The organism is Gluconobacter sp. Dm-62, assembly GCF_018256155.1.
GTDB lineage: Bacteria > Pseudomonadota > Alphaproteobacteria > Acetobacterales > Acetobacteraceae > Gluconobacter.
Genome location: NZ_JAERLY010000002.1, coordinates 574,956 through 616,435, shown reverse-complemented (window position 1 = coordinate 616,435; position 41,480 = coordinate 574,956). Strand labels below are relative to the sequence as shown.

Genomic DNA, 41,480 nt, shown 5'->3' with positions numbered 1-41,480 from the left:
CCCCCCAAGCCCGATCACGCCACCCCCCAGACCCGCGACCAGTTCAGCTGGAACACTTCCCGGCGCATGCCAGACAAGCGACACCGCCAAAATCGCCATTACGGCTGAAAATGCCCCGTCCGATGCCCCATCCCGCCGACGCACAAGAACGGACCAGAACAGAACCAGCAGCAGCGCCAGCACAACAGATGTCTGAGCTGGAAACAGGACACCTAGCAGCAGAGCGGGAACGCTCCATACCGCCGGACAGGCCTCCCGATCCAGTGCTGCAATCACTCCGATCGCAACCGCCACAACTGCTGGCGACAGAGCCAGAATGGCCGCCAGCGCCGCCAGACAGAGGACAACAGCTCTCCCAACCTGCCCGGGCTGAACAGCCTGCAGACAGGCCGGAACAATCAGAACCGCAAGGCTGAGAGAGACCGGATCAACATGAAAAAGGGAGGCGAAAATATGCAGGGCGCGGTCCGGACAAAAGGTGGGAACGGACCGCAACCATCACGACCGTCAGATCATGGCGAGAGATACCTTGCGTTTCGGCGGAGGGAAAGCACCGTCCAGCGTTTTGAGATCCGCCTCTGTCAGGCTGATCTCCAGACTGGCGAGATTTCCCGCCACATGCTTCGGAGAGCCGGCCTTCGGAATAGCCATGATATTCGGCCGATGCAGCACCCAGGTCAGTGCGATCTGGGCCGGATCGGCAGGCCCCTGCGACGTCTCATGACGCGACGCCACGTCTTTAAGGGCCGGATGATCCAGCAACTCCCCACCCTGTCCCAGCGGCGAATACGCCATCGTAACAGTCTCGGAGTTCAGATCATGGTCGAGCAGATCGAACTCGGTCCCGCGATGTTCGAGATTATACAGAACCTGATTGACCAGACAGTTTCCGGACAGGCTCTCGATTTCTTCCATGTCATCGACATCGAAATTCGAAACACCCCAACCCCGGATCAGTCCATCATCCTTCAGATCCTCGAAAGCGCGGATCGTCTCCTCCAGAGCCGTACCCCCGCGCCAGTGCAGCAGGTACAGATCCAGCCAGTCGGTGCCGAGATGCTTCAATGAACGCCGACACGCCTTGCGCACACCATCATAAGACGCATTGGACGGCACAACCTTGCTGACGAGATAGACGTCATCGCGCACATCCGCGATCGCCTCGCCCACCAGATCTTCCGACCGGCCGTTGCCATACATCTCGGCCGTATCGACAACCTTCAACCCGGCTTCCAGCCCCTGACGCAGGCTTTCGATTTCGTCCACGCGCCGCGCGGCGCTGTCGCCGACATTCCATGTTCCCATGCCCAGCGCGGGAACCGTGACACCATTCCTGAGTGTGACTGTTTTCATGATCATTTCCTGTCTGTGCTCTCAGACAACGACAGGATCCGCCGGCTGTTCCCTCACAACATCAGCCGGCGCCACACCATTGGCCGCCAGCAGCTCCCGCAACTTCCGCACAATCGGGAAGACCTCGACGTTGTGATCGCCGCCCAGTTCGCGCCAGGCGTTCTGTTCCAGTTCCATGATTTCCCGGTCTTCTTCAAAAATCCGGTTCGTAAAGATACCCAGCGCAGGCCAGATCATGTCGATCAGGAACGGCGTTTTGGGGCGCAGCACCGAAAGCAGACCGAACGTCTGCGTGCTCATCCCGTCCGCTGTGTCGGGAACGTAAACGCTGAACAGTTCCATGATCAGATCGCCGTCCTTGTCATGGATTTTCAGGCTCTGATACGGATAGGTCGTGCGAATGCTGACGATTTCCTCAACCGGCTGCTCCCGGTTCGGGTCATCATGATGCTTGCCGAAAATCAGCCGTTCCGCAAGGGGCTGCTGGTTTCCACTGCGCGCAAAACTGTATCGCGCCTCGATGAAGTTCTCGCCCGCATCCTGCCCCAGAAAACGCGCCTTGATCTGCCCCATCTGGCGGCGGTGCAGGAACTGATGGTTCATGTCCATCAGGTTCTCATGCATGAACGTGTAGTGGCATTTTACGACTGGGCTGAAACGCCGCGTCTTGAACGCCGGAGTATCCACCTGCGCCAGAGGCGGCAGGGGCACGCTCTCCGCCTTCGCCGCATCGCCCGGGAAAATGAAGATCATCCCCCCCGCCTCACGACAGGGATATGTCTTCACACCATTCGGCAGCTTGCCCTTACCGAGATACGGCACATCAATGCACCGGCCGGACCGCCCATAGGCCCAGCCATGATAGCAGCACTGCACTGCCTCACCGCTGACCTTGCCGAGACTGAGCGGAACCTGACGATGCGCACAGCGGTCCTCAAGTGCGAAGACCGTGCCTTCCTCGGGACGCACCAACGCTATGGGATGACGCCCGAACCGCCGCCCGATCGTCTTGCCGCGCTTGAGATCCTTTGACCACGCCAGCGGATACCAGAAGTCTGGATTGATATCGACGCGACGCAGGTCAGTTTTGAAAGATGCGGCGGAAGAATTCGTGGGATCTGGCACAGTCAGGCGTCCTCTCCAGTGAAATGAAAAACACCCCGGATACGGCGCGCTTTCCATCAATGGCTTCAGACACAGTTTGAAACCTTACCCCGCCTTTTTCCAGCCCCGCTCTTCCTGTTTCCAGTACACGAGATTGTGACCAGAAGATTTCATCGCCACCCAGCGTTGCCTTGCCCGCTGAACCGATTGCGGATTTCCACCATCAAACAGATCGAAAACCCGAGTAAAGGGCGTGAACTCATCGTCCCCCGCCCCATCAACGCGAAACAGGAACCGCGCCTCATTAGGCACGTCCTCGCCCTCGGTCAGCCAGATCGGCTGCCGGACTGCATGACCGCTCTTGACTGTGCCATGCGGCAGCCAGACCGGATCTCGGCACGCCCAGAGCGCCGCATCCAGCGTCATGACCGCAGCCGCATCCGGGCAGCGCACAAGCGCACGCTCCCCCGCATCCAGCGTCCGGCCCAAAAGGGCCGGAAGCGCTTCTTCAAGCGGCGTACGCGTCAGATGATAGAACCCGACATCCACAGCGTGGTCCCGCTCCTCAGGCGCTGGCTTCGTGGGCCTTCACAAAACAATCCAGCAGACGGACACCAAACCCGGTCGCACCCTTCGGCGCGATAGCGGACGCCTTGGTCTTCCAGGCTGTCCCGGCGATATCCAGATGCGCCCAGTCCGTATCACCCACGAAGCGCTTGAGGAACTCGGCTGCAAGAATGGCGCTGCCTGGACGGCCGCCGATGTTCTTCATGTCGGCAATGTCAGAGTTGAGTTCGCGGTTATAGGCCTCGCCCATCGGCATCCGCCACAACCCTTCACCAACCTGCGCACCCGCCTCCGCCAGACCTTTCGCCAGCGCATCACTGTTGCTGAACAGACCCGCGTTCTCGTAGCCAAGGCTGACCACGATCGCACCCGTCAGCGTCGCCAGATTGACCATCAGCTTCGGGCTGAAGCGCGTCCGCGTATAGGACAGCACATCCGCCAGAACGAGACGGCCTTCCGCGTCGGTATTCAGCACTTCGATCGTCTGCCCGTCATAAGCCCGCACGATATCGCCCGGACGCTGCGCCCCGCCGGACACCATGTTTTCGACAAGGCCCACCACACCGATCGCATTGACCGGCGCCTTGCGACGGGCCAGCGCGCTCATCAGACCGATCACGGTCGCAGCGCCACCCATATCGGTCTTCATCTCGTCCATACCGGCCGCAGGCTTGATGGAGATGCCGCCGCTGTCGAACGTCACACCCTTGCCAATGAATGCCAGAGGCGCCTCGCTGCCACCGCCATCATGACGGACAATGACAGTCCGCGGCTTGTGCACACTGCCCTGCGCCACGCCCAGAAGCGCGCCAAAGCCCAGTTCCGTCATGGCCTTCTCGTCGAGAACCTCAACCGTCAGGCCAAGTTTACGCAGCTCTTCGATCCGCTGCGTAAAGGTCTGGGGATAAAGCACATTCGGTGGCTCGCTCACGAGATTCCGCGTCAGGATCACACCCTGGGACACCGCATCCAGAGCCGCCCAGCGCGTCTGCGCTGCTGCCGCATCGGACACCGTGACATGCAGCGTCTTCAGAACCGGACGGCTGTTAGGCTTCTTCGTGCGATACAGATCGAAATCATAGGATGCGAGGCGGGCACCCAGAGCCGCTTGCGGAGCAAACTGCTCCAGCCCTTCCGCGACGGCCAGAACCGCACTCTCGACACCATCCAGCAACAGCACCGCACGACCGGCCGCGTTCTCGACCGCCACGGCATCCACAGCAGCACCTTTCGGCGTCACGCCAGCAAGCACGATCTGCGACAGGCCCTCGGCCGGAGCCGGGAGTACCACGCTCTGCCCGGCCTCGCCCTTGAAACCCTTCAGGGCCACAGCACGCGACACGGCACCGGCCGAAGCCTTGTCCAGCGCGGCAAATGTCTCACCAGCGGCCGCATCACACAGCAGGACAACCGCCTTGGGCGCATCTGCAGAAAAGGCTGGAAAGGAATCGAAAATCACTGAAAGCATGATGGTCCTGCCGTCTGGAATATGAAGTCGTTGCCTCCGTTATCGGGAACACCGACCGCCCATACAAGTCCTCCCCTCTTCCGACCCGAAGAAAGACCACGTGATGCGCCGTTCTGTCCTGACGCTGATGCTCTGCTCCGGCCTCGCTTTCGCTACCCCACAGGGGCATGCCGCGCCTGCCAGCACCAAACCCACCTCAAAAATTACCGACATCCAGCCTATCCTGATCGGCAACAGACCCGTCACAGTTCACCCCACAGGGTTTCCCCCCGTAACCATCACCCCGTTCTGGCGCGAGAACGGAAACGCATGGGGCTACACCCTGTATGCCGTCAGCACCCCCGAGGCCGAGGCGCCTTACCGCACAACCCTCGTGGACACGGAGGATGCAGACCATAATGGCCAGCTTCTCGACATGGTGCAGGACATTCCCCACACCGGCGAAGACGCGCTCCAGACCATCCATTTCGCGTCCGGCCGCGTGAACGGGAAACCGGCCCTCCTGCTGTTCGTGAGCACCCGCGACAACGGCACCAATCCCGTCCCCCAGCTGAGCCCGGCGCATATCCGCGTCTACCAGCTGACGAAAGGAGACGGAGAACCGGGCAGCACACTGTTCTATTTCGCGCTCCGCACCACGCTCCAGTCTCCTGTCACAACATGCCACGCGGATATCGCCCTGAGTGCCGCAACAAAAATCCCGTTTGCAAAATGGAACGGAGATCAGGAGCCTGTCCCAACCTGCCCGCAATAACGGGTGCATCAGCACATGACGCAAAAGCCATCTTGGAGTAGTCTGGGCAAATGACTTCTGCCTCCCCCATCATCGTCCGCGCGGACGATGACCGCGCTCTTCTGGCCCTGGCATTCCGGCTTGCCTCCGAAGCCTCGGACATCATCAACGCCATCCGCGAACGCGGCTTCCGGACAGACATCAAAGACGATGCCTCCCCGGTTACGGAAGCGGACCATGCCTCCGAACAGCATATCCTGTCCGGCCTGCGCGCGGCCTGCCCGTCCATCCCCGCCATTGGCGAGGAAGAAATGTCGGCCGGTATCCGGGTGAGCGCGGAAGACTCCTACTGGCTGGTTGATCCGCTGGACGGAACACGTGGTTTTGCATCGGGCGGGAAAGACTTCACCGTCAATATCGGTCTGGTCCGCAATGACCGGCCAGTTCTGGGCGTGGTCGCCCTCCCCGGTTACGGCCTGATTTACAGCGGCGGACAGGGCCTCGGCGCGCATCGCTCGGATGGCACAAACAGCACGCCGATCCATACCGCCACACCCTCTGAAGAGGGCCTGCGCGTGCTGGCCTCCAGCCATCACGGCAATCAAGAACTGCTGGACCGCTGGCTCGCTGGACGCAAGGTGGCCTCGATCGACAAGCTGTCGTCTTCGGTGAAGTTTATGCGGGTCGCCGAAGGGGCTGCGGATTTTTACCCCCGCTTCGGACCCACGATGGAATGGGACACGGCGGCCCCCCAAGCCATTCTTGAAGCCGCAGGTGGCGCCCTGCTCGACGAGAGCGGCACGCCCCTGCGCTACGGCAAACCCGATCGGCTGAACGGTTCCTTCTACTGCACGGGAGGCGCATCTTGAGCGACACACCCCATACCGAACGCCTGACCGCCACACCTGAGGGCATCCGCCGCTCCGCCGAACTCCTGAAAGCCGGCAAGCTGGTCGCCTTCGGAACCGAGACCGTTTACGGCCTTGGCGCCATTGCTTCGTCCGACACTGCTGTCGCCCGGATTTTCGCCGCCAAGGGACGCCCGCGCTTTAACCCGCTCATCAGCCATCTTCCGGATGCCAAAAGCGCCTTCGCACAGGCCTCGCTGAGCGGCAGGATGGAAGAGATCGCGCACGCTTTGGCCGAACGTTTCTGGCCCGGCCCGCTGACCATGGTGCTGCCCCGCTCACCGAATTCAACCGTCTCCGATCTCGCTGCCGCAGGCCTCTCCACGCTGGCGCTACGTGTTCCGCGCGGCAAAACGGCTCTGGCCCTGCTTCGCGAAGTCGGCGCGCCCGTTGCCGCGCCCTCCGCGAACGTCTCGGGCACTGTCAGCCCGTCCGATGCCTTCCACGTCCTGCGCTCGCTGGACGGACGGATCGACGCGGTTCTGGATTCCGGCCCCTGCTCGATCGGCGTGGAAAGCACGGTGCTGGATCTGACACGCGAAGTGCCCGTTCTCCTGCGTCCGGGCGGGGTTACGCTCGAAGAGCTGACCGAGCTCTGCGGTCCGATCCGCCATCCGGACGATTTCGCAGAGATCGCCCCTGCCTCTCCCGGCAGACTGGCCTCGCATTATGCCCCAAGCCTGCCCGTCAGACTGGACGTCACGTCCATTGACCCCGACGAGGCCCAGCTTGCTTTCGGCGCACCGCTTCCGGGAGCCGGACTGACATGGAATCTGAGCGAGAACGGCAGCCTTGAAGAAGCAGCCGCCCGTCTCTTCGCCGGACTACGCTTTCTGGACGCTGAAGGGACCCGTCGCGGGCTGAAAACCATTGCCGCCCAGACAATTCCCCGCCACGGGCTGGGTCTCGCCATCCGCGACCGCCTTCGCCGCGCCGCCGAGCCCCGCACCGACAGCATGACTCCTTCCTGACCATGAGTCGCGCTCCGGATCCGCGGGAGGTCAAGATCCTGTCAGACATTCTGGCGCTGGTGCTGGACGAGCAACCTGGCCACGCTGCCAGCGCACTGGAGCGGATCCGTCAGATGGCACGACGCGATAGCGTCACGGGCGGCGCGCTTAAAAACCTCTTCATAACCCGCATCGGAACTGTGCCGCAGAACGACGCCTCCGAACGGGAGAATGGTTTGCGGGAACGGATTTCCGGACTGGAACGCCGCCTCAGCCGGAGCGAAGCCGACACCCGTGCCGCCCAGACGCGCCTGGGACGATCCCAGATGGACGTCAGTCTGCTGCAGATGGAGATAGCGACCACAAGAATGCAGAAACCCTGGCGTTATGTCGCTCTGGTTTTTGCAGTGGGCGCAGGGCTTCTGGTCGGCATTGCCTCAACGCAGCTCTACCACAGCCTGACGGCTACGATGACACCCATCGACCGGGCTTCTTATCTACGATAGAAACTGTTTCGTTTTTTCGCCTTCCTCCCGCCACGCGCTAGGGATAGATGAAGGGCCATGGCCTCATCCTCAGGTACCTCCAGGCGGCACATCCTGCCTCTGCTCGACCGCTATATTCTCCGTCAGCTCCTCATCGCCCTGCTGGCGCTGACAGGAGGTGCGACGGCATTGATCTGGCTGACCCAGTCGCTGCACTTCGTCTCGATGGTGGTCCAGCATGGGCTTTCTTTGCGGGTATTCATCCAGCTGACCTCGCTGATGCTCCCGACCTTCATCGCGGTCATTCTGCCCATTACGACATTCCTCGTCGTACTGTTCACCTATCAGCGAATGGTTGGCGACCGGGAACTCACGGTCATGCGCGCCGCAGGCCGTTCCCCGCTCGAACTGGCCAGACCGGGCCTTCTCTGCGCACTTTTTTCCGTGATCCTGTGCTACGCCCTGACCCTGTGGCTCGCTCCCGTCTCCTATCATGCGTTTCACCGCTACGAGTTCCAGATCCGCAACCGCATGGCGGCTTTCCTGCTTCAGGACGGCGTTTTCACCAACCTCTCCAGTGACATGACCGTCTATGTTCGGGGACGGACCAATGATGGCCAGCTCCATGGCGTGCTGGTCGAAGACGACCGCGATCCGGATTCTCACACCACGATCCTGGCGGAGCGCGGAACCATGGTCGTGGTCAACGACCAGCCCCGCGTCGTTCTCTACGACGGCTCCCGCGAGGAAATAGACCGCCATACCGGGCGACTGAACATTCTGACCTTCGGACGCAATACGATCGACCTCACCTCGGCGCGCCAGAACAACCATGAAGACCGGGACCCAGACGAGATGTCGCTGCGCGAACTGTTCCATCCCGATCCCCATGAAGTGTCCGAACGGGATCGTGGCAAGAACATCGTCGTGGCCTGGCGCCGCCTCACATCCCCATTGACGGCTCTGTCCTTCGCGATGATCGGTCTGGTCACGGTGTTACGCGGCGCATTCTCCCGTCATGGCAACATCACACGCCCCCTGACCGCCATTCTCACTGTCGTCGGACTGCTGGCCATTTCACTCATGCTCCAGAATCTGGCTGGACGGCATCTTGCCCTTGTCCCCCTCATCTGGCTTGAGGCCATCCTTCCGGCCGTCATCTGTGCCGTCATGCTGTTCCTCGAACAGTGGACCGGCACCGTGCGGGAAACCACACCGGCCAGCACTTCCGTGGAACCCGCCCGATGAGGGCCGTCCCGTCTCCCCGCCTTGGTCTCTGGCTGACATCCCTGTTTCAGGTTTTTAGCACCCGCGACGACCATGCCGGCTTCTCCACGACGCTCGCGATTTACATCGCACGCCAGTTCATGCTCAGCACCCTGTCCATGGTTCTGGCCCTGACCGGGCTTGTCTCGCTTTTCGACTTCATCGACCTATTGCGCCGTGCGGCAACACGTCCGAACGTTCCAGCAAGCCTCGTCATCAAGATCGCAGCCCTGCACGTTCCGTATTACATCATCTATGTGCTGCCATTCGGCATCCTGCTGGGCGGGATCGTGTGCTTTTCCCGTCTGACGCGCTCATCCGAACTCATCGTCGCGCGCGCCGCCGGCATTTCGGCCTGGCAGTTCCTCGCCAGCCCGCTGGCCTGTGCCCTGCTGACTGGACTGCTGACAACAACCGGCATCTCCGCATTGTCTTCGGACATGTTCCGCAGCGCCGAAATGCTCGACCAGACCTATCTGCGCACCGGCGGAGGCCCACTGACCCTTAACGGGGGCGCCTTATGGCTCAGGCAGTCTGATGATGGTCTGGTCCCCCATGGGGTTGCCATTCTGCACGCTCAGGATGTCCACCTTGTGAACGGAGCCCTGAAGGTCTCAGGCGTGTCAATTTTCCGGCTCGACGAGCGGGACCGGCTGATCGTGCGGATCGAATCTCCAAATGGAGCCCTCGGCGACCATCAGTGGCTTCTGCACGAAACCTCCGTGCTGCACCCCGATCACCTCCCTCAGCAGGTCGGCGATATGACCCTTCCTTCCGATCTGACCGTCGGTCGTGTGCAGGAAAGTTTCGCATCGCCAGACACCCTGTCAGTCTTTGCACTTCCGGGCTTCATCAACCTTCTGGAGCGCTCGGGATTTCCGTCGATCCGGCACCGACTTCATTTCCAGTCACTGCTGGCCCTTCCCATTCTGGCCGGGACCATGGCATTGGTATCCGCAGGCTTCTCGATGCGTCCGACACGACGCGGCGGCGTAGCCCGGATGCTGGGATCGGGAATCGCCGCAGGTTTTGCGCTGTTCACCATCTCGAAAGTGGCCGAACAGTTTGGTGAATCCGGTGCCTTGCCACCGGTTCTTGCGGCATGGGCGCCGACAGGTGCGGGGCTCTGCCTCGCCGTCGCCCTTCTGCTGCACATGGAGGATGGTTGATGACGGTGCCCCTGTGGCTCCCAACACGCGCCCGCAGACGCGCTTCGTTTGTCGGTGCCACGCTGATGGCAGGAACCGCGCTCGTGGCGCCGCAGAAGATGTCTGCCAACACGATGCAGCGCGACAACTCCCATATCATCGTCATCGGCAAACCGACGTCCCAGACCGATCCCCTGACCTATCTCGCGGATAGCGAAAGCTACGCAAAGAATGGTCTGATCACATGGGACGGCAATGTTCGCGTCTGGCAGGGCGATCACGCCCTGCGCGCCGACCGCGTCATCTATGACCGCAGCACTGGCATCCTGTCGGCCAAGGGCCATGTCGCCGTCGTGGAGCCCGATGGCAGCACGACCTATGCCGATTACATCGAGTTCAGCCACGGCATGCATGACGGCATCGGCAGCGGCATCTACATCCGCATGGAAGACAATGCCAAGCTCGCCGGCAACGGCATGCGGCGCACGAACGGGATGCTCAATGACCTGACGCATGCCGTCTACACGGCCTGCAAAATCTGCGAGAAGAACCCCGACCTGCCGCCATTCTGGCAGTTCCAGGCTTTCGACGCGACGCAGGACGTACAGCACAAGCGCCTCGAATTCGATCATGCCTGGCTGAAAATGCTTGGCCTGCCGGTCTTCTATTTTCCGTTCTTCTCCATGACCGATCCGTCCGTCAAACGGCAGAGCGGCTTCCTGATGCCTGGCATCAGCCCGCATGACCGCTATCTTGGCACCTATTTTACACTGCCCTATTTCTGGGCCATCGATGAACAGCAGGACCTGACGGTTCGTGGCCTTGTTTCCACCAAAACTGGCCCCGAACTGACAGCGCAGTACCGCAACCGCCTCAACTTCGGATCGATCGACGTTACCGGAGGCGTTGCCTACGACACGCATGACGAAAGCCGGTACACGAACACCTTTGGCAATAACGTAGGCTCGTCCAGCGAATACGGCATTCAGGGCTATGTGTTCGGTCGCGGCAATTTTGCAATCGACCGCAACTGGCAGGTCGGAGCCAACATCAACGTCGCCAGCTCCGCCAACTACATGCGCGACTACCGCGTTCCGGGTTACGGTTCGGAAATGCTGAACTCCAACCTGTTCCTTGAAGGCTATGGCGTCGGTTCTTACATGCGCCTCGACGGTCAGGCCTATCAGGGGCTGAACCAGGGCGTCATCCGCAACTCGGATCTGCCCTGGGCCCTTCCGCGACTGACCTACGCGTTTCAGGGACAGCCGGACATGTTCGGCGGCCGCCTCAGTGTCCAGACGACGGACTTCAACCTGTATCGTAAAAACGGCATCAACGATCAGCGCGGCCAGGCGGCCATCCAGTGGGACCGCCCCTTCCACAACAAGCTTGGCCAGCAGTTCCTGCTGACGGCCCGCATTGACTCCATGGTCTACCACGCCACGCAGGCTTACCAGCAGCCGACCTACTATACGAATGCCGGTGGCAACCATCTTGTCGGTCAGGTCCAGCCGACCATTGCCCTGCGCATGAACTGGCCTTTCCTGCGCAGCTTTGCCAAGGGTCATGGCTCGCAGATCTTCGAGCCGATCGCCCAGATCATCGCTGCTCCCAACACCGGGAATTCGCAGAACCGCAATCTGCCAAACGAAGACAGCCTGTCCTACGAATTCACGGATACGACACTGTTTTCCCTCAACCGCTATCTCGGCACCGACCGTCTCGACGGAGGCCTGCGCGCCAATGTGGGCATCCACCAGAACTGGTCGTGGAATGGCCATGCGATTGACATGCTCGTCGGAGAGAGCTTCCAGGAGCATATCGATCACAACCGTCTGCCCTATTCCGGCCTCGAGCATCACCTGTCCGACCCGGTAGCCCGACTGCGGGTCAGCCCGAATCAATTCGTGGACGTGACGGCGCGCGGCCGCTTCAACCCTTGGACGCATCAGTTTGATTATGGCGAAGGGCTGGTCAGCACCGGCATACCCGCCTTCCACCTTACGGGCGGATATGTCTATGCTCCCGTGACGCCGTATTATTATTACGCAACCGATTTCCGCGAATCCGGTCCCAATGCGCCTTACATGGTCAAGACGAGCGAGGTCACGGGCGGTTTCTCAACCCGCTGGCGCAACTACCACGCATCGGGTTTCTTCCGTCGCAGCCTCTCGCGGAAACAGTTCGTCGCAAACGGTGGCACAATCGGCTATTCCAATGACTGTTTCGGGCTGGATATCATGTACATCAAGCAATACACCCGTATCGGCGGCGAACAGCGTAACGAAACCATCCTGTTCAACTTCACGTTCAAGACGATCGGCACCTTCGGAATAAACGGTTGAGCATGTCCAAGACCCATTGCATTGCCTCTACGGCCCTGGCTGCCCTCCTCGCCTTCTCGGCAGCCCTCCCGGCCACGGCCGCACCGCATCACAAGGCGGCCGCAAAGCCTACTGCCTCCAAACCGGCAGCGGCTCCCGTCAAGCCACCCGAGGACCAGATCCTGGCCGTCATCAACGGTCAGGTTCTCACGCAGCGTGACGTGGACAACCGCGCCAAGCTCTTCGTGCTTTCGACCGGCCTGCCCATCAGCCCCGAGATCATGGGACGCATGCGGGGCCAGATCATCCATCAGCTGATCGACGAACGTCTGAAAACGCAGGAAATCCTGAAGCTCCACATCAACGTGGAACCTGAACAGATTGCGGGCGCCATCGCCAATATTGAACAGCGCAACGGGATGCCCAAAAATGCCCTGCGCGACCGGCTGGCCTCGGACGGCGTGTCGCTGACGACACTGATCGACCAGATCCGCGTGCAGATCGGCTGGATGCAGGTCCTGCGTGAAAAGCTTGGTGAGGAAGGCCGGATCACGGCCACCCAGATCAGCCAGCGTGAGCAGGCGCTTCAGGCCGAGCAGGGCCGCGCCCAGTACTTCATGAGTGAAATCTTCGTCCCCGTGGCCGATCCCCGCCATGACGAAAACGAGCTCACTTTCACCAAGACCATCATTTCCCAGCTGCGTGAGGGCGCGCCTTTCCCGATCGTGGCGGCCCAGTTCTCGCAGGCCCAGTCGGCCCTCGATGGCGGGTCCATGGGGTGGGTGCAGGAAGACAATCTTGACCCGCAGGTCGTCAGCATCGTCCGCCAGATGCCGATTGGAGCCATCTCCAATCCCATTCAGGTCGCTGGCGGGTTCGTCATTGCCACGGTTCAGTCCAAGCGCGTCGTCGGCAAGCAGATGGGTACTCAGCTTGACCTGAGACAGGCGTTCTTCCCCTTCGACACCCCCCTCAATCCGCAGAACCCTACTGAACAGCAGCGTGCCGCCCTGCAAAAGGCCACAACTGCTGTCCAGACGGTTCATAGCTGCGATGCGATGGAAGCGCTCAACAAGTCCCTCGGTGAAAAACGCCCTGGCAACCCCGGATCGCAGATCCTCGAGCGCCTGATGCCGCAGATGAAGTCGGTCCTCGAATCGCTTCCTCCCAACAAGGTCAGCCGTCCGCTGGTCTCGATGGACGGCATCGCCCTGCTCATGGTCTGCAACCGCCAGCAGAAAAACCTGGCCCAGCAGAGCCCGAGCGAAATCGCCGATCAGCTCATGAACGAGCGCGTCGAGCAGGCTTCCCGCCAGCTCCAGCGTGACCTTCAGCGCCGCGCCATCATCGAGATGCGACCCGCCGCCAAGGCCACCAACTAACGTGTCCCTGCCCTCACTGCGTGACACCATCCAGGCTCATGGCCTGGATGCCAAAAAATCCCTCGGCCAGCACTTCCTTCTAGACCCGGGCATCTGCGCCCGTATCGCAGCCCTCGGCGGTGATCTGACAGGACGCAGCGTCGTCGAAATCGGCCCCGGCCCCGGCGGCCTGACCCGCGCCCTGCTGGACACACCCGCCAGTCGTGTTGATGTCGTGGAAATCGACGAACGCGCCTGGCCCCTGCTGGATGAGCTGGCGACCTACTATCCGGACCGCCTGCACGTCGTTCGTCAGGATGCTCTGAAACTGGATGCTGCCACGCTGGCCCCCGCTCCGCGCCAGATCATTGCAAACCTGCCTTACAATGTCGCTACGCCCCTGCTCGTAGGCTGGTTGAGTCAGGCTGATCAGTGGGAACGGCTGTCGTTAATGTTCCAGCTCGAAGTCGCCGAGCGCATCTGTGCCGCACCGGGAAGCTCGGGTTATGGCCGCCTCGGCGTACTGGCTCAATGGTGCGCCACATGCTCTGTTGCCCTGCGCATCCCTCCCGCGGCCTTCTCACCACCACCCAAAGTCCATTCGGCAGTCGCCGTCATCATCCCCCACGCCGAACAACCGTCTCCGCAACTGTTCCGCGCCATGGAACAGGTCACAGCGGCCGCATTCGGACAGCGCCGCAAGATGCTCCGCTCCTCGCTGAAATCCATCGGAGGCGAGCGTCTTCTGGAAAAGGCTGAAATCGAACCGACCCGCCGCGCTGAAACGCTTTCGGTCGCTGAATTCGCGCGACTGGCGGAACTCAATCTCGCCAGCCGCTAAAGGTCCTTACTGACCTGCGCTTTCCCGTTCACGCTCGAACATGTAGTCCCGCGTGAACGGCACGGCGTCGATCGAGCGTGTCAGCTGAAGCTGGAAGTTCATGTGCCCCTGCACCCGAAACGCCAGCTCAGCCCCCACGAGATAGAACTCGAACATCCTGACAAACCGCTCGTCATACAGCGCCAGAACCTTGTCACGATTGGCATCGAAGCGCTTGCGCCATTCCGCCAGCGTGCGCGCGTAATGCAGTCGCAGGACCTCGCAGTCCGTCATCCACAGCCCTGACCGCTCGATCGCCGCCAGCGTCTCGCTCAGTGCCGGTGAATATCCACCGGGAAAGATATATTTCTGGATCCAGGGATTGGTCGTCCCTGGGCCGTCCATACGTCCGATAGAATGGATCAACGCCACGCCATCCGGCTTGAGACAGGCCTTCACTTTCTGAAAAAATGCTTCGAACTGCGGCGGTCCAACATGCTCGAACATACCCACCGAGACAATCCGGTCGAACTGCTGATGCAGGTTACGATAATCGATCAGCTCGAACCGGACCTGTCCCTCCAGTCCCTCGTCTTTCGCCCGCTTACGCGCCACTTCAAGCTGTTCGCGTGACAACGTGATGCCCAGAACCTGCGCGCCATAATCCTTCGCCAGTGTCAGCGCCATACCGCCCCAGCCACAGCCAATATCCAGCACTTCAAGGCCCGGACGATCCAGATTGAGCTTGGCTGCAATATGCCGCTTCTTGGCAACCTGCGCCTCCTCCAGCGTCATATCCTCGCGCTCGAAATAGGCGCAGGAATATTGCCGGTCCTTGTCCAGAAACAGATCGTACAGCGTGCCATTCAGATCATAGTGGTGCGCGACATTGCTGCGGGACTTCTTCAGGGAGTTCAGCGTCTTCCAGGCCCGCGTCACATAACGCAGACGGTCCTCGATCTCTTCGAAGACATGACCATGGCCGTTGATGTTTTCCATCAGGACGCTCAGCAGCGTCTCAAGCGTACAGCCGTCGGGCACGATACTGCCCGCCATGTATTCTTCACCGAAAGCGAGACCGGAATTAATGATCAGGGCCCGCTCGGCCTGCGGTGTACGAAGATGCAGCCCTGCCGCCAGTCCTGGCTTTGGCCCGCGATAGGTGCGGACAGTACCGTCACAGAACGTGACTCTCAGGCTTCCTGTCTGGATGAACTTTCTCAAGACAAAATCCAGAATCCGCTTCATTCCGATCTCCTGTTTCCAATACCGGCAAAAAGCCTCAACGGGCCTGTAGTTGTATCCTGCCAGTCAAACGGGCACAAAAAAACCCGGCTCGGGAATATTCCCGGCCGGGTTTTCAAGGACAAGGTCAGCGGTATCAGCCTTCGGCTTCTTCCGATGCCTCGCCTGCTTCGGCAGCAGCCTCTTCGGCGGCATTCTCAGCCTGCAGTTCACCAAGGATGTTTTCATCCTCGTCCTGCTCGCCGATTGCTTCGCCACGAGCCTGACGCTCGGCTTCTTCAGCGGAACGGGCAACGTTCACCGTCAGCGGGATGGACACTTCCGGATGCAGCACGATGCGTGCTTCCGTCAGGCCAAGCTGCTTGATCGGGTGTGCAAGAACAACCTGCTGACGCGAAATCGTCAGGCCGGCTTCCGTTGCTGCAGCCGCGATGTCGCGGGTGCTGACGGAACCGTACAGGCTTCCACTGTCACCAGCCTGGCGGATGATGACGACGGACAGCTCGTGCATGCGCTCGGCAAGACGCTCGGCCTCTTCACGCTTCTTGAGGTTCTGGGCCTCAAGCTGGGCGCGTTCGGTCTCGAAACGCTTCTTGTTGGCAACCGTGGCGCGCATGGCCTTGGCCTGGGGCAGCAGGAAGTTACGGGCATAACCCGGCTTCACGTGCACCAGGTCGCCCATCTGGCCGAGATGCTCAACCCGCTGCAGCAGGATCAGTGCGGTCTGGGACATGATGCTCTCCTCAGTTCACAACGTAGGGGAGCAGGGCGAGGAAGCGGGCGCGCTTGATCGCCTGTGCCAGCTCACGCTGCTTCTTGGCCGAAACGGCCGTGATGCGGCTCGGCACGATCTTGCCACGCTCCGAGAGGAAGCGGCTCAGCAGACGCACGTCCTTGTAGTCGATCTTCGGCGCGTTGGGGCCGGAGAACGGGCAGGACTTGCGACGACGGTAGAACGGACGACGTGCGCCAACTGCCGTACGACGGGCAGCCGGGTTCACTTCGCTGACGTCGGGAGTGATGGTCTCGGACATGTTTCTTACTCCGCTCCGGCCGTCTCACGAGCATCTTCCTGCTCGCCACGTGCACGATATTCTTCACGGTCTTCGCTGCTGCGACGGGGACCGCCACGGCCGCTCTCGAAACGACCAGCCGGCTTGGAGCCGCCACGGAAGTTACCGCGATCGCCACGATCGTCGCTCTTGCGAGCCAGAACCGGAGACGGGTTCTCGTCGATCTCGTCAACGCGCAGCGTGAGGACGCGCAGCACGTCTTCGTTCAGGCCCAGCTGACGCTCCAGCTCGCGCAGCGTGTCAGGGGTGCAGTCAAGACCCAGCAGGACGTAATGGCCCTTGCGGTTCTTCTTGATGCGGTATGCGAGCGAACGCAGACCCCAGAACTCGCGCTTCTGGATGGAACCGCCGTTGTCCTTGAGCAGGGTTTCGATGGTCTCGACCAGGGTTTCCACCTGAGCCTGCGACACATCGTTACGTGCGATGAGCACGCTTTCATACAATGGCATGAATACTCCCTTCGGATGAGGTCAACCTGCGACTGGCTCCGGCCCATGCCGGAAACAGAGCCCGTGTTTCAGGGCACAGGTATAGCCGGTGCGATGCCACATCGCCCGGCAGGGAAAGGCGGCATTAATCATGCAGAGCGCCCAAAGGCAAGTCTTAACTCAGAGTCGCCTCAGTCTTTCCGGGACATATTCATCCGGAACATCCCAGGTTTCGGGCACCGCATACCGGATCGCAAACCCCGCCCGCCGGTAATTCGGGAGCGCATGCGGATGATCCAGCGTGCAGGTATTAACCCGCAGCCGCCAGCTTCCGGCCCCGAAAGCGCGTGCAATGGCGTGATCCAGCAGCGCCCGCCCCAGACCACGCCCCATCGCTGGCGGCAGAAGACCGAAATAGGCCAGATTGGCATCCCCGCCCTGCCTCAGATCCAGCTCGTAAAATCCGACAGGCTCACCCGAACTGTCATGCAGAACCATGAAATGAACCGCGGGATTCTGGAGGATATCCGCCAGTTCCGCATCCGGCATCGACCGGCGCATCCACCAGCAGTAGTCCTGCCCAACCCCCGTATACAGAGCGCGATAGAGCGGAACGGCCCCATCCCCCGTCATACGCAACAGGGAATATCCTTCGGGCAGGATTGGATATGGACGGGGGGAACATGTTTCCAGAAAGGTGACATCCACCGCCAGGCGGGTGGATGTCCCTTTCGGCTTAAGCCAGTCCGGCAGCATTGCCCCGGTCTCCCGCCCGACGATCAGTTATCGTCGAGGAAGGACCGCAGCTTGCGCGAGCGGCTCGGGTGCTTGAGCTTGCGCAGCGCCTTGGCTTCGATCTGACGGATACGCTCACGGGTCACATTGAACTGCTGGCCCACTTCCTCAAGGGTGTGGTCAGTGTTCATGCCGATGCCGAAGCGCATCCGCAGCACACGCTCTTCACGCGGCGTCAGGGACGCCAGAACGCGTGTCGTGGCTTCACGCAGGTTCGTCTGAATCGCGGCATCCAGCGGAATAACGGCCGTCTTGTCCTCGATGAAGTCACCGAGATGGCTGTCTTCCTCGTCACCAATCGGCGTCTCAAGCGAGATCGGCTCCTTGGCGATCTTCAGGACCTTACGGACCTTCTCCAGCGGCATGCCAAGCTTCTCGGCCAGCTCTTCCGGAGCCGGCTCGCGCCCGATCTCATGCAGCATCTGGCGCGACGTACGGACCAGCTTGTTGATCGTCTCGATCATGTGAACCGGAATACGGATCGTTTTGGCCTGATCCGCGATGGAACGCGTAATCGCCTGCCGGATCCACCAGGTCGCATAGGTCGAGAACTTGTAGCCGCGACGGTACTCGAACTTGTCCACGGCCTTCATCAGACCGATATTGCCTTCCTGAATCAGATCTAGGAACTGCAGACCACGGTTCGTGTATTTCTTGGCGATCGAAATCACCAGACGCAGGTTCGCCTCAATCATTTCCTTCTTGGCGCGCGTGGAATCACGCTCACCACGGGAAACAGTCGCATAGACGCGACGGAACTCACCAACCGGCAGACCCGTCTCATGCGACAGGGCCGCAATCTCGCCACGCAGGTTGCGCAACTGGTCCATGTGCTTGGTCGTCAGGTTCTTCCAGCCCTTGCCCGGCAGCGTGGAAATGCTGTCCAGCCAGGTCGGATCGAGTTCGCGACTGCGATACTTGATCAGGAAGTCATCGCGCGAAATCTTGCAGTTCTCGGCCAGACGCATCATCCGGCCTTCGACGCTGTTCAGCTTCTGAACCTGCATCTTGATCTGCGCGACCAGCTCCTCAATCCGGTTGTTGTGCAGATGAACCTGCTCAACAAGGCTGACCAGCTCATGACGCAGCTTCTCGTAGGTCTGCTCGGACTTGTCCGAGTGATCCTCGCCACCCGTCAGGGCTTCGATGCGCTTGATCTGGATCTTGCGAAGCTTGTGATACAGCGGTTCGATGGCTTCAAAACGGGCCAGGATTTCCGGCTTCAGCTTTTCTTCCAGCGCCGACAGGGACAGGCCACTGCCCTCCTGCTGCTCACCGTCGGCTTCTTCGCTCTCGTCCTCGGCCTTGTCTTCCTCTTCGGATGCCTCGTCGCCTTCTTCACCCTCGACTGCTTCGGGATCCGGACCGCCGCCCTGGCTGGCCTCGAGATCGACGATGTCGCGCAGAAGCATCTCGCCGTCTTTGAGGCGCTCATGCCAGGAGATGATGGCGCGAATCGTCAGCGGGCTCTCGCACAGGCCGCCGATCATCTCGTCGCGGCCAGCCTCGATCCGCTTGGCAATCGCGATCTCGCCTTCGCGCGACAGCAGCTCGACCGAGCCCATCTCGCGCAGATACATGCGGACCGGATCATCCGTGCGGCTGGCAGCCTCGGCATCGACGTTACCGCCCTGCGGACCTTCGGCCTCCTCGGTCTCGCCTTCGGCTTCCTTTTCCGCAGGCGCTTCAGCCTCGTCCTGCTCTTCGTTCTCGATGACCTGAATGCCCATTTCGGACAGGGCCGCCATGACGTCCTCGATCTGCTCGGAAGACATCTGGTCCTGCGGAAGGACAGCGTTCAGTTCGTCAAAGGTGATATGCCCGCGTTCACGCCCTTTGGCGATCAGCCGCTTGACGGCAGCGGACTGCGTATCAAGGAGAGTGGTGTCCCCCTCCTGCTCCTGCGCGTTCCGATCCGTTCCAGAGGCTGTTTTCGTCGCCATTCGTCTCTCCGTCAACTCCGCCGCGAGTTAGCAATCCGGCAGCGTGCAGGTGGTCGATCCTGCGCCCGAAGTCAAGATTGGCACCCCAAAGAATGCAACCTTTCGGGAATAAAAATCGTTCCGGAATCATTTCTTCCGGCATGGCGGAGCCCTCTCCGCAGCGCTCTTACTCTCCGACCCGCTCTCCGCTTTTCAGGGCATCGCGGACCCGAAGACGGGTCATCAGCGCATTGGGAAAACGCAGCCCACTGTTCCCGTTTTCATCGACAAACGGCTCCATGTCACCTTCAATCACGGCCCGGGTTACGTCCTCTTCCAATGTCCGCTCGAAAGTCTGGAAATTGACCAGCGCATAAAAATGCCACCAGCTTTCAATGACATCCACCTTCAGGATCTCGTCCTTGACCTTGCCGTCTCCAACCCCGCGGGGCAGCGGACCACTTTTGACCACCTGCGCCAGATCGGTCAGTCCATGCTCTTCAAGCCAGGCCATGCAGCTCTCTGCCGTCAGGTCCTCACGTTCCTCTTCCTGACAGGACCAGTCCAGCATTGCCGAACGCAGACGGTCCAGCTCGGGCGGCAGGCGCAGACCACTGTAAGCCTGTTCCACTTCCGGAAGGATATCGGGATGGTGAAGCAGCATCGCCGTCATGATGTTCAGCCGCTCCAGATTTCCCGACTCCACATCGCGCATTGCCCCGGGCGCCTGCGTCGATAGCGGCAGACTCTCGCCTCCCTTGCGTTGGAAGGTCTTTTTCCGCCTGAAGCGGGCAAAGAACATGTCCAGAAGCGTGCTGCGATATTCCGATGCCAGAGAACGATCGGGGATCAATTTCGACAGCGCCACCAGCTTTTCACGCAGGGCCGCCCGCTGGTCCGGCCCCGGATCCACCAGTCCCACCGTCAGCAGCCCGAACAGCTCCTCCGCCATCGAGGTCGCACCGGACAGGACTTCCTGCATGGCCCGCGGTCCGCGACTGCGGATCAGGCTGTCCGGATCATCCTTCGGATCAAGCCGACAGAACCGGATCGTCCGCTCCGGCGCCAGCAGGGGCAGCGAGACCTCACACACCCGCAACGCCGCACGCGCACCCGCCGCATCGCCATCAAGACAGAGGATCGGTGACGGCGACATGCGCCACAGCAGCTCAAGCTGCTCTTCGCCCATCGCAGTGCCCAGAGGAGCCACGGCCCCCCCGAACCCCGCCTGATCCATGGCAATGACGTCCATGTACCCCTCGACCACCACGAGCTCCGCCCCGCGATGCACGGCTTCACGCGCCAGATCGAGATTGAACAGCGTGCGCCGCTTGGAGAACAGCGCGGTTTCCGGGCCATTGAGATATTTGGGCTGTCCGTCCCCCAGCGTGCGGGCGCCGAAGGACATCATGCTTCCCCGCCGGTCCCGGATGGGGAACGTCACACGGTTGAAGAACAGCTCCCCTTTGGGAGCCCCCTGCTCATCCACGCGCATGATGCCGGCCCGGATCAGCATCTCGACCGTCACCCCATGCGGCCGCAATTCGTCCAGCAACTGCCGCCCGTCACCGGACCAACCCAGACCGAACCGCTCGATCGTCTCTTCCGTCAGCCCGCGCCCGCGCAGATAGGCCAACCCCTCACGCCCCTCCGGCCGGTACAGCCGACGGCGATAGCTCTCCTGCACGAGATTGAGCACGTCCCCAAGCGACTGCGCCTCCCGGGCCCGTTCCTGCGTCCGCGCGTCCGCTTTCGGAACCTCGAGTCCGGCTTCGGAGGCAAGCTGCTCGACGGCTTCGGGGAAACTGCGCCCCTCGCTCTGCATCACATAACTGATTGCATCGCCATGCACGCCGCAGCCGAAGCAGTGGAAATGGTCGTCGTAGATGTAGAAGGACGGTGTCTTCTCACCATGGAACGGACAGCAGGTTTTCCAGTTCCGCCCGGACCTCACCAACTTGTTACGTCGCCCGATCAGCGACGGAAGCGGAGTCCGGTTGCGCAGTTCGTCCAGAAAAGCAGCATCAATTGCCATGGGCAGGAAGAGCCTTTCATGCGGGTTGGAAAGAAGGTTCCCGAGCGCATACAGCGCCAGCCCTTCTGTTTAAAGGAAACTTTTTCCCGAAATCCACCGCGCGTGCCATTGCGGCAGACCGCAGAAAACTGACCAATCGGTCAGTGATGTCACAAAATCATAATGACCGATCGGTCATTACGAATAATTTCCACGCAGATATAATTTCTTCCTTTTGATATCCATCAATGGTTTCCGCCCCAAACAGGCGTCATGGTGACATCGAACGGGGCACGGGCCTTTCCTGTTCAGCCTCTTCTTTGGCGACAGCCCGCGCCCGACGACAGACACAGGATCGCAGCCAATGACTGTCAAGATTTCAGTCCTGAAAGAACGCGATGAAGGCGGGGAACGCCGCGTCGCCCTCATTCCTCAGGTCGCCGACAAACTCGCCCCGCTGGGGATCGCTTTTTCCATGGAAACGGGTGCAGGCATCGCCTCGTCCTACCCCGACAGTACCTACAAGGACATCACACTCTCGCCGGACCGCAACGCACTCTTGGCAGATGCGGACATCGTCCTCGCCGTCCAGCCGCCAACGCTGGAAACGGTCAAGGCCATGAAGCCCGGCGCCATCCTTATTTCCTTCATCTACGGCCGAAACAACCCGGATCTGGTGAAGGCCCTGCGGGACGGAAAAATCACCTGTTTCGCCATGGAACTGGTGCCCCGCATTTCCCGCGCACAGGCCATGGACGCCCTCTCCAGCCAGGCTACGCTGGCCGGGTATTACGCCGTCCTGATGGGCGCGGTGCACATGCCCAAGATCCTGCCCATGATGACCACGGCCGTCGGCTCCCTGCGCGCCGCACAGGTTCTGGTCATGGGCCTTGGCGTGGCGGGCCTTCAGGCTCTGGCTACCGCCAAGCGCCTTGGCGCCGTGACCGAAGGCTATGACGTCCGTCCCGAAACACGGGAAGAAGCGCAGTCGCTGGGTGCGAAATTCGTTGATACCGGCGTCGATGCCACCGGTCAGGGCGGCTATGCCCGCGAACTGACGGATGACGAGAAGCAGAAGGTCCGCAAGGCGCTGAGCGACCACATCGCCCGCTCCGACCTGATCGTCACGACAGCGGCCGTTCCTGGCAAGCATGCTCCGCGCCTGATCGACGCCGAACAGATCAGCGCCATGAAACCCGGCGCGGTCATCATCGATCTCGGCGCGGAAGGCGGCGGCAACTGCGAAGGCACGCAGGCCGGACAGACCGTTCAGGTCGGCCCCACCACCATCGTTGGCCCTATCAACGTCCCGTCCATGCTCGCCGAACAGGCCAGCGAACTCTACTCCAAGAACATCATGCATCTGCTCCAGCAGATCATCACCAAGGACAAGGGTCTGGCCCCGGACTTCACGGACGAAGTCATCTCCGGCACGGCGCTCACGCATGACGGCTACATCACGAATGATGGCATCCGCACCGCCGTGGATCCGAATTCGCCAGCCCCGCCCGCGCCTGTTGCCCCTGCTCCCGCCGCCACTCCCGCGCCCACAACTCCCGCCGCAAACGACGCGGGCAAGGAGACCGCAAAATGATCACCGCAATGACCTTCGTCATCGCCCTGTACATCTTCATGCTCGCGGCTTTCACGGGCTATGAGGTCATCAGCCGCGTCCCCTCCATCCTGCACACGCCGCTCATGTCCGGCTCGAACTTCGTGCATGGCATCGTGGTCGTCGGCGCTCTCGGTGCGCTGTTCAACGCCTCGTCCGTTCTGGAACAGGTTGTCGGCTTTCTGGGCGTCATGCTTGGCGCCGGTAACGTGGTTGGCGGCTATGTCGTGACCGACCGGATGCTGGCCATGTTCAAACCCAGCACCAAACCCGCGACGCCGGCCCCGGCCTCAGGAGCCAAGTCATGATCCTGCTCGCCTATATCGTGGCCCTCAGCGGCCTGATCGCCTCGGCTCTTCTGGTCTATGGCCTCAAGCGCATGTCCTCCCCCGTCACGGCCGTTTCGGGCATCGTGACCGCAGGCTGGGGCATGCTGTTCGTCGTCGCGGCCAGCTTCCTCCAGATCTTCAGCGTTTCCGACGCAGCCCAGCCCCATATCGTCGTAAACGTCATCCTCGCCGTGCTCGCACTCGTCATCGGTGGTGGTTGGGCAGGCTGGAAAGGCCGCAGCGTCGCCATGACCGCGATGCCGCAGATGGTCGCCCTCTTCAACGGCATGGGCGGCGGCGCTGCCGCGGCCGTGTCCGTCATCGCCCTGACCGGCCCGAAAGACACCGGCATCGGCCAGCTTCTCGTCACCGTCGCCGGTGGCCTGATCGGCAGCATGTCGCTCTCCGGCTCACTTATCGCCTGGGCCAAGCTCGACGGCCGCATGAACAAACCGATCCGCTTCGGCGGACAGCGCATCGTCAACGCCGCCGTCTTCATGCTGACGATCCTGCTCGGCGTCATGGCCGTCGCCCAGTACCACCAGCCCGGCGGTGGCCTGTTCGCCCTGCTGTTCTTCATGGGCGCGCTGCTCTGCGGCATCTGCATGACCGTCCCCATCGGCGGTGCCGACATGCCGGTCGTGATCTCGCTGTACAACGCCTTCACGGGCCTTGCCGTCGGTCTTGAAGGCTATGTCATGGCCGATCCGGCCCTGATGATCGCGGGCATGGTCGTGGGGTCTGCCGGTACGCTGCTGACGGTCATGATGGCCAAGGGCATGAACCGCTCCATCACCAACGTCCTGTTTAGCAATTTCGGTGAAGCCACCGCCGCCGCTGCCACAGGCCCGCAGAAAGAAGCCAAATCCGTCGCTGCGGGCGATGCGGCCACCACGATGCGCTACGCCTCCACGGTCATTATCGTGCCGGGCTACGGCCTCGCCGTCGCACAGGCCCAGGGCAAGCTCTACGAATTCGTCAAACTGCTTCAGGCCGCGGGCGTGGACGTGAAATTCGCGATCCACCCGGTCGCCGGACGCATGCCGGGCCACATGAACGTTCTGCTCGCCGAAGCCGGCGTGCCGTACGACATGATCTACGACATGGACGACATCAACGACAGCTTCGCCGATACCGACGTCGCCCTCATCATCGGCGCGAACGACGTGGTGAACCCCTCTGCCCGGACGGACAAGTCCTCCCCGATCTACGGCATGCCGATCCTGAATGCCGACAAAGCCCGTCAGGTCTTCGTCATCAAGCGCGGCATGGGCATGGGCTATTCCGCCGTGCAGAACCCGCTGTTCTTCCAAGACAACTGCGCCATGCTCTTCGGCGATGCGCAGGCCGTGCTGTCCAAGATGGTGGAGGCCGTCAAGGGCCTCTCCGCCTCGTAACACCCGCCAGAAGGAGCCTTTCCCATGGCTGATACCATGCTCGCCGCCGTCGTCCGTGAATTCGGCAAGCCGCTCTCCATCGAGCGGCTGCCCATCCCGGACATCCAGCCCCACCAGATCCTCGTGAAGGTCGATACCTGCGGCGTCTGCCACACCGACCTGCACGCCGCGCGCGGGGACTGGCCGTCCAAACCCAACCCGCCATTTATTCCCGGCCATGAAGGCGTCGGCCATATCGTCGCCGTCGGCAGTCAGGTCGGCGATTTCGTCAAGACCGGCGATGTCGTGGGCGTGCCCTGGCTCTACTCCGCCTGCGGTCACTGCGAACACTGTTTCGCCGGCTGGGAAACACTCTGCGAAAAGCAGGAAGACACCGGCTACAGCGTCAATGGCTGCTTCGCCGAATATGTCGTGGCAGACCCCAACTACGTCGCGCATCTACCCTCGACCATCGACCCGCTTCAGGCCTCCCCGGTCCTGTGCGCAGGCCTGACGGTCTATAAGGGCCTGAAAATGACCGAGGCGCGCGCGGGACAGTGGGTCGCGATCTCGGGCGTCGGCGGCCTGGGCCAGATGGCCGTGCAATACGCCGTCGCCATGGGCATGAATGTCGTCGCCGTGGATATTGATGACGAAAAGCTCACCACCGCCAAGACGCTCGGCGCGGCACTGACGGTCAACGCCAAGGACACTGATCCTGCCAAATTCATCCAGCAGCAGATCGGCGGCGCACATGGCGCGCTCGTCACCGCTGTCGGACGGACAGCGTTTTCGCAGGCCATGGGTTATGCCCGGCGCGGCGGCACCATCGTCCTGAACGGACTGCCACCCGGCGACTTCCCGGTTTCGATCTTCGACATGGTCATGAACGGCACCACCATCCGTGGCTCCATCGTCGGCACACGGCTGGACATGATCGAAGCCATGGATTTCTTCGCCCGCGGCAAGGTCAAATCCGTCGTCACACCTGGAAAGCTTGAAAGCATCAACACGATCTTCGACGATCTGCAGAATGGTCGCCTCGAAGGCCGGACAGTGCTCGATTTCCGGTCCTGAAAACAGCCCCAGGAGAACACGCCATGTTCGCCATGCAGCTCAAAGCCCACCACACCCCTCTGGAATGGGTCGAACTCCCCGATCCCGAGCCCGGCCCCGATGAAATCCGTATCCGGATCGGCGCCTGCGGCGTGTGCCGGACGGACCTGCATGTCGTGGATGGCGAACTCCCCCACTCCACCCTCCCCATCATCCCCGGCCACGAAATCGTCGGCCGGATCGACAAACTGGGCAGCAATGTCACCGGTCTGTCGGTGGGCGAGAGGGTCGGCGTGCCCTGGCTCGGGCATACCTGCGGACACTGCTATTACTGCACGCACGGGATGGAAAATCTCTGCGACCATCCCCTCTTCACAGGCTTCACCCGCAATGGCGGCTACGCGACCATGACGGTCGCCGATGCCCGTTACGCCTTCCCGATGGGTGACAAGGGCGAAGACAAGGATCTGGCTCCCCTGCTCTGCGCCGGGCTGATCGGCTGGCGCTGCCTGAACAAGGCAGGCGACGGCAGGAAGATCGGCCTCTACGGCTTCGGTGCGGCCGCCCATATCATCACGCAGGTCCTACGCTGGCAGGGCCGCGACGTCTATGCCTTCACCTCACCTGGTGACACGCAGAAACAGGATTTCGCCCGCTCCCTCGGCGCAATCTGGGCCGGTGGCTCGGACGAACTCCCGCCCGAGCCACTCGACGCCGTCATCCTCTTCGCTCCCGTCGGCGCCCTGCTCCCCGCCGGTCTCAAGGCCATTCGCAAGGGCGGAAAAGTCGTGTGTGGCGGAATCCACATGAGCGAAATCCCGGCCTTTTCCTACGATACGCTGTGGGAAGAGCGCGAAATCGTTTCCGTCGCAAACCTGACCCGGCAGGACGGTCTGGAGTTCCTGAAAATCGCTCCGGAAATCGGCATCAAAGTGACCAACACGCCCTATGCCCTCAAGGACGCCAATAGATCGCTCGATGACCTTCGGCACGGCCGTTTCGACGGTGCCGCCGTATTGCTGCCCTGATCCGCGTCAGAAGCGGGTTTCAGAAAGATGATTTTTCAGGGTAAATATCTCAAAGCGCGACAGTAAGTATCGCGCATGGATCCCGAAACCATCGCAATACCGCGCGCTGCCGTCAGAAAGAAACATGGGACAGACACAAACCGCCCCACCAGACATTTCCTGTCCCGCCTTTGATCTGCTGCCTGACCTGATCTGCATGGAGTCTGTCGGCAACACGGGCACCATGCACTTCAACACGGCCTGGAAGCAGCAGGCTGCAGACCTTGGGGTCCCGCTCCCTTTTCCAAAATGGCTTCCGATCGTCCTCCCCGCAGATCAGGCAGACGTCACCCGCGTCCTGCACAAAACCACACCGTCAGACACCACCCGGACCACAAGTTTCCGCATCCGGAACCCTGATGGACAATACCGCTGGTTCCTCCTACGCATCGTCCAGCGCACGCTCTCCAGCAGCGAGGGCGCCGCCCGCATCCTCATCCTGACAGACATTCATGAGCGGAAACGCCACGAAGAGGACCTTCTTCACAAGGCCGACATCCGCGACCGGATGCTCAATGTCAGCGTGGACTGCATCAAGGAAATCACGAAAGATGGCACGCTGGTTCATATGAACACGGCCGGCTGCAACGCACTGGGCGTCGATAGCAACTCCGGGTTCGGCATGCGGTGGCTCGATCTGCTTCCATGCGAGGCCCACACCCCCGGTGGTGAAGCCCTGAGGGACGCCGCAGAGGGACAGAATGCCCGCTTCATGGGCGTCAGCCAGCTCCCCGGTCAGCCCACGAGACACTGGGACAACATGCTGACCCCGCTGCTCAATCCCAACCAGACAGTCGAGGCCATTCTTTGCGTCTCGCGAGACGTGACGACCCAGCGCGAGAACGAGCAGCGGATCGCCCTGCTCCTCAACGAGCTGAACCATCGCTCAAAGAACATGCTCGCCATCTTCCAGGCCCTGATCCGGCGCACAGTTCCCGATCCCGCAGCCCCCTTCGTCAAGGTTCTGGAAGAGCGCATCACCTCCATTTCGCGCAGTCAGGACCTCCTGATCCATGGCGAATGGACAGGTGCCACTGTCCACGACGTCGTCACCTCCCAGACCGTCGTGGCCGGAGATTTCCCCACCACGCGCCTGCGGATCGAGGGGGATCCGGCGCTTCAGTTTATTCCCGCCACCGCCGACCGCATCGGGCTGGCCATCTATGAACTGACAACCAACGCCATCAAATACGGCGCCCTGTCGAACGACACAGGAACCGTAACCGTCAGCTGGGATCTGCTCGACGAAGAAGGCGGCCCCATCTTCCGCATGTGCTGGAAGGAAAACGGCGGCCCGACCGTGAAAACCCCGGATCGGCGCGGCTTCGGCTCGATCGTCATCGAACACAATCCCCGGTCGATCCCCGGTGCCAGCAGTTCTTGCTGCCACGAACCAGACGGCACCGTCTGGACCTTCCGGGCACCGGCTGAAAATGTTGTGCGCTGCCCCACCCGGTTGTTCTAAAAGCCGGGTTGAGGCATGCTCGAGCGTGTCTCTCTGCTACCGGGTGCTCCGGCAGCTTTGGAAAACAGGAAACGTTCATGAAAAAGTACCTGATGCTTGCCGCCGCAGCCGGTCTGCTGGCGACGTCAATCACCACGGCAGAAGCAGAACCGGGCGGTTGCATCAAATACGGCGCCGCCGGTGCTGTCGGTGGCCATATCGCCAACCATCATGGCGTCCTGGGCGCCATGGGTGGCTGCGTGACGGGCATGTATGTCCGTCACCGTTACCGCAAGGAAGCCCGCGCGAAGGCTGCCCTGTATGACAAGGCTCATCCGGGCGCCAAGGGGTCCTACGAGGAGAAGGCTACAGCTTATGACGTGGAACACTCCACCAAGCCCGGCCAGATGAATGGTACGGATGCAGCTCCGGCTGGCACACCGGCCGCCGCTACTCCGGCGCAGCCCCAGTAAGACTGACGTCATCATTTCCCGATGATGGAAACACTCCGGGCTCCCCTCGCGGGAGCCCGGTTTGCGTTCAAGCCCGTTTCAGATCGGAAGCGGCACTCCGTCCTTACGGTCCTGCGCTTCGACATACATCCGCAGAACCGACGGATACCGCGCCCGCGTTACCCGCTCCAGCGCCGAAACCCCCTGCTCCACCTGCCCGGCCGTCAGCGTGTCGTCCCAGTCCAGCGACAGCAGGACAATGATGCTCCCCGGCCCCCGCGTCTCGGTCACGACCTCGTTGACCCCGACCACACCCGGCAGCTTCATCGCCTCCACCCGCACAAACGCGTCAATTTCCGGATTACTCTCCCCGACCAGCAGAGAGCGCGTCTCGTTCGTCAGCAACACCGCGACAATCACCAGAACAAGCCCGATAAGCAGCGACGCCATACCGTCCAGAACATGCCATCCCGTCACGACGGAGAGCACCGTAAAGACCAGCGCGATCATCAGACTGACCAGCGCCGCGCCGTCCTCGAACAGCACGACAAACAGCCCCGGATCGGTACTGCGGCGGATCATGGTCCACAGGGAACCTTTCCCGGATGGAAGGGATTTCATGGCCGCCAGAAAACCATAGCCCTCCATGCTCCCCGAAATCCCGAGAATGGCCACATTCAGCCACCAGCCGGGAAAGACATGCCCCAGCACATGGATCGGCTCCATCGCCGCCGGATGCCAGACCTTCTCCCAGCCCTCATGCAAAGACGCGACCCCGCCGCCAATGAACAGCGCACCCGCCACCACCAGCGTCCAGAAATAAAGCTCCCGGTGATGCCCCAAAGGATGATGCATCGTCGCCGGAGCCGCCGCGCGCTTCATGCCCACCAGCAGCAGAAGCTGGTTGCCGCAGTCGACAAAGGAATGAACCGTCTCCGCCAGCATCGCGGCCGAGCCGGTGAGCAGAGCCGCCACCCCCTTCACGCAGGCAATCGCAAGATTGACTCCCAGCGCAATGAAAACGACCTTTGTTGAACCACCTGCCGACATTCTGGCCTCATCCGTAAAAACCGGATTTCAGAGTGAGGACCTCGGCGCGGCCCTGTCAAACCCTGTCGCGCGCTATTGCAGGCTTCCAAGCGCACCATCCGCTTCATGGCCGTCCTGAACACGCGTCAGTTCATCCACAAGACAGATGCACCCCTCCCGAAACCGATAGAACGCCACCACCCGGATCACGCTCCGCGCCCCGCAGGGCCGGGTCGCGGACGCCAGATGAACCGTCGCCGCCCGATCCTTCTCACAGACGAGATGCAGGATCTCGATTTCCAGAGAGGAAAGCCCCTCCCGCAGGGCCAGCGCATGAGTGCGGAAATCCGCCAGCGTCATCTCGCGCCCATCCACAAGCTGGCGATAATCGGGCGTCATGAACGTCGTCAGCGCGTCCAGATCGGACCCGAAATCCGCAAACATGGCGAACATGTCCCGAATGATCCTCTCCGGAGCACGACCGGACGCCTCAAGATGTCCTGACACCTATTTCAGCCCACTGTCCTGCCGCGCCCGCTCCAGCAGCACGACGAAATCACGCTCGGCATCCCCGGCACTGATCGCACTCAGCAACCGGTCACGCACCACCGAGGCGTAAGGCAGCGGAACCCCATGCTCCCCACCGGCCTTGAGAAACATCTCCATATCCTTGAGCCCCAGCGTCACCGGCGCGCCGGGATGGTCGTATTCATGATCGACCATCAGCTTTCCGTAATTCTTATGAACCGGCGCGTTGTAGAAACTGCCCGTCATGATCTCGAAGATCGCATGCGGATCCGTCCCGGCCTTTTCATTCAGCGCGAAGACTTCCGCCATCTGCTCGATCGTCGAATAAATCATGAAGTTCAGCGACAGCTTGGCCAGATTGGCCTGAACCGGATCCTGCCCCACTTCAAAAATCTTGGATCCGAAGCACTCCAGCAAAGGCCGCAGACGCTTCAGCGCCTCCTCCGCTCCCGCCGTCACCACGAACAGCTCACCTGCCTTCGCCGCCGGCGGCCGCCCGAGCACATTGGCACTGACATAAACCTGCCCGCGCTCCGCATGCCCGTCCCGCAAACGGCGCGCCTGCTCCAGAGACAGCGTACTGCTACATGCATGAATGGCACCCGGCGCCAGACCCGTCGCGATGCCATGCTCTCCGAACACAGCCTCTTGCGTGCTGGCATCGTCAAACAGCATGGAGAACACAACCTCCACCTGCCGCGCCACGTCCGCAGGCGTCTCGGCAAAAACAGCCCCCTGCGCCACCAGATCATCCGCCTTCTCACGCGTTCTGTTGGTCACGACAAGCTCGTGCCCTCCCTTGAGAAGACGCTCCGCCATCGCATGTCCCATGGCCCCGAGGCCCACAAAACCGACTTTCATCATCCTGATCTCCCGCTGAACACTCCGTTCAGGACTTCAAACCCGCCCGGACACCACAGTTCTAGCGAAAGTCATTTTGGCGTTCCCCCGCTCACAGGCCATAGTTCGACTCATGTGCGCCAATTCCTTTATGACCCCCGCCGCAGCCGAACATCCCACCTCCACAACACCATGGCTCCTTGGCGGACACATGAAGCAGAACACACGCCGGGTCGCAGACCGCCACGCCCATGAACGGGGCCAGATCTTCGGCATAGAGAGCGGCGTCATGGCCATCCGCACCGAGCACGCCTACTGGCTGATTGGTCCCGGCCAGTGCCTCTGGCTCCCGCCCCGGCTCCTGCACGAAGCCCGCTCCCACGGCGCCGTCGCAGGCTGGAGCCTGTATGTCAGCGCAGCAAAATGCTCCGATCTGCCGGACGAACCCTTTCTCGCAGGCGGGACACGCCTTCTCACCGCTCTGGCGGATCGCCTCTCCCACGACGCCGACGAAACCCGATGGGACGCGCATATCGGCCGACTTGCGGAATGTTTCTGGCACGAGTTCCTGACCGCCCCACGCGCCTCCGTGTCCCTGCCTTTCCCGAAAAACGAGCAACTCTGCCGCGTCGCCAACACCCTGAGCGACAACCCGGCAGACCCCCGCGACCAGAAAGACTGGGCCAGGCTGGCCGCCATGTCGCTCCGCTCCTTCGTCCGCCATTTCACACTTGAGACGGGACTGCCGTTCTCCGTCTGGCGGCAACGCCTGCGCATCCTGAACGCACAGGAAAAACTGGCACGCGGCGAAAGCATAGCCAGCGTGGCACTGGACGTCGGCTATGAGAGCCTCGGCGCCTTCGCCACAGCCTTCCACAAAAATACGGGCTACCGGCCCGGCGATTACGCAAGGCTCTGCCGGACGCCCTGAAAACAGAAAAGCCGCCCCCGAAGGGACGGCTTCCTGCAACGTCAAACTCTGATCGACGGATCAGGCCGAGAGATGCGCCTTCACCAGCGCACTGGCCTTCGCCGGGTCCAGATCCGCGCCAAAACGCTCCTTCAGCGCGGCCATGACCTTGCCCATGTCCTTCATGCCAGCCGCTTCCGTCTTCTTCACGGCGTCCTCGATCCCAGCCTTGAGCTGACCTTCGTCGAGTTCCGGCGGCAGATAGGACTTGATCGTCGCGATCTCGCCCTCTTCCTTTTCCGCCAGCTCCGGACGGCCGCCGTCACGATACATCGTGGCGGACTCCGTGCGGGACTTGATCATGGAACGCAAGGCGGAAATGATGTCCGTATCCGTCACCTCAGCGCTCTTGGCGCGGGCGGCAACGTCCAGATCCTTGATCTTGGCCGTGATCCCGCGGATCTGGGCCACCGTCTCGGACTGACCGGCCTTCATGGCTGTCTTGAGGTCGTCCATGATCTGCTTGCGAAGCGACATCGCCGTTCTCCTTACATCGGACAGCCCGCAGGAAACTCCCTTGGCGAGCCATCCCTCATTCCGTGAATGGCGGCAAAATCGCACAAAAGCCGGATTGCAACAATCCAGCAGCCCCTGTGGCCGCAAAACAAGCCATTCGGAAAAAACTTCCCACATCTTCCAGGAACGCAAAACAGACCTTGGGAAAAAACTTCCCATTCCGTTTCCGATCCCTTATCCAGAGGCCTCAGAGTACATCCGGCAGCCAGCAACGAGGCGACCATGGACATCGACAGAATCATCGAAAAGGCCGGAGGCGCGGACGAGATCGCCGCCCTCGCAGGCGTCGGACTGGAAGCCGTCCGCAAATGGCGCCAGTCCCGCATGGTCCCGACCAAGCACTGGCCAGCCCTGCTGCGCGTGCCGGGAATCGCCCTTCAGGACCTGACAGCGGACCTCACCCCACAAGAACAAGAAAGAGAGACGGACGTGTCCAATCCCTGCCCTCCCGGCGCCAACGCCGCCCTTGTCCTTGCCGATGGGACGGTCCTGTGGGGCCGTGGCTTCGGTGCCCATACGGAAGGCGCTGTCGGAGAACTCTGCTTCTCCACCGGCATGACCGGCTATCAGGAAACCCTGACCGATCCGTCCTTCGCCGGCCAGATCGTGACCTTCACCTTCCCGCATATCGGCAATGTCGGCACGAACGCCGATGACAACGAGGCCCCGAAAATGGCGGCCCTCGGTGCCGTCGTGAAGGAAGACATCACCGTCCCGGCAAGCTGGCGCTCCCACGAGCCCCTCGCCACATGGCTCAGCAAACATAATCGCGCGGGTATCAGCGGCATCGACACCCGCGCCATCACCCGCACCCTGCGCGACAAGGGTCCGCAGACCGCGATCATAGCCTTCCCCGCAAACGGTCGTATCGACCCCGCTGCCCTGCTGGAGCAGGCCCGCCAGTGGCCCGGGCTCGAAGGCATGGACCTCGCCAAAGAGGTCACCCAGCCCAAGCGGGTCTGGACCGAAGGCGTGTGGGAAACCACCCGACCGGCCCGGACCGAGAACCGCCGCCGCGTGGTCGCCATGGATTACGGCGCCAAGGACAACATCCTGCGCTGCCTCGTGACCGCCGGCTGCGACGTCACCGTCCTGCCCGCCACGGCCACCGCCGAAGAAATTCTGGAACTCAAGCCCGAAGGCGTGTTCCTCTCCAACGGCCCCGGCGATCCGGCCGCAACCGGCACCTATGCCGTCCCCGCCATCCGCAAGGTTCTGGACGCGAACGTCCCTGTCTTCGGCATCTGCCTCGGCCATCAGCTTCTCGCGCAGGCTCTCGGCGGCAAGACCTACAAGCTGGAGCGCGGCCATCGCGGCGCCAACCAGCCGGTCAAGGACGTCGAAACCGGCCGCGTGGAAATCACCAGCCAGAACCACGGCTTCGCAGTAGACGAGAAGTCCCTGCCTGCCGATGTGAAGGTGACGCATGTGAGCCTGTTCGACGGCTCCAACGAAGGCATCGCCTCGACCACGAAGGACGCCTTCTCCGTCCAATACCACCCCGAGGCGAGCCCCGGCCCGTCCGACAGTTTCTATCTTTTCGAGCGTTTCGTCGCGGTCATGGACCGTCGCGCTAAAGCAGGAGCCTGAGCCATGCCAAAACGGACAGACATCTCGTCCATCCTGATCATCGGCGCTGGCCCGATCGTCATCGGACAGGCCTGCGAATTCGACTATTCCGGCGCACAGGCCTGCAAGGCCCTGCGTGAGGAAGGCTATCGCGTCATTCTGATCAACTCGAACCCCGCCACTATCATGACCGACCCCGGTCTGGCGGATGCGACCTATATCGAGCCGATCACCCCGGAATTCGTCGAGCGCATCATCCTCAAGGAAAAGCCCGACGCCGTCCTGCCGACCATGGGTGGCCAGACAGCCCTGAACGCCGCCATGGCGCTCGACAAGTCCGGCTTCCTCAAGAAGCACGGCGTGGAACTGATCGGCGCGGACGCAGAAGTCATCGACCGTGCGGAAGACCGCCAGAAGTTCCGCGAAGCCATGGACGAGATCGGGATCGAAAGCCCCCGCAGCACCATCGCCCATACGCTGGAAGAAGCCCGTGCGGCACTGGCCGATGTCGGCCTGCCCGCCATCATCCGCCCGTCCTTCACCATGGGCGGCGCAGGTGGCGGCATCGCCTATAACCGTGAAGAGTTCGACCAGATCGTCACGGGCGGCCTTGATGCCTCACCGACAACCGAAGTTCTGATCGAAGAGTCTGTCCTCGGCTGGAAAGAATACGAGATGGAAGTGGTCCGCGACACCGCGGATAACTGCATCATCATCTGCTCCATCGAGAACATCGACCCGATGGGAGTCCATACCGGTGACTCCATCACCGTCGCTCCCGCACTCACGCTGACCGACAAGGAATACCAGCGCATGCGGGACGCCTCGATCGCGTGCCTGCGCAAGATCGGCGTCGAGACCGGTGGCTCCAACGTGCAGTTCGGCGTCAACCCTGCCGATGGCCGTCTGGTCGTCATCGAGATGAACCCGCGCGTGTCGCGCTCTTCGGCTCTGGCATCGAAAGCCACCGGCTTCCCGATCGCCAAGATCGCCGCCAAGCTGGCCGTCGGCTACACGCTGGACGAACTCAAGAACGACATCACCAAAACGACCCCGGCCTCCTTCGAACCGACGATCGACTATGTCGTCGCCAAGATCCCCCGCTTCACCTTCGAGAAGTTCCCCGGCTCCCCGGCGCTGCTCTCGACATCCATGAAGTCGGTCGGTGAGGCCATGTCGGTCGGCCGCTCCTTCGCCGAAGCCATCCAGAAGGGTCTTCGCTCGATGGAAACGGGCCTTACCGGCCTCGATCCGGTCGAAGCCCCCGGCGACGGTTCGCACAACGCCTATCTCGCCGCTCTCGCCGAGCCGCGCCCCGAGCGCATCCTGATGGCCGCGCAGGCCCTACGCGCCGGGCTGAGCGTCGAGCAGATCAACGAAGCCTGCAAATTCGAGCCCTGGTTCCTCCGCCAGCTCGAAGACATCGTGACGTCCGAGCGCGACATCGAAAAGAACGGCCTGCCCACGGACGCCTACAATCTGCGCCGTCTCAAGGCCCAGGGCTTCTCCGACGTCCAGCTCGCCCGCCTTTCCGGCCAGAGCATCACGGATGTCGCAGCCCTGCGTGAAAAACTGGCCGTCACGCCGGTCTATCGCCGCATCGACACCTGCGCCGCCGAATTCGCCTCCGACACGCCCTATCTGTACTCCACCTATGAAGGTGGGTTCGGCACGCCGGACTGCGAAAGCCGCCCGACGAACCGCGACAAGATCGTCATCCTCGGCGGTGGCCCGAACCGCATCGGTCAGGGCATCGAGTTCGACTATTGCTGTGTTCACGCCGCCTACGCCCTGCGCGAAGCCGGTTTCGAGACAGTCATGGTCAACTGCAACCCCGAGACGGTCTCTACCGATTACGACACCTCGGACCGCCTGTATTTCGAGCCCCTGACCGCCGAGGACGTGATCGCCCTGATCCGCACCGAAGCAAAGGGCGGCAAGGTTCTGGGCTGCATCGTGCAGTATGGCGGCCAGACCCCGCTCAAGCTGTCCCGCGCCCTTGAAGAAGCTGGCATCCCGCTCCTCGGCACCCCGGCCGACGCAATCGACCGCGCCGAAGACCGCGAGCGTTTCCAGGCCATGCTCCGCAAGCTCGGCCTGCGCCAGCCGCGCAACGGCATCGCCCGCAGCCCGGCGGAAGCCGAGAAGATCGCCGAGGAAGTCGGCTACCCGGTCGTCGCCCGACCGTCCTACGTTCTGGGCGGTCGTGCGATGGAAATCGTCTATGACAAGCCGGGTCTCAAGCGCTACCTCAACGGCGTCCTGCGCGCCGCCGGCCCCGAAGTCTCGACCGGCCCCGTCCTGCTCGACCACTATCTCAACGACGCCATCGAAGCGGACGTGGACTGCATCTGCGACGGCGAGAACGTCTATGTCGCAGGCGTCATGGAACACATCGAGGAAGCCGGCATCCATTCCGGTGACTCCGCCTGCTCCCTGCCGCCCTACACGCTTTCTCCCGCGCTGGTGACGGAACTGCGCTCCCAGACCGAAGCCATGGCCCGCGAACTGGGCATCCGTGGCCTGATGAACGTCCAGTACGCCATCAAGGATCAGGAAGTCTTCGTCCTCGAAGTGAACCCCCGCGCCTCGCGGACCGTGCCGTTCGTTGCCAAGGCGACCGGCGTTCCGGTTGCCAAGATCGGCGCGCGCGTCATGGCGGGTGCGAAGCTCACCGAATTCAAGCTCGATGGTGGGGCGGTCTCTCCGCATGTCGCGGTCAAGGAAGCGGTGTTCCCGTTCCATCGCTTCGCCAATGCCGACACGATCCTCGGCCCGGAAATGCGCTCCACGGGTGAAGTCATGGGATTGGATTCCAGCTTCGAGCGGGCTTTTGCCAAGTCCCAGCTTGCGGCCGGTGTGACGCTGCCGCTTGCAGGCACGGTGTTCCTGTCTGTCCGTGACAGCGACAAGGCGCATGTCCAGCCTCTCGCCCGCAAGCTGGTCGCCATGGGCTTCACCATTCTCGCCACCAGCGGCACGGCCTCCCGTCTGGAAGCCGCCGACATTCCCGTAAAGCGCGTGAACAAAGTGATGCAGGGCCGTCCGAACTGTGTGGACTCCATCCGCTCGGGCGATGTGCAGATGGTCATCAACACCTCGCAGGGCGGTCAGGCCGCGCAGGATAGCTACGAAATCCGTCGCAGCGCCCTGACGATGGGCATCCCGCATTACACCACGATCGCAGGTGCCCGTGCGGCAACCTATGCCATCGCGGTTCTGAAGGAAGACGATCTGGGCGTCGCCCCGCTTCAGTCCTACTTCAAAGGGACGTTCTGAGACCTGTAGTGATCAGCCCGCCGATCAAAGCGATCCGGCGGGCTCTCACTCTGGCGTCACACTGGAAACGATAACCATTCCACCTCTGCAGAAGGAGGGGCCGTAGGGGTAGGTGTGGGTTTATGAATATTTTCCTTTTCGCCGCCGTTGTTCTCATCTGAGGCCTGACATGGTTCGCCATTCACCTCCAGATCGGCGGTACCACCCTTGATACGGCAATTTTCTGGCGCTTTGCCCTGGCGGTCCTGCTCCTTGGCGCGGGGCTCGGCGTTACTGGCAGGCTGCGGCGTCCGCCACGCGCGGCGCTCCCCTGGCTGGCAGTGATGGGCGTGTGCCTGTTCTCATGCAATTTCCTGGCCATCTACAGTTCTGAAATTTTCCTTCCAAGCGGCACGGTTTCGGTCATCTTCAGCATGTCCGCGATCCTCAATGCCCTGAACCAGTGGATCTTTTTCCGTCAGAGACCGGATGCGCGTGTCCTGGGCGGTGGTGTCCTTGGGGTCTGCGGGGTCGGATTACTGCTGGGCGGGAACGCCGATCTTGGCAAGGAAACACTGATCGGCATGGGACTGGCGCTTGTAGGAACGACTATGTTCCCGCTGGGCAACATGGTTTCTAAGCGGCTGGGACGGTTTGATCTGGGCCTGCTGAACACAGTTTTCTACGGAATGGTCTGTGGTACGTTGCTGATGGCAGGCAATACGCTGATCCACGGCCATGATTTCATGCCCCCCCTGACGGTCAGATGGCTGGGTGGACTGATCTATCTGTCCGTTTTCGGGTCCGTGGCCGGCTTCCTGTTCTATCTGGCGCTTGTGCAGCGCATCGGCGCGGATAAAGCAGCCTACACAACAATCCTGTCCCCGGTGATTGCTCTGGGTGCCTCCGCTCTGTGGGAAGGCGCCCACTGGTCCAGGCCCATGCTGGCCGGGCTTCTTCTGATCCTGATGGGTAATGTTCTGGCCTTCGCGCGCCGACGCCCGGCACCACAATCTGTGGAAGTCGAGCAGGGCTAGGGATCGTCGGAGCACCCGGGACAGACCAGAAGGACCGATTTCCGGGTGTGGTCAGGGACAACTTTCCTCGGCGAAAATGCCGCCACCTTGCAAAAAAACCCCATAAACCCTATATTATTCGGCTCATTAGTTATTTTCAGTCACGCTTTTTCGAGGATTTCAGAGTGCAGAAGATCCCCATGACCGCAAAGGGACAGCAGCGTCTTGAAGACGAACTGCGGACCCTCAAGAGCGTTGACCGACCCGCTGTCATCCGTGCCATTGCCGAAGCCCGCGAACATGGCGACCTGTCCGAAAACGCCGAGTACCACGCCGCCCGTGACCGCCAGTCCTTCATCGAAGGCCGGGTTCTGGAACTGGAAAGCATCGTCTCCAACGCCGAGGTGATCGACCCCTCGACGCTGACCGGAACGCGTGTCCGCTTTGGCGCTCATATCCAGCTCGTCGATGAAGAGACCGACAAGGAAGCGCTGTACCAGATCGTGGGCGTCCATGAGGCCGACATCAAGCAGGGCCTGATCTCGATTTCCTCCCCGCTGGCCAAGGCGCTGATCGGCAAGGATGTCGGTGACACCGTGTCTGTCCCTGCTCCCGGCGGAGACCGGACTTATGAAATCCTCAAGGTCGCATATCGCTGATGTCTGACGTCCTGACGTCCACCACCCCTGTCGTGACCATCGCGGACATCGAGAGCGCCCATCAGCGCATCGCGTCCACCGTGGTCCGCACGCCGACGATTTCCTGCCCTGCCCTGTCCAAACTGACGGGCGCGGACATTACGCTCAAGCTCGAAAACCTTCAGGCGATCGGCTCCTTCAAGGAGCGCGGAGCGGCCAACAAGATGGCCCTCCTGACGCCGGAAGAGCGGTCACGCGGCGTCATTACCGTCTCGGCAGGCAATCACGCACAGGGTGTGGCCCGTCAGGCCAGTCTTCTCGGCATTGATGCCACCATCGTCATGCCGCGCTTCACGCCGGCGTCCAAAGTTGCGGCAACGCAGGCCTGGGGTGCAACGGTTGTGCTGGCAGGCGACGATTTCGCGCAGGCCAGCGAAACAGCCGCCGAGCTTCAGAAGCAGGACGGACGCTTTCTCGTTCACCCGTTCAACGATCCGGCCGTCATTGCCGGTCAGGGTACGGCAGCACTTGAGCTTCTGCAGGACGCCCCGCATATCGACACGGTCGTCGTGCCGGTCGGCGGCGGTGGACTGATCGGTGGATTTGCAACCGTCATGGCGGCCCTGCGCCCGGATGTTGAAGTGATCGGCGTGCAGGTCGAGGCCTATGCCTCACTGTCCAGCTATCCGAAGGAAGACGGCCCGACACTGGGCGGTTCGACCATTGCGGAAGGCATTGCCGTCACGAAACTCGGCGATCACTGCCTGAGTGCATTTCGCAACAAGATCTCGAAGATCCTTGTGGTCAGCGAGCTTCAGGTCGAAAGCGCTGTCACGACACTGGCCGAAAAGGCCAAGCAGGTCTGCGAAGGCGCGGGCGCAACGGGTCTTGCTGCCGTTCTCGCCTATCCGGAGCTGTTCAAAGGGCGCCGCGTCGCCCTGCCACTTTCGGGCGGCAACATCAACGCGCGCATTCTCGCCAACACGATCCTGCGCTCCCTTCTCCGGGACGGGCGGATCCTGCGGCTGATCTTCCAGATCCCCGACCGTCCTGGCATGCTGGCAGACATCTCCACCCGCATCGGCAATTACGGCGGGAACATCATCGAAGTCTCCCATCACCGCCTGTTCGCATCCCCATCCGTTCAGACGGCCGAGCTTCTGGTGATGGTAGAAGCGCGCGATACCGAACACGCGCACCAGATCGAAACTGATCTGGCACGGCATTACATCGTCCGGCGGGACTGACCCTCAGAGCCCGTCGACGATAACGACATTGTAAGGTCCGGCTTTCCAGCGATGCTCGGCAGCCTTTTGGTAGGCCGGACTTTCATACCAGGCCCGGGCCGAAGCCGAGTCCGGGAACTCGATGATCACCACACCATCAGGCTCGGTGCCTTCGAGTTTTTCCTGCTTGCCATAGGCCGCAAGGATTTTGGCCGGAAATCCCTTGAAGGTTTCCCCAACCACTTCCGAATATTTTTTAAATTCAGCCGGATCGGCCAGCTTTTCACGAATAAACAGGGCATAGGCAGGCATGGAATGCTCTCCTCAGGATGAGCCCCCATACCCGCCACAAAACGCCTGACATTTCAGCACACAAGAGCGTGTGCCATGCTTTAGCGTGTACCGAACAGACGGTCGCCCGCATCTCCGAGACCGGGGACAATATACCCATGCTCGTCCAGATGGCTGTCGATGGAGCAGGTCACGATCTGCACATCGGGATGCAACTCCGCCATATGGGCGATGCCTTCGGGAACCGCCAGCAGGCAGGCAAAAATCGGGTTCGTGGCCCCGGCAGCTTTCACGCGGGT

The 41,480-nt window shown here is 61.7% G+C and carries 39 protein-coding genes and 1 pseudogene (1 of these 40 only partly in view); 22 read left to right on the top strand and 18 right to left on the bottom strand.

The window, feature by feature from the left end:
* From JK202_RS04665 to JK202_RS04645, 5 genes and pseudogenes are all read right to left on the bottom strand, one after another.
* A pseudogene (locus JK202_RS04665) lies at positions 1 to 495 on the bottom strand (hypothetical protein); the annotation flags it as partial.
* A 12-nt stretch (positions 496 to 507) separates the two neighbouring features.
* Positions 508 to 1,353, bottom strand: coding sequence for an aldo/keto reductase (locus JK202_RS04660; protein WP_211558660.1), 846 nt, complete (start codon positions 1,351 to 1,353; stop codon positions 508 to 510).
* Positions 1,354 to 1,374: 21 nt separating this feature from the next.
* Positions 1,375 to 2,478, bottom strand: coding sequence for an aromatic ring-hydroxylating dioxygenase subunit alpha (locus JK202_RS04655; protein ID WP_211558659.1), 1,104 nt, complete (start codon positions 2,476 to 2,478; stop codon positions 1,375 to 1,377).
* A gap of 84 nt (positions 2,479 to 2,562) precedes the next feature.
* Positions 2,563 to 3,006, bottom strand: a complete 444-nt coding sequence (locus JK202_RS04650) for a DNA polymerase III subunit chi (RefSeq protein WP_211558657.1) — start codon at positions 3,004 to 3,006, stop codon at positions 2,563 to 2,565.
* A gap of 16 nt (positions 3,007 to 3,022) precedes the next feature.
* Positions 3,023 to 4,492, bottom strand: a complete 1,470-nt coding sequence (locus JK202_RS04645) for a leucyl aminopeptidase (RefSeq protein WP_211558655.1) — start codon at positions 4,490 to 4,492, stop codon at positions 3,023 to 3,025.
* A gap of 100 nt (positions 4,493 to 4,592) precedes the next feature.
* Between JK202_RS04645 and JK202_RS04640 the strand changes: the two genes are divergently transcribed.
* From JK202_RS04640 to rsmA, 9 genes are read left to right on the top strand one after another with little or no spacing between them, the layout of a single operon-like run.
* The gene (locus JK202_RS04640; RefSeq protein WP_211558653.1) at positions 4,593 to 5,246 is read left to right on the top strand and encodes a hypothetical protein; all 654 of its coding nucleotides are present in this window, start codon (positions 4,593 to 4,595) and stop codon (positions 5,244 to 5,246) included.
* Positions 5,247 to 5,296: 50 nt separating this feature from the next.
* A complete protein-coding gene (locus tag JK202_RS04635; protein WP_211558651.1) occupies positions 5,297 to 6,094 on the top strand; it encodes a 3'(2'),5'-bisphosphate nucleotidase CysQ in 798 nt (265 codons plus the stop codon).
* Complete coding sequence (locus tag JK202_RS04630) at positions 6,091 to 7,104, top strand: L-threonylcarbamoyladenylate synthase (protein ID WP_211558649.1); 1,014 nt, start codon at positions 6,091 to 6,093, stop codon at positions 7,102 to 7,104. Before JK202_RS04635 ends, JK202_RS04630 begins: the two co-directional genes overlap by 4 nt.
* 2 nt (positions 7,105 to 7,106) lie before the next feature.
* Positions 7,107 to 7,589, top strand: coding sequence for a hypothetical protein (locus JK202_RS04625; protein ID WP_211558647.1), 483 nt, complete (start codon positions 7,107 to 7,109; stop codon positions 7,587 to 7,589).
* A 57-nt stretch (positions 7,590 to 7,646) separates the two neighbouring features.
* Positions 7,647 to 8,816, top strand: coding sequence for an LPS export ABC transporter permease LptF (gene lptF / locus JK202_RS04620; RefSeq protein WP_211558645.1), 1,170 nt, complete (start codon positions 7,647 to 7,649; stop codon positions 8,814 to 8,816).
* Positions 8,813 to 10,003 (top strand): LPS export ABC transporter permease LptG, encoded by a 1,191-nt coding sequence (gene lptG, locus JK202_RS04615; RefSeq protein WP_211558643.1) that lies wholly within the window; start codon positions 8,813 to 8,815, stop codon positions 10,001 to 10,003. The genes lptF and lptG overlap by 4 nt, the downstream gene beginning before the upstream one ends.
* Positions 10,003 to 12,327 carry an LPS-assembly protein LptD gene (locus JK202_RS04610; protein WP_408872131.1) on the top strand — a complete coding sequence of 775 codons (2,325 nt, stop codon included), beginning with the start codon at positions 10,003 to 10,005 and terminating at the stop codon, positions 12,325 to 12,327. The genes lptG and JK202_RS04610 overlap by 1 nt, the downstream gene beginning before the upstream one ends.
* A 2-nt stretch (positions 12,328 to 12,329) precedes the next feature.
* A complete protein-coding gene (locus tag JK202_RS04605) occupies positions 12,330 to 13,688 on the top strand; it encodes a peptidylprolyl isomerase (RefSeq protein WP_211558641.1) in 1,359 nt (452 codons plus the stop codon).
* Position 13,689: 1 nt separating this feature from the next.
* Positions 13,690 to 14,508: a 16S rRNA (adenine(1518)-N(6)/adenine(1519)-N(6))-dimethyltransferase RsmA gene (gene rsmA / locus JK202_RS04600; RefSeq protein WP_211558639.1), complete on the top strand. Its 819-nt coding sequence runs from the start codon at positions 13,690 to 13,692 to the stop codon at positions 14,506 to 14,508.
* Positions 14,509 to 14,514: 6 nt separating this feature from the next.
* On the opposite strand, the gene JK202_RS04595 is transcribed toward rsmA, so the two are convergent.
* The 7 genes from JK202_RS04595 to dnaG all read right to left on the bottom strand — a co-directional run bounded on the left by JK202_RS04595 (position 14,515) and on the right by dnaG (position 21,985).
* Complete coding sequence (locus tag JK202_RS04595) at positions 14,515 to 15,735, bottom strand: cyclopropane-fatty-acyl-phospholipid synthase family protein (RefSeq protein WP_211558637.1); 1,221 nt, start codon at positions 15,733 to 15,735, stop codon at positions 14,515 to 14,517.
* 133 nt (positions 15,736 to 15,868) lie between these two features.
* A complete protein-coding gene (gene rplI, locus JK202_RS04590) occupies positions 15,869 to 16,465 on the bottom strand; it encodes a 50S ribosomal protein L9 (protein WP_211558635.1) in 597 nt (198 codons plus the stop codon).
* A 10-nt stretch (positions 16,466 to 16,475) separates the two neighbouring features.
* The gene (gene rpsR / locus JK202_RS04585) at positions 16,476 to 16,766 is read right to left on the bottom strand and encodes a 30S ribosomal protein S18 (protein WP_062494891.1); all 291 of its coding nucleotides are present in this window, start codon (positions 16,764 to 16,766) and stop codon (positions 16,476 to 16,478) included.
* A 5-nt stretch (positions 16,767 to 16,771) separates the two neighbouring features.
* A complete protein-coding gene (gene rpsF, locus JK202_RS04580) occupies positions 16,772 to 17,254 on the bottom strand; it encodes a 30S ribosomal protein S6 (RefSeq protein ID WP_211558633.1) in 483 nt (160 codons plus the stop codon).
* 159 nt (positions 17,255 to 17,413) lie between these two features.
* Positions 17,414 to 17,989 (bottom strand): GNAT family N-acetyltransferase, encoded by a 576-nt coding sequence (locus JK202_RS04575; RefSeq protein ID WP_211558631.1) that lies wholly within the window; start codon positions 17,987 to 17,989, stop codon positions 17,414 to 17,416.
* 23 nt (positions 17,990 to 18,012) lie between these two features.
* Positions 18,013 to 19,971 (bottom strand): RNA polymerase sigma factor RpoD, encoded by a 1,959-nt coding sequence (gene rpoD / locus JK202_RS04570; protein WP_211558629.1) that lies wholly within the window; start codon positions 19,969 to 19,971, stop codon positions 18,013 to 18,015.
* A gap of 166 nt (positions 19,972 to 20,137) precedes the next feature.
* Positions 20,138 to 21,985 (bottom strand): DNA primase, encoded by a 1,848-nt coding sequence (dnaG, locus tag JK202_RS04565; protein ID WP_211558627.1) that lies wholly within the window; start codon positions 21,983 to 21,985, stop codon positions 20,138 to 20,140.
* A gap of 343 nt (positions 21,986 to 22,328) precedes the next feature.
* On the opposite strand from dnaG, the gene JK202_RS04560 reads away from it, so the two are divergent.
* The 7 genes from JK202_RS04560 to JK202_RS04530 all read left to right on the top strand — a co-directional run bounded on the left by JK202_RS04560 (position 22,329) and on the right by JK202_RS04530 (position 29,321).
* On the top strand, positions 22,329 to 23,558 hold the full coding sequence (locus tag JK202_RS04560) for an NAD(P) transhydrogenase subunit alpha (RefSeq protein WP_211558625.1): 1,230 nt from the start codon (positions 22,329 to 22,331) through the stop codon (positions 23,556 to 23,558).
* Positions 23,555 to 23,884, top strand: coding sequence for an NAD(P) transhydrogenase subunit alpha (locus JK202_RS04555; RefSeq protein WP_211558623.1), 330 nt, complete (start codon positions 23,555 to 23,557; stop codon positions 23,882 to 23,884). Before JK202_RS04560 ends, JK202_RS04555 begins: the two co-directional genes overlap by 4 nt.
* The gene (locus JK202_RS04550; protein WP_211558621.1) at positions 23,881 to 25,302 is read left to right on the top strand and encodes an NAD(P)(+) transhydrogenase (Re/Si-specific) subunit beta; all 1,422 of its coding nucleotides are present in this window, start codon (positions 23,881 to 23,883) and stop codon (positions 25,300 to 25,302) included. Before JK202_RS04555 ends, JK202_RS04550 begins: the two co-directional genes overlap by 4 nt.
* 24 nt (positions 25,303 to 25,326) lie before the next feature.
* Entirely contained in the window at positions 25,327 to 26,358 is a 1,032-nt protein-coding gene (adhP, locus tag JK202_RS04545) for an alcohol dehydrogenase AdhP (protein ID WP_211558619.1), read from the top strand.
* Between the two features lie 23 nt (positions 26,359 to 26,381).
* Entirely contained in the window at positions 26,382 to 27,365 is a 984-nt protein-coding gene (locus tag JK202_RS04540; protein WP_211558617.1) for a zinc-dependent alcohol dehydrogenase family protein, read from the top strand.
* Between the two features lie 124 nt (positions 27,366 to 27,489).
* A complete protein-coding gene (locus JK202_RS04535; RefSeq protein WP_211558615.1) occupies positions 27,490 to 28,869 on the top strand; it encodes a PAS domain-containing protein in 1,380 nt (459 codons plus the stop codon).
* A gap of 77 nt (positions 28,870 to 28,946) precedes the next feature.
* Positions 28,947 to 29,321, top strand: coding sequence for a hypothetical protein (locus JK202_RS04530; protein ID WP_211558612.1), 375 nt, complete (start codon positions 28,947 to 28,949; stop codon positions 29,319 to 29,321).
* A gap of 78 nt (positions 29,322 to 29,399) precedes the next feature.
* On the opposite strand, the gene JK202_RS04525 is transcribed toward JK202_RS04530, so the two are convergent.
* The 3 genes from JK202_RS04525 to JK202_RS16485 form a co-directional block, all read right to left on the bottom strand.
* Positions 29,400 to 30,350, bottom strand: coding sequence for a cation diffusion facilitator family transporter (locus tag JK202_RS04525; RefSeq protein WP_211558610.1), 951 nt, complete (start codon positions 30,348 to 30,350; stop codon positions 29,400 to 29,402).
* 72 nt (positions 30,351 to 30,422) lie between these two features.
* Complete coding sequence (locus JK202_RS04520; protein WP_211558608.1) at positions 30,423 to 30,782, bottom strand: nuclear transport factor 2 family protein; 360 nt, start codon at positions 30,780 to 30,782, stop codon at positions 30,423 to 30,425.
* A 54-nt stretch (positions 30,783 to 30,836) separates the two neighbouring features.
* Complete coding sequence (locus JK202_RS16485; RefSeq protein ID WP_211558606.1) at positions 30,837 to 31,721, bottom strand: NAD(P)-dependent oxidoreductase; 885 nt, start codon at positions 31,719 to 31,721, stop codon at positions 30,837 to 30,839.
* A gap of 187 nt (positions 31,722 to 31,908) precedes the next feature.
* Here JK202_RS16485 and JK202_RS04510 point away from each other — a divergent pair, with 187 nt between their 5' ends.
* A complete protein-coding gene (locus JK202_RS04510; RefSeq protein WP_249199589.1) occupies positions 31,909 to 32,628 on the top strand; it encodes a helix-turn-helix transcriptional regulator in 720 nt (239 codons plus the stop codon).
* 60 nt (positions 32,629 to 32,688) lie between these two features.
* Here the strand turns inward: JK202_RS04510 and JK202_RS04505 are convergent, their stop codons facing one another.
* Entirely contained in the window at positions 32,689 to 33,144 is a 456-nt protein-coding gene (locus JK202_RS04505) for a GatB/YqeY domain-containing protein (RefSeq protein ID WP_211558604.1), read from the bottom strand.
* A 261-nt stretch (positions 33,145 to 33,405) separates the two neighbouring features.
* Between JK202_RS04505 and carA the strand changes: the two genes are divergently transcribed.
* The 5 genes from carA to JK202_RS04480 all read left to right on the top strand — a co-directional run bounded on the left by carA (position 33,406) and on the right by JK202_RS04480 (position 40,911).
* Positions 33,406 to 34,773, top strand: coding sequence for a glutamine-hydrolyzing carbamoyl-phosphate synthase small subunit (gene carA / locus JK202_RS04500; RefSeq protein WP_211558602.1), 1,368 nt, complete (start codon positions 33,406 to 33,408; stop codon positions 34,771 to 34,773).
* Positions 34,774 to 34,776: 3 nt separating this feature from the next.
* Complete coding sequence (carB, locus tag JK202_RS04495; RefSeq protein WP_211558600.1) at positions 34,777 to 38,031, top strand: carbamoyl-phosphate synthase large subunit; 3,255 nt, start codon at positions 34,777 to 34,779, stop codon at positions 38,029 to 38,031.
* Positions 38,032 to 38,195: 164 nt separating this feature from the next.
* The gene (locus JK202_RS04490; protein WP_283091776.1) at positions 38,196 to 39,047 is read left to right on the top strand and encodes a DMT family transporter; all 852 of its coding nucleotides are present in this window, start codon (positions 38,196 to 38,198) and stop codon (positions 39,045 to 39,047) included.
* Between the two features lie 164 nt (positions 39,048 to 39,211).
* Positions 39,212 to 39,685 (top strand): transcription elongation factor GreA, encoded by a 474-nt coding sequence (gene greA / locus JK202_RS04485; RefSeq protein ID WP_062033225.1) that lies wholly within the window; start codon positions 39,212 to 39,214, stop codon positions 39,683 to 39,685.
* Positions 39,685 to 40,911: a threonine ammonia-lyase gene (locus tag JK202_RS04480; RefSeq protein ID WP_211558598.1), complete on the top strand. Its 1,227-nt coding sequence runs from the start codon at positions 39,685 to 39,687 to the stop codon at positions 40,909 to 40,911. Before greA ends, JK202_RS04480 begins: the two co-directional genes overlap by 1 nt.
* Before the next feature lie 3 nt (positions 40,912 to 40,914).
* Here JK202_RS04480 and JK202_RS04475 read toward each other — a convergent pair whose 3' ends face one another.
* Together JK202_RS04475 and upp are read right to left on the bottom strand one after the other, a co-directional pair.
* Positions 40,915 to 41,202, bottom strand: a complete 288-nt coding sequence (locus JK202_RS04475; protein WP_211558596.1) for a DUF1330 domain-containing protein — start codon at positions 41,200 to 41,202, stop codon at positions 40,915 to 40,917.
* 80 nt (positions 41,203 to 41,282) lie between these two features.
* Positions 41,283 to 41,480, bottom strand: partial view of a uracil phosphoribosyltransferase gene (upp, locus tag JK202_RS04470; RefSeq protein ID WP_211558594.1) — the final stretch only. The gene runs 441 nt beyond the window's last position; only the last 198 of its 639 coding nucleotides appear in the window; the start codon falls outside the window, past its right edge — the gene reads right to left on this strand; its stop codon occupies positions 41,283 to 41,285.

Coding starts and splice junctions, on each gene's coding strand:
- JK202_RS04660 (WP_211558660.1), bottom strand. CDS start 1,353: ATGAAAACAGTCACACTCAGGAATGGTGTCACGGTTCCCGCGCTGGGC.
- JK202_RS04645 (WP_211558655.1), bottom strand. CDS start 4,492: ATGCTTTCAGTGATTTTCGATTCCTTTCCAGCCTTTTCTGCAGATGCG.
- JK202_RS04635 (WP_211558651.1), top strand. CDS start 5,297: ATGACTTCTGCCTCCCCCATCATCGTCCGCGCGGACGATGACCGCGCT.
- JK202_RS04625 (WP_211558647.1), top strand. CDS start 7,107: ATGAGTCGCGCTCCGGATCCGCGGGAGGTCAAGATCCTGTCAGACATT.
- lptF (WP_211558645.1), top strand. CDS start 7,647: ATGGCCTCATCCTCAGGTACCTCCAGGCGGCACATCCTGCCTCTGCTC.
- lptG (WP_211558643.1), top strand. CDS start 8,813: ATGAGGGCCGTCCCGTCTCCCCGCCTTGGTCTCTGGCTGACATCCCTG.
- JK202_RS04610 (WP_408872131.1), top strand. CDS start 10,003: ATGACGGTGCCCCTGTGGCTCCCAACACGCGCCCGCAGACGCGCTTCG.
- JK202_RS04605 (WP_211558641.1), top strand. CDS start 12,330: ATGTCCAAGACCCATTGCATTGCCTCTACGGCCCTGGCTGCCCTCCTC.
- JK202_RS04595 (WP_211558637.1), bottom strand. CDS start 15,735: ATGAAGCGGATTCTGGATTTTGTCTTGAGAAAGTTCATCCAGACAGGA.
- rplI (WP_211558635.1), bottom strand. CDS start 16,465: ATGTCCCAGACCGCACTGATCCTGCTGCAGCGGGTTGAGCATCTCGGC.
- rpsR (WP_062494891.1), bottom strand. CDS start 16,766: ATGTCCGAGACCATCACTCCCGACGTCAGCGAAGTGAACCCGGCTGCC.
- rpsF (WP_211558633.1), bottom strand. CDS start 17,254: ATGCCATTGTATGAAAGCGTGCTCATCGCACGTAACGATGTGTCGCAG.
- JK202_RS04575 (WP_211558631.1), bottom strand. CDS start 17,989: ATGCTGCCGGACTGGCTTAAGCCGAAAGGGACATCCACCCGCCTGGCG.
- rpoD (WP_211558629.1), bottom strand. CDS start 19,971: ATGGCGACGAAAACAGCCTCTGGAACGGATCGGAACGCGCAGGAGCAG.
- dnaG (WP_211558627.1), bottom strand. CDS start 21,985: ATGGCAATTGATGCTGCTTTTCTGGACGAACTGCGCAACCGGACTCCG.
- JK202_RS04560 (WP_211558625.1), top strand. CDS start 22,329: ATGACTGTCAAGATTTCAGTCCTGAAAGAACGCGATGAAGGCGGGGAA.
- JK202_RS04555 (WP_211558623.1), top strand. CDS start 23,555: ATGATCACCGCAATGACCTTCGTCATCGCCCTGTACATCTTCATGCTC.
- JK202_RS04550 (WP_211558621.1), top strand. CDS start 23,881: ATGATCCTGCTCGCCTATATCGTGGCCCTCAGCGGCCTGATCGCCTCG.
- adhP (WP_211558619.1), top strand. CDS start 25,327: ATGGCTGATACCATGCTCGCCGCCGTCGTCCGTGAATTCGGCAAGCCG.
- JK202_RS04540 (WP_211558617.1), top strand. CDS start 26,382: ATGTTCGCCATGCAGCTCAAAGCCCACCACACCCCTCTGGAATGGGTC.
- JK202_RS04535 (WP_211558615.1), top strand. CDS start 27,490: ATGGGACAGACACAAACCGCCCCACCAGACATTTCCTGTCCCGCCTTT.
- JK202_RS04530 (WP_211558612.1), top strand. CDS start 28,947: ATGAAAAAGTACCTGATGCTTGCCGCCGCAGCCGGTCTGCTGGCGACG.
- JK202_RS04525 (WP_211558610.1), bottom strand. CDS start 30,350: ATGTCGGCAGGTGGTTCAACAAAGGTCGTTTTCATTGCGCTGGGAGTC.
- JK202_RS04520 (WP_211558608.1), bottom strand. CDS start 30,782: ATGTTCGCCATGTTTGCGGATTTCGGGTCCGATCTGGACGCGCTGACG.
- JK202_RS16485 (WP_211558606.1), bottom strand. CDS start 31,721: ATGATGAAAGTCGGTTTTGTGGGCCTCGGGGCCATGGGACATGCGATG.
- JK202_RS04510 (WP_249199589.1), top strand. CDS start 31,909: ATGAAGCAGAACACACGCCGGGTCGCAGACCGCCACGCCCATGAACGG.
- JK202_RS04505 (WP_211558604.1), bottom strand. CDS start 33,144: ATGTCGCTTCGCAAGCAGATCATGGACGACCTCAAGACAGCCATGAAG.
- carA (WP_211558602.1), top strand. CDS start 33,406: ATGGACATCGACAGAATCATCGAAAAGGCCGGAGGCGCGGACGAGATC.
- carB (WP_211558600.1), top strand. CDS start 34,777: ATGCCAAAACGGACAGACATCTCGTCCATCCTGATCATCGGCGCTGGC.
- JK202_RS04480 (WP_211558598.1), top strand. CDS start 39,685: ATGTCTGACGTCCTGACGTCCACCACCCCTGTCGTGACCATCGCGGAC.
- JK202_RS04475 (WP_211558596.1), bottom strand. CDS start 41,202: ATGCCTGCCTATGCCCTGTTTATTCGTGAAAAGCTGGCCGATCCGGCT.